Here is a 57,671-nt window from a genome sequence, read left to right as displayed (position 1 = left end):
CTTGCAAAGCAATTCGCGATCTTCCACCCACGGAACAAGTATAATCAAGATTTTCAGCGTATTGAGCAGAGCTGCTTTGTGCGGGCAATTTGACTTGCGCAGAACAAGATGAGGATTTCGGCAATGTGTCTACACAAGTGCTATTGATAACGGTAAAGCTTCCTGAGGCTGAAAGCGCACATCCAGAGGCGTCGTCCACATCCGAAGGATTCGTGAAGACGAAAGTCTTCGATGAAACATCGACCCCTGTCAGGATCGTCCCCATATCATAAGAACTGACTGAAGATTGAATTGTTTTAGCTTCACTCGCAAAGTTAATTGTTGGAACAACCACTGAGCTGTCAGATGAGGAAATATTCAGGGAGCCGCTAAAACTTCCGGCTTGCTCGGATCCAGCTGTTGCCAAAGGATTAAAGCGTAACTTCGCCTTACATTGCGAGCCATGAGGCAGAGTGCCGCCAGCGAGATTAGCACAGTCGCTGCTTCCTGCTGAAACGACACTCCATCCAGTTACGGGAGTATTCAAAGCGACACTAAGATCAGCAACATCTTGTGTGCTGTCAAAGTCAGCCAAAATAAATTCAATATCTTGAGTGATTCCCACAAGGCGATTGCTTAAGGCGGCACGGGCAGGGGGAACCGTCACGAGGCGAAGGTCAGCTTTCGATTCTCCGCTTAAAGTGATGCTGACAGTTCCACCAGAAGAGCACGTGTATTGAAAACTTGCCTGACGAAGGCCTACTGAAGTTTTAGGGAAGAAGCGCGGTTTAATTTCGCAGGTTTCTCCAGAAGCCAGAGACGTTTTTGAATTACATTCAGAATCAACATCAATGGAAAAGCCCTGTACTGCCAAAGAGGTCGTCACTAGTTGACATCCTGAAACTGTCGTATTGGTAGGATTGCTGATTAAAATGCTCGAGCCCGGTCGATCTGTTCCTGGGACGACGGCACCGAAGTCATAGCTTGAAGGCGTTGCTTGCAGTTGTAAACCTTCGCCGACAAGAGCGACATTTGAGTCCATTGTAGCTTCTGTAGATGACGCTATTAAGGAAGCAGATTGAGTACCTGCAAAACTCGCATTGAATTTTACATCAACTTGACAGGACGTTCCCGCAGGCAAAGTCGTACCGCAAGTCGATGAAGACTGAATCGCGAACGAGGACCCCGTGATGTTGCTTAGATGGACTGCGAAATGAGTTAAGTCCGTTGAATCCGTATTCGTGAAGACAACAGATTGAATGGAAGAGGTTCCGACTAAGCTTGAAGGCCAGCTCAATTGGTTAGAACTGGTGATAAGTTTCGAAGAAACTTTACGACCATGAAGATTGAAAGTGTAATCACCGCCGCGAGTGTCGCAGGAAATTTTCAATTGTGCCTGGCTTTCAGAAGCGCTTGCGGGTGGAGTCCATTGAACATTTAGGTTGCAAGTTGTTCCTCCAGCAACCGAACTTGTACAAGAGGCACCCGGAGTCACTGAATATTGAGAGGCGTTAGTCCCGGTGATTGCGTTAAATGAACAACTTGATGCATTTGTCGTAGCATTCGTGGGCAAAGTCACACTCAGTGTTTTTACTTGAGGTGTCGTATCGACGCTTGTACCAAAATCCACATTTGCATTCGAGGATTGCCAACCCCACGAAGTTCCTTGAAAGCTATAAGTGCGCGAAGCTCCGTTCGTAGATGAAACAACCAGATCGCATCTTTGCAGTCCCAACGTTGTTGGCTTGTAAGTCATAGTCAGTTCACAAGAGCCGCCGGCGCCAGCGAGATCTGTAACACTGCCGCATGGGTTTGTTGCACCATCGGATAATGTACAAGCAGAGCCCGGCTTTAATGCATACGAAATTCCAGGAAGAATCAGTGGAGTTCCCGCTGAATCTTGGCCGTGATTTTCTAGGTTAAAATGGAATATTACGGGTGAACCAGCCGACGCATTATAAACCGTCGTGTCAGGGAGCTTTAATTTCAACGGATCAATGTAAAAGTCCGCAAGCAATGCGTTCGCATCAAATCCCGAATTAATGACGAAGTCGTCACCTAAAAATGTCTTAAATTTCAAAATTAAAGTCTGTGCTGCTGGCGGTGGATCATTTGGTTTATAATAGAAGGCAATCGAGCAGCTTTGACTGTAGAGGATTGTAGAGTTTGTGCAATCCTTTGCGGATTTGGCGATGCCATCGGTGAAAGATGAATCGCCTGGTGTAATAGTTTTGCTTGAAAAACTTAAAGGACTTAGTTTTGGATTTGTGACAATGAACTCAATTAGCCACTGCTCACCGTAACGAACGGTTTTAATTTTAAGGGAACCAAGATTGCCGTTGTTATCAACAGAGGCTGCAGCAGAAGTAGAATCACCACTTTGGAATGCAACGATTGTTGAGGCAGATGTGCAGTTGGCATTGCCGTTAACACAAGAAGGGGAACTAAAATCGTTTTGCTGGGAGCAACCCACAATCAAACCGAAAATCATCATGATGATGTACGTTCCAGAAAATGCCTTCATTGTTCGACGGGTCCTCACCAAAAAAGTTCCTGTGGCCTATCTAAGTGTCATAGTATTTATCGGTGTTTTAAGCCGCCTCCTTTAGAGACGTGTTGGTGTAATTGATGAATTTCACTAATGAAAAGTCTCTTAGCGAAGGTCCTGAAGGTTGTTGCGATCTCAACAAGAGACCTCGTTGCAGGATGAGATCCTACGGAGAATGAAGCACGATGTTTAGTTCGATAATCACATGATTTTCTTCACAAAATGAGTCACTCATGATGAAGTAAAGAAATCGCAAAGGATGTGTATGATTCTGCTGCTGACTTTTGGAATATTCATGCAAGTTCAGGCCGCAAGAACAGCTTATTGCCCGAAACTTACTGTTCCAAGAGCTCTATCGAACAACATGCAGTGTTCTGATTTCGTGGCTCAAAAGCACATTCAAGTACAATTGCCCAAGGCGAATTTCCGGGGAAGTGATCTCACTCACAGCGATTGGCATCAAAGCCAATTTCATCAGGCGATTTTTTCTTATACAGTGATGGATCGTATGTCGGCACAAAAGATAGACTTCACGGAATCGTTGCTGATGGCCGCGAAAGGGCACGCTGCTCACTTCGACTATTCTGATTTTTCTAAAGCAAATTTGAGTGAAAGCAATTTCCAGGGGAGTCGTTTTGCTGGTGCGAAGTTTGTTCAGTCTAACTTACAAAAGGCAGACCTTCGTTATTCGGATCTTCGTTTCGCAAATTTCACGAATGCGGATTTGCGTGGCGCGAACCTGGAAAAAACAATTTGGCAAGGGGCGATATTTTCAGGTGCTTTGATTGATGGAAATACCAAACTTCCATTTGACCAAGAAAGGAGCAAAGACTTTGGGATTGTTCGCAAATAGAAAATCCATTTTGGCTTTTGCTCTGATTTTGAGTCTGGCGGGATTGGCTCTGTGGGGGCCGTGGCAGCCATTGAAAAGGTCTGAAGCTTCCTGCGATTTTTTGATTTGGGGCCGATTTAAAAATCAGGAAATTAAGCTTGAGCAAGAACTTTGGGAAGAGCCAGAACTTAAATGCTCCGCAGAGCATGTCGAAGAAATCGCTAAGAAACATTGTGATGCTTTTAGAGATGATTCTGAATTTTTAGGTGTAAGCGCTTATCTGCAGGTGCGTAAGCCAAAGCAAGCGGAGTATGAAAACGTTTTAAGCCGTGCGAATGTCTGTGTAAATGAGACATCTCAAACACCTCAACATGGCAAATCTCTTTCAGCTCAGAGAGGGCAAAGGGCCTGGCAAAAAATTTTCTTTACGGATTTTGAAAGTAAGTCCGAGCCCCACGGAGATATTGAAGAGAGGAACTTCAATATCTCTGACTATTCATTGAGTCCTCAGGGGAAAGTTGTAAATGGCCCCATTCGGGTTTCTATTTTTAATACAGGCTGGATTTACTTAGAAAATGCGGAAAAGAAAATCTCTCGCTGGGTGTATGTTCCAGATGTGCAATGGAACCAAAAGGCGGAAGCTCTGATTGATGGTGACCGCGTGGTGATTTTCACGCGCTTCGGACAATTCTATGCATTCGATTCTAACTTTTCACTCGCAAGAATGATCGTTTCACATACCAAGGTCTGTGGAGACAGCAAGTTTTCGGGGGATTTGCTGACGACATGTCTGACAGACACCCATGGGGATAAAGACTATTCTTTGCAATATGATCTCCGCTCGGGGGACCTGATTCAAATCAGATAATTGCCGACGGGTAAACATAAAAGGTAATATTTGAAAATGCAGAAGAGACTTTCGTGGATTTTCAGTATCGGTTCCTTCTTATTAGGCCTTGGCGTTTTGATTTATATTTTTGGGAAAAAAGATTTCGCTTTTACGCAGAATACTTTTTACCACATTCAAATGGCGCGCTCTTATGCTCACGGTATCACGAATTTTGCGACGACCGGAATTTTAAAGCACAGTATCTTTGAGCAAGTCTTTATCGATCAGCATATTTTCTACAACCTGTTCCTGATTCCATTTTTAATATTCTTTCCAGGATTCATCGCAACGAAAATTGCGATGGCCTTTTTATTAGCTATCGTAACATTTCTTTTACAAAGAGTTCTTCGCAAAGTCCTGCCGGATTTTGAAGCGATGGTATGGTCTGTGGTTTTCCTTTTTGTGAACGGCAATGCGATGTTAAGAATTTTCTGGGAGCGGCCGGCTCCGATTAATTTCATCGCATTGCTTGTGATTATTTTACTCAGTCAGAAAAATATACGCTCTTGGTGGTGGCTTCTGATTGGCTATGCTTTCTCGATGGTGAGTTTTGAAACAGCATTCATCGTGGCATCGTTTGGATGTTTTTTCCTCTTCGACTTCAAAAAGACAAGATGGGACAGTATTGCATTCTTAATTGGTGGCGTGGCTCTGTCTTTTGTACTTGCTCCTTTTCCACTTCAAAAGATCCGCTATTTCGCTGAACTTTTGCATTATAATCTTTTTGTCGAAAGAAATGTTCGTGAGTGGCAAAGTATGAAAGAGCCCACGGGCACCATGGGCTTGTCACTGGCGTTCCTAATGGCAGCTTCTTTGTGGACCTGGTTTAAAGGAAAATCCTCGGATGCAGTTCTTAGCTTCCGCAATCGCTTGGTGCTTATCAGTTTTGGGCTTTTAATTATTAGCGTTGAAGTCACTCGCTTTGCATACCTATTCTGTCTATTCGCTTTCATACTTGTCTTCTGGGTTTTGTCAGAGGCCTTGAACTCTGTTTCTCGTGAAAGACATCGCTCTTGGTTAAGAAAAGGTTTTCTTATTGTCTTTGTGGTTTTTGCAGGTGCGACCGCCGTCAATATGAAAAGAAACTTCAAAGGGGACAGCGGTACTGCCAGAAATCTTACAAAATTTGCGGCATGGTACAATGCTAGCGATCTTCGAGGCCAGCCGATTTTATTAATGTCTTGGGAATATTGGAGTCCCCTTTTCTACTACGATAGAACAACGAAAGCAGAGCCCGGCTTTTCGATGTTTATCTATGACGAAAAAGATTCTAATCGCGCAAGAAATTTAGCGCATTTCTGGTCCGAGCCCGAAAACTTTACTTGGCCGGAAACTAAGAAGCTCTTTGATTCGTTCGACACGGATTATCTGCTTATCGAAAAATCTCACGGCTCTTATAATACGATAAAGCAATCTTTAGGGTTCCTTCAAAAGATTTATGAAGATGAACACTTTGAGCTTTTGAAATTAACTCCGCCTTTAAGCTCAACTCGTCAAGAAGACACCCAGAATTGCCAGAGAATCGCGCAGGGAGGCATTTCTCTGAATGAATATCGGTTTTTTCTGAATCTTGGGGAAATGGAAAAGCCTGTTTCGCTGAAAAAAGCGCCGACAGCGATCAGTTTTGGTGTTCTGGAGAGGGCGGCCGAACAGAATGTCGCTGCCAGTCTTCATCCTTATCTCCGAGGTGAGTATCGGTATCTTGATAGGGTGAAAAACATTTTCGTCAGTCCAGAAGAAGTAGGAAGAAGTGGTAAGCACTATAACCAATATGAGCTATATCATGTGTACCAGTGCAACCGCGTTGGTCATGAAATTATCTCGAGCCGAGTAGGTCTTAATCCAGAGCGCCCTTTGAAGGCGGCTATGGCGGACGGGGTTCAAGATAGCTTAGACTTTCTAAGTCGTTTGATTGAAGAGAATAAAGAATTGCCTTACATGTTTGAGGAAAAACGAATCTCGACAGATTGGTCAAGTTCTACATTTATTCGCATAAATCTTGGAGTGTGGGCTCTTTGTGAACAACGGCAGTTATTTAAAAGCAATTTTCCTCGCTATCAAAAATATTCTAATTCCTGCCATTTAGCCTTGGATAGTGCCTACAGAAAAATGAACGCGTCTACGGATCATCAACTTGGTGAGTGGGCGACTTTGGCTCTATCGTACGTAAGCTTGCGACAGAATCATGACTGGAGCGAAGAGCGCGAACGGCAGTTAAAGCTTATTCACCAAACGATGTTGTCATACTATGATCCAAAGACAGGCGTACTTCATACGGATTTAAATAATTCAGGTCGGGAAGACTCATCGGATTTATTCAGTTATGGAGAGGCCCTTGTTTATTTTATTACGACTTCTGAAGACCATAAGTTGCCATTGGAAAATCTTGTCGAAGCCTATTGGAATTCGTATCAGAAGAGTCAGAATGTCTTTTATATTCGATGGCTTTCGACAGTTTTAGCCGAGATGTTCAAAAAGACCGGCAATGAAGTTTATGCGACACGCTTCACAGAGCTTTTTAATCGAGCAGCGAATGAGCTGATATCTTGGTCGGAAGATCGTCCTGATCTGAAAGGCTGTCCCTATGGAGAGATGAAGGGGGCTGCAATGATCAGTATTCCTCATCACATGGCCGGATTATTTCTTGAGGGATTTGTCGATGGTCTTCATCTTAAGAGGTCAGACGGAATTGAGGTTTTGAATCATGAAAAGATTCAAGGCATGTTTTCCTGTGTAGTTCGTTTACAGCGAGAAGCCTGGAGTTTGCCATTTTCGAGAAATAAGTCATCGTCTTTAGGCGGGATTCCGCTTAATTATCTCAATAATGAACTCAAAGCCGACCTTCAAGGACACGTTACAATGGCTATGGGTAAATATCTTCAGCGGGATTCTTCGCGATGAAATACGTCTTTATTCTAGTACTGCTGCTGGCCGCCTCTGCGCCTGCGGTAAATAAGGGAACTGAGTGGACTGGCGTTGAAACGGATTTCTCGAATCGCTTCATTTCACATATGGAGATCGAGAGTATACACTGTCAAAGTTGTATTCTTCGCAATGTTCAGGCTGAATTTGCAAAGTTCAAATATGGCTTTTGCAAAAGCTGCAATTTTTCTGACCTCCGTGGTACCGGCCTGCAAATGCGTTCGATCAATATCGAGAACGGCATTTTCCAACGCGCTAACTTGAGGTCGTCGGATCTATCAGCAGTTCGCGCTTACCAATCCGATTTTTCAGAGGCGAATTTAAGTATGGCATCTCTTTGGTCTGCCGACCTTCGCTATTCAAAATTCATAAAAACCGATTTGCGAGGGGCAAATTTAGAGAACGCTTTACTGAAGGGGAGTGATCTGCACGGCGCTCTTTTTGATGCGCATACAAGACTTCCTTTTTCTAAAGAGGAAGCCCTAAGGCGAGGTATGCAGTGGCAGCCCTAAGATATTTACGTTATCAAATTGATGAGATCAGTAAGGATGTATCTCTGGTTCTTTACGGGGCATTTTTGTGTCTCACTCATGTTCTGACCTTCATGTTTTGGAATAATCGCGCAGTCATTAATTTGCTAGCTGGTGCTGGTCGAATAGAGAGTTGTTGGCCTATTTTCCCCAACTGTGCCGCAGTGAAATTGCCATCCAGTATGGCTGCTTCCGCCATGCTGTGGATATATCTTGTCATTGCTATTATTGGCATTTTGCTTTTTATTTTTAGAAAAGTATCAGCGGGATATTTGATTTTACTGAGTCTGACCTTATTTAAGTTATTAGTTGTTTTGAAAAGTTATACCTTCATGGGTAATTATCATTACATGGCCCTGTGGGTGAGTGTGGCCTATCTCTTTATACCAGATAAAGTGAAAACGTTATTTTATCTGATCATTTCATTCTATATGGGGGCGGGGCTCATCAAATTCAACTATGAATGGCTGTCGGGCGCTTCGTTGTTGAAGCCTGCGATCTGGAGTGGTTGGCTTCTTGGTCTGTCGCTTCTTTATGTTGTTCTTTTTGAAATGTGCTTCTGTTGGGGGCTTGTCGTAAAAAGGCGTTGGATTTTTTGGCTGACACTTGTGCAGGTTTTTGCATTTCATGCATTCTCTTGGCACATAGTAGGATTTTATTATCCTTGCATTATGACTTGTGTGACTTCGATTTATTGGTTGAAGGCCCTACAGAAAGATTATTGGGATGATGACTATTTCTTGCTGAGTCTCCCAAAGATACGTGCAGCTTTTATTTTTTTAATTGTGTTCTGGATATGTCAGATCGTTCCTAAAGTCATGCGAGCAAATCCGGCAGTGGATGGTATTATGCGAATTCCATCATTAAATATGCTCGACGCTCGCACAGAGTGCCAAATTAATTTATTTGAAGAGATTGATGATAGAACTCGTATGGACGGCTTTCATTTTAATCGTTCGAATGCAGTTCGTACAAAGTGTGATCCGCTAGTTTATCTTTCCCAGGTTTATTATTCCTGCAAAAGGGATCCAGACCAGAAACTGCATTTATCGTTGATGTCTCGCCTAAGTACAGACGATCGCTTTTCAAAAGTTCTGGAAATTCACGATGCCTGTCATAAGAAATACAATCTCTTATGGGCCGAGATTTTTGAGGTGGCCCCGTGATTAATAAATCCCAGTTAAAATATTTTCTTGCCGTGTTTTTTATTTATGCATGTATAGTTTTGATTTCGGCTCTTCGCCAGAATCCGAGGCTAGAAGTGATCAATTTGAATAATCGCCAACAACCGACGATGATGCCATGGACTTTGCCAGTGCGCTTTGCGTTGGATAAGGATCATTCTACTGCACCGACATTTGAGTATCGCGGCGAGAATCGACAAGGCATCGTGATGTCTTCAGTATCAATATCAAAACTTACCGAACAGTGGAGGATTGCTCCGCTTAACATTGGCGTGCATGTTGCGACGAAATCAGTGCCTGCGGTGGATGAAAGTGGAATTTATGTGGGCTCTGACTCGGGATGGTTTTTTAAGTTCGATGAACAAGGACAGAAGCAATGGTCCTATTTCGCAAGCACTAGCAATAAAGGTTTTCACGCAACAGCAGCTTTGGATCAAAAATTTGTCTATGTAGCGGCCTATAATGGAATTTTATATTGTCTAAGAAAAAATGACGGCGCTCTGGTTTGGACTCACCAAGTGGCGGATTATATCGGTTCTTCTGTTTTGTTACGGGATAACTTCATTTACGTCGGTGCGGAAACAGAATCTAATGGCTTTGTTGCAAAACTCGACGCTTCGACGGGAGAATTAATGTGGCGAACGGCCTTTACCGGTGCTCCAGTTCATTCTTCGCCGATGGTGGACGATCGGTCGGGAACGGTGATTGTCGGGAATATCTCAGGAAGAATTCAAGGGTTCGATATAAAGACAGGAAAAGAAAAGTGGGAATTTGCTGCTCAGGGTGCTGTGAAGACAACGCCGTCTTTTTCTAGCAACATCGCTTATATCGGCTCTCATGATGGAAACGTTTATGCATTAGAAGCGGCAAGCGGGAAACTTTTTTGGAAAATGAAATTCGCTGACAAAGTTTTCACTAGCATTAGCATTGATGATGGTTTGAACCTTGGGATTGTGACAGTTGATAAAAAAATCATAGCGTTTGATCTCAAAAACGGTGAAACAAAGTGGTTTCAATCCGGTGGCGAGGGGATGAATGTCTCGAGCTCTTTGATTGTTAAAACTCCTAAGGGAGATTTAGTTCTCGCCGCCTGCAAAGAGAGCTCGTTGTGTGCTTACGATATTAAAAAAGGCAAAGAGCTTTTCTCAGTCCCAATGAAGGGTGTTTTAAGCTCTATGCCTTCTATTTTTAATGACTTTTTATATGTCAGTTTGGATGAACAAAGTGGCCTTGTGAAATATAAAATCATTCCCTAGCTAGACCCACCATCGTCACCACCACCGTCCGTCGAGTCGCCACCGCAGTCAAGTGTACAAAGTTGACTTGTAGTTGGAGATCCAGCACAGCTTGAATTTGAACATTGCTCTGATGAAGCCGGAGCAGCACCACAGTTGGTGTTCGAGCAAGTTTCGCTAGTTGCAGGTTTGCCGCCACCACAGTACGCATCCGCCGCTGTTGCGCCGTCACTGCGCTGACAGATCACGCCTCTGTATTCAGTACCATAGTTGGTCGGACATGTGACACTGCGATTTTCGGTGCCGTAGTTTGTAGGGCATGATGCCGAACGATATTGTGTTTGGTTGACGCCACAAGGACAATCAGACCAAGCACCATAACTCCATGATGGAGCAGGGGCAGTACATCCATACCAGCCACCAATTTGCCATGACGGAGCCGGGGCAGTACATCCATACCAGCCGGTTGTAATGACCCATGCATAAGTATAATCAATGCGTGACGGAGAAGACGTTGTATAGACACTTGTCAGACCCGCATTGTTTGTAACTGTGTAGCGGAAGTTATAGCAGTTGCCTTGTGCGCCGGTGAAAGTGTACGACGTTGCTGCCGCAGTTAATCCACCCAAGGCACCTGACCAACCGGACCAATTATTTTGACATACACCATCGACATTTGTAGCTGATTGAACCTGCAGCATATAGTTACCGTCAGCGGCGCTCATGCCAGATTCTGGGTCAGATCCTTTATTTAGAGTTAACACAATAGGTGTGGTTGTCTGATTAATTGTTGGATTTGTGATCGAACCGCTCACTGGAGCTGTTGTATCGAATTTCAAAATCAGTGGCGGTTGATTGTAAGCACCGATATTTCCCCACTCATCCACCGAGCGACCTTGGAATTTGTAGGCATGACCTTGTTGACCTGTGAATGATTGAGTTCCGCATCCATTACCTGTACGAGTCAATGGAGTCCACGGCCCCCAAGTGTTCAGAACTCCATTTGATAAAGTTGTTTCTTGAACCTGCATCGAGCAGCCCGCCACAGACGAGTAGTCGTCAATTGCCGTAATTGAAAGTCCTGTCGTCAAAGTGTTCAGGTATCCATTTGAATACGTCACAGTCGATGTGGGGCCGGTGATATCCAGGATCACAGAGTGATTATAATCCGAAGTTGTGTTGTGTAGTGAGTCGCGGAACGCCATATAGACCGTGTGAGGTCCAGAGACATTCGTTAGCATATAATTCATCGAAGAAATACAGTCAATCCATGCAGACGGGTGAGCCGCTTCGCCTGTGGCAGACTGAACTCCACCGGAAATATCTGTTGGGCAAATCACGTTGAGATAAATATTAGGATCACCCACGACGTTATTGCCATTGTTCACAATATTGAAACCACCGCCCACAGGCGCTGTCGCATCCAAACGGATCGTTTTAGTGACGATAGCTGAAATGTTGTCGAAGCGATCCTTGAACTTCATATAGATTGTTTTAATTCCGTCTCCCGCTGACAAGGTATAAGACATCGTTGCGGCCGCAGGAACCCAAGACGAATTATCAGAAGCATCAGAACTCGCAAGCATATAAATCGGAGGGGACGCATCCGTTGGCAATGTCACATTCAGAGTTACTAGGGCGCTAGATGTTCCCGTAGCACCGCCATTGATATTGAAATCTCCTCCTTGAGGAGCATCGAATTCCATGCACTGGTTGCTTGACCATGTATAACCAACATTGCAGGTTACGTTTTGACAGCTCGAGAAATCATTGAAACCAGGACCCACCCAAGTTTGGCTACCGCCACCAAAATCAACTGAGCAAGAACGAGTCTTATTTAGAAAGGTCATTGTCAGTGGAGCGATATTGTTAAACGGTTCTGCAAGGCTTACGGTTGCAGAACCCACGGTGTCAGAACTGATATTACAATACGAGAAGCCACTGGAGTCTGATGGCGTACAATTGGACGTGAAAGTGCCGGTGCCGTTGACTGACAATTTTGGAATTACACCCACCATAGCTGTTGTTGCCGTACTTTTTAGTGTCACTGTCAGTTTTGCAAAAGCACCGGGAGCATTTGCGTAGCTAGTCAGCGAGCCCGAAGAAGTCTCTGTCATTGACGAGAATGTATTAATGAAGCGAACGACATAGCGACTTGCCATCGGTGGATCGTCGATCTCGAGGACTTTATCACCCCAAGTATCTGATTTGATCGTACAATCTGTGCCACCAAGAACTCCTGTGGCAGGACAGGTCACGACGACTTGCCCTGTGCCAGTGGCCTTTATAGTCGGAGTGAATCCAATACGCGGTAGCATTTGCGCGGTATAGATGGACATAGAAAGGACAGCTGTATCAGTAAAGTCTGCGTTTGCTGTGGCCTTAGTCAAAGACGCTGTCGAGTTGCTATCGCTAAACACGATATCAGTATTTTCTTGGCTGCCGGCAGGCGAAGTCACGGACAGATGATAGTCACCAGATTCATCGGCAGTGATATAGCAAGTCGAATTGCCGCTATTGTCGGAGGGCGTGCAAGTATAAGTTGCGTTGCCCGGGCCTGTAATACTTAAGGTCGGTGTTGTATCGGTGATAATGTTTCCGTCACCGTCTTTGGTAACAATGGTAATGACGTTTTGGTCACCGTTGCCAGCATCGGCCCGATTCGTATCAATAGTGATATCTGATTCACTGAAGTTTACAGTCACAGGATTTGTAACGGCCGGATTTGTGAAGGTTACTGTTTTGTCGCCAGGCTGTGTGGATGTAATCGAACAAGTCGATACCCCATTTGTATCGGACGCAGTACACGTCATTGTATTCGCACCAGAGCCAGTGACTGTTCCTTGCGGAACTTCGCCAGAAATTGGATTTCCATTGTCATCTCTGACAGTCACAGACACAACCTGTGTGCTAGTACCATTTGCTGGAACGTCTGTCGTTGTAGGTGTGACGACCGTCGCATTAGAATATTTGTCACCAAAATTCACGTTCACAGTTTCGTCAATTCCCGAAGGGGAGGTTACAGAAACTGTTTTTGTACCCTCTTCAGAAGAAGTGATTGTACAAGTTGATACACCTGACGCATTACTTGGAGCACAGACATAACTTGTATTAGATGGCGGAGAAATACTTAAAACAGGCGTCACACCTGTTTGTGGTGTGCCGTCAGGATTCGCTGGCAATTGAACGGCCACAGTCGCCTTAGCTCCAGCATTTGTAACAGTGCTGGCATCACCACCATTGTCATCAACATGGGCGTTGGGATTTGTGGGAGTTAAAGAAGATGGATCGAAGCTCACGACAACGGGGGAAGAGATCAATGGATTTGTGAAATTCACATTTACATCGCCAGGCGATGTATTGGTCACGTAACATTTAGAAACACCATTGTTATCGGCGGGAGTACAAGTGATTTGAGGATTTCCAGGGCCACTTACAGTCACTGTTGGAACAGCGCCAGGACTGATATTTCCTGATGGATCACGAACGGTGACATCAATCTCTGTCGCATCTTGACCGTTGGCGTATCCAGTTCCAGTTTCAACGGTGACGGAATTATTGCCGTCGTAGAAACTTACAGCTAAGCTCGACTTCACGTTCGCGTTGCTCAGACCTACAAGATACTTTCCTGTTTTTTGGGAACTCAACATACAATAAGTGATGCCGCTTGCATTCGTTGTTCCGCAAGTAGAAGTAATTTGAGTGCTTCCTGTCACTTTCAGTTCGGGATGGAATCCAGCTTTGGGTGCGGGCTTAACGTCGTAAACGGTTACTTTGATGTAAACGTCTTTTACCACATGACCACTTTGGTTTGTGGATTTGGAAACTTTAAGATTTTTGTCTAAAGAGGAGATCTGAACAGGATCCGTTTCCAACTCGAGTTTCGTCAAGTTATAGCTAACATCTGTATTAATATCCCCGACGAGGCTAGATATCGTGCATGAGGATAATGCGATCGCGAGCGTTGCAAGCAACGCCCGAAGCAAAATGCTAAGGCTGTTTTTGATACCAATACGTCCTGACATGATCAACCTCACAATGCTTATCGGTCCGATATCCTTGCAACAAAAGAGCATTGGCCCGTTTCCATCCCTGTTTGGAACAAAACGTTCGCATAAATCAGTGAGTATCGTGATGAGGCGAATATTTCCAGATGGTAATGAGTTGCACTTTTCTCCTATCATTACTGTATTCATAGAGTCATACCGATATTATTGTCGGAGAAAAGATCATGCGCATTCGGAGTGTCTCAATAGTTTTAATTCTGGTCAGTGTTGTTGGCGCTGCTGGAATTTTCTATTATAAAAGAAGCATATTGCTGCATAAAACTTCGTGTGACTTCGTAAAGGCGAAAGTCGTTTTCCTAAATGACGCGCATTTGGGTTCACTGATGTCTCAAACTGCTCACGCGGTTTTGATTCCCGAGGGCGAGGCTCGATGCCTTCCGAACTCATACAAAGGCTTTGTCGAATTCTATTCTTTTCGCGCACCCCTCTTTATCCCATTTTCATTCACACATCGTTTGGACTTAACTTTGCAAAAAGATCGTGAATTGCAAAGTTTGAAATATTTTTTGAGTGATTCTGAAAATCTCAAAGTCCTTGGGTATAAGAACGCTCAGGATGCGGTTTCCGATCTTAAAAGAATTTATGGAGCTGAAGTCGACAGGGAAAAATTCGCGTGGATTGGAGTCAGTGCCAATGCTATTAACTGGGTCCGTGATGTGAGCGGGGTGCCAATAATTCATCCTATTGCGAAAGTTATTGATAAGGCTCAGCTGCAAGATTTGCTCAAGACATCTAAAATTCAGATAGTTGATCTGCGCGAAGCGAATGAGACCGAAGAGTCTTCTATTCCAGGAAGTTTACGCTTTAAAGATTTGCCCGCTCGTTTGCATATGCGGGCCGAGGAGCCAAAGGATTTAAAAATCTTCGAATCTTTAAGTGCCCATGTCTCGAAGGATTTGCCGGTCGTTCTTTATACGAATAACGAGACCGACTATGCGGCTTACAATACCGCGACGGCCCTGCGTGTGCTGGGATATCAAAGTGTTTCTATTTATCGAGGTGGTCTTGATGAATGGAAAAATAAAAGAATCATTGTCCCGACTCAAAGTCCGGTGCGAGTCGTGAGTGCTTATGATTTGTTACAACTAAGCCGTACCCAAAAATTACTTTTCATCGACGTTCGTAGTCTTTACGCGTTTAACTTCTATCATATTAAAGATGCAAGACGGGTGACGGTCGGGGATTATCTAAATAACAAAGCCATTCTTAGTCTTCTTAATGTCTTTCCTGGAACCACTCCGGTCATCGTAGGGCAGAGTGAATACGATTGGCGCCCCTATAAAGTTTTGACCAGCATTCTGAGGTCCAAGCCATCACTAGCAAAAAATATCTTGTGGTATCGCCAAGGACTTAGCGATGCAGAGTTTTTTAATACTCAACGTAAGGACTTGGCGGACTCGGAACGCCTACCGATGGAAGGTACTAAAACTTCGGCCAGTCTGAATGATAGAGATACTGATGACACTCCTCGGAAACCACGTAAGGTGGGTGATTTTGAAAGCCAGGAAGATCAGTAATTATGTGAATGGCCAGATAATCTCGGTGCCGTGAGAACCAAACCCGAACCAGTTGTGCATCTCAGGCGCGAGTGATTTATAGAAGACTGGCAGTTGATTGATATTTTTGTCTTTGACCGAATAAAGCATAAATGGCGCAGTATCGCCGGATGCTGGTGATAATAAAAGCCAGTTGGGATCTGGCAATTGAATCGCGGCCTTAAAGTAAACTCCGTCGATGACCTTCAAAACTTGCCCCTTATCAATGTCGACGATGACGACCTTGTGACAGTCGGGAATGGTTACCAAAGCTTCACGAGTGCCTTGAATCAATCGAACGCTTAAGGATTCACCATAGGCATTTTTTAAAAGAGCATCGCTCTTTGCTAAATTCTTTACCTGAGCATTATCGAAGATAGCGAAGGTTGTTGGTGACTCACCATGGTCTACTTTTCCCTGCATGCCAATACTAAGAAATTTATGATCGTCGAGATTTAGAAAGTGCGACATGCCGTTAAAGTCAGACGCTTCGTGTGTTTCAAGGACCTGGCCGCTTTCTAAGTCAATGCGGCTCAAGTTTGATTTTTGTGATATCGTGCTGTCGTATTTTCGAGAGTCTGATTTTGAAAAGCGACCCACATTGGAAATCCAATGAGTTTTTCGGTCCTTTGCAAGTTGCAAGTCATGAGGATAAAGACCATTCGAAATTTGTGTGCCCAAAAGGGTAATTTTTTTTGCATCATAAACAAGTATAGTCCCACGACCTTTATTGTAATCCATGGCGCTGATATAAAGCTTGTCCAGGTCCGCAGAAAAAGCCCCGTGTCCAAAGACATTCACGCCTTTCGGGATTGGAAGAGCGGTTGTTTTTCCCGAAGCGACATCGAGGTGAACGGCGTTAGTTCCCCATTTTTGAATGGCAAAGAAGTGTTGGATATTTCCAGGGTTTTGAACCACCTGATGGGGAGTAAAACTTGTGGGAAAGGATTTGAAATGTGTTCCTGCGAAATTGCCTAATCGTATACTGCCTGGTTGATCCTCACGAGTGGCAGCATATCCGTGTCCGATACCTTTTTCCTTTCTTCCATCGGCAATGGCAAAGCCTTTGGTTTTAAACTCGCTGTTTTGAGTATGGGTGATAAGATTTGCGGCCATAGCCAAGGGCTTGGGCAGTAAAGAAGCGGCTGACAGGCCGCCAAGAAGGCTTAATAGTTCGCGACGATTCCAGAGTTCCTTCATCTCTTTATCATTGCGAATGTTATTTCACTTTACGAGCAAAAATACAAATCAACCCGACCGTTGTCCCAAAACAATTCAGCTCTAATGTTCCAAAACTTCCTATAGAATGCGAAAAGCAGATTTAGTTAGATGAAGTGGGTTTTCGCTTTTGTTGTGGAATATTTAAAGTTCGTCAATGGGGACAAAGATGGATAAGAACTCTGCCTTAAAGCGTTTCCAAAAGGACGTGTCAGGTTCATTCGTGTAATCGATGAGTTGACCTTGCTCGACTGTTTCCCAATGCAAGTCATTGTTTTTATCAAGAGTCAGCTTGTAGGAGGTCTTGGGAAGGTTGTTAAAGAAGTGGTCTGCAAAATCCGACGCAAAGGCAGGACTGTGAACCACAACGCCCATTTCGCTATTAAGTTCCATAGATCTTGGGTCCAGATTCATTGAGCCCACGAAGATATTTGTTCTGTCGAAAACGAAGACCTTTCCATGAAGCCCAGATTGGGCTGATGAGCTGGCGCCGATTCTTTTATTTTTCGGCAAGGTGGAAAGCTTTGGTTTTAATTCATACAAGTGCACTCCGGCTTTCAATAAGGACTTTCGTGAACCTTTGTAGCCTCCAAATACGGTTGTTTGATCACTTGATGCCAGCGAGTTCGTTAGAACTGTGACTTGGACTCCGCGCATTTGTAAAGTCATCAGACTTTGTTCGCCGGGAGTACGCGGAACAAAGTAAGGTGAAATCAGAATAAGTTCTTTCTTTGTTTCGTTAATTAAAGGCCTTAGTTGAATTCGCAGTGTCTTGACTTTTTTGTCGGTGCTTTGGTGAAGCTTTTCTGGCGGGTCATACATGACATCGGCCTTTGCCCAATAGATTGCCGCTCTCTCTTTTAAAAAGAAATGTTGATGAATAACGTCTCTTAAGGTGTCTTCGTATTCGGTGGATTGCGCTTGATAATAAGCATCCTCCGTTGTTTTGCGAAGGGCTTCAAATTCCTCTGTCGTCGGATGATAGCTTTTTGTAATGGAATCTATAGGGTAGGCAATATCACTATTCCAATACGTATCAAATTCCTTTGAAAGAGCTTGCACGGTGGGCCCGGCCACCCATAAATCGAAATCGCCGAAATTAATTTCTTCACTGGCCCAGAAGTATTCATTGCCAATATTTCGACCTCCAACGACTGCGACCTCATTGTCAGCGATAAAAACTTTGTTATGCATGCGATGGTCGACCTGGGAAAATCTTCCCAAGTCGAGCCATCGAGCCCCTCGATTGGCGAAAGGATTCACCAGCCTAATTTTGATGTTAGGATGCGTATTCAACACGGCGAGGTTTTTTTCGTACTGTCCTTGATTGAGATCATCTAAAAGAATTCGAACTCGTACACCGCGATCTGCGGCTTTTAAAACATAATACATCATAAGGTGGCCGGTCAGATCGTTTTGCCAAATATAATACTGCAAATCCAAACTGTGATCCGCTGCTGCTGTTGATGCAAGTCGGGCCAATAAACCTGCTTGTCCTGTAATCAGAGGGGAAAAAGCGGATTCATCAGGGCCATGATTTTTTTTAAGCCGCTCATTCAAAGCCTTTTCTATGCGTGTATTTGGTAAAGGATCCAAGGCATACGAAATGGGACGATCGGGATGTTTTGGCAGAGTACTGCATCCTGAAATAAGCACCAGGCATAGAAAAAACGCCAGAGATATGTTTCCCATGCATTTGATTGTCGCTTGAGTTTTTGCATTCCCTCAACATGCAACCTTACATATTGCTTCCCAGGGTTTCCTTGTTGCGGCGCTCTCTGTTTTTTAATGATTTTATAAATCAAACAAAATATCGTTCTTCTCTGGGGAGAATCTCGATGAAGGTTTTTTTGTTCGTTGGTTTGTTGTTTGTGTCTTCTGCATCCTATGGGGCTTTGGATCTTATGCAAAGCTCGCCATCCATTAAGTGGGAAACTATCTCGAATGATTCTGTCGAATTGATTTATCCTGATTATCTTGGTGTGGAATCAGTTTATATCGCGAATCTTGTGGAACATTACTCAAAGGTCGTGGGGCAAACCTATGGAATTCAAAAACCTCAAAAATTCGATTTGATCATTCGTCCCGAGTTGGCAGAGCCCAATGGCTATGTGACCTTGATGCCTCGTCGCAGTGAATGGTATGCCTCATCGATGTTTTCTCCTTATGTGGGATCGACCGAGTGGTATCAAACTTTGTCGATTCATGAATATCGCCACGTGAATCAATTTGACTATTTCAATCGCAATGGAGCAAAGCTTCTTTACTACGTCATGGGGGATTTCGGTCGTGAAGTTGCTTTATTCCTCGCAGTTCCTTCTTGGTTTATGGAGGGGGATGCAGTTTGGACTGAAACGAAGTACACGGATGGTGGACGAGGTCGTTCACCAAGATTTTTAGCGCGTCTAAAGGGCTTGGTCACAAGTGGGCAGATTCCGACTTTTGATCAATTCCTAAATGGCACTTACAAGACATCACTTCCGAATCAATATGTGTACGGCTATGCGCTGGTCTCTTATGGAGTCAATAAATACGGTGAAGAGCTCTGGCCAAGAGTGCTCGAACGAGCATCAAGAATTCCAAACCCGTTTGGACTCTACAATGCTTTTTGGCATGTCACGGGGGAGACCTTCGCGCATTTCTATGACGAGGCGATGAATGACTTGAGAACTCGCTGGAGCAAAGATGCTTCTCAAAATGAAAACATCGTCGATTATCGCGATAATCTTGCGCCATTCAAAGTGGGCGACGCTATTTATTATGTGAATCAAACATTGGATACACCGGCCGTTTTGTATAAGGAAGAAAAAGGGAAGACTACAGAAGTTGCAGAGCTTGCGTATTACAAAGAGCTGATCGGCCTTAATATCGGCAAAAATAAAGCGGTCTATACTGAGTTTCTGCCTGACAAACGTTATCTTAATAAGGGCAGTTCTGATTTAATTTTGATCGATCTCGAGAGCGGGCATCGTTCGAAAATCACAGATGGCGAAAGACTCTACTTCCCCGGCTTTAACGCTTCTCAGACAAAAATCATGGCCACAGACTTCAAGGCTGATCAAAGCTGGAATATTTCTGAATTTGATTTGAATGGAAAGATTTTGCAGTCCTTCAGTTTGTCCGAAGGAAAAATTGCTCAGGCTCATTACCTCGACGATGACCATGCAGTTGTCCTGCTAAACTCAAAGACAGGCTATAAATCCTTGGTCGTTGTCGATCTAAAGAGCCATCAAATCACGAAAACCTTGCTGGAGCCTTCGCGGAATCTTTTGAATTCACTTTATGTCGACTCAAAAAATAATTTGTTCTTTGAAGCTCAATACAAGGGCTCTACCGATATTTTCAAAATGAGTGATGACGGTTTTTCTCGTTGTACAGAATCCCGGTTGGGCGCTTATATGCCGTCTTCGGACGGGAAAAGTCTTTACTATAGCGACATGGATAGCTATGGGTCTCATATTGCAGTTCAAAGCTTAGAGGCGTGTCACCACTTCGAGAAAAATGAACTGGTTGATTTTCATTATCTTGGGACAGGACCCTCAGATAACTATAATGAATTCTCTATTCAATCTTTTCCAGACCAAGAGACTCTGTTCACGGCAGACAAAGAAAAGTATCAGCCGAAACCCTATGGCGATTTTGATTCGCGGCTTTTGATTCCTCATACGTGGGGTCTTTATTTTGGAAGAGGGGCCGGCTTGGGTTTCCAATCAGATAACTTTCTTCGCACCCTCAGTGCGTCTGGTTTGGTGGGAACAGACCCGGAAGAGGGACAATCGTTTGCAGGTTTAAGTTTTGATTTTAAAAAGTTTTATCCTCTTTTTAATATTCAGGCGGGTGTTCGTCATCGTGAAGTCAGCGAGTTTGAAACTTCTGACAAGTTAGACTGGAAAGAAAACTTTTTCGGTGCTTCGATGACATTGCCGTATTTGAAGAAGATGGGGCTTTATAATCTGACGGCCTATGCAACTGGCGAAGCAAATTATACAGATGCTTCAGAATATCAGTTCAACAATGTCGATATGAGCGGAAGCAATTATTTCTACAAAACATCCGCATCGGCAGGTTTTTCGTGGAACAAAGACAAACATGCACGGTCGATCTTATCCCCTTGGCTTTTGAGTTATCAAATTCGTTACGACGATGCGAAGCAGCCAACAAACTCACAGGAGTCGTCATATCGTATCTTTGAAGAGGCCATACTGAATACACCCAGCATTTTTGCCAATGATGGCTTTATGTTTGTCTACGATCACCAACGTCAAGAGGATGATCCACAGTCTTATCGATTCTTGCCGGTTGAAAACTTTCCGAATGGCTACGTGTTCTCTCGGGGGTATGCGTATCAGAATGTTCCGGAATATCAAAAGTATTCTGCGAATTACGTTTTTCCAGTGGCATATCCAGATTGGAATATTCCGAATTGGTATTATCTAAGACGAGTGTACTCGACATTCTTCTTTGATTCGACTTTTGTTACGGATCAGCTTCTTCACGATACGTTGAACAGCTATGGTGCAGAGATTGAATTGGAATCCGTGGTATTTAGGCTTGTGCCATTGACTTTCGGGGCTCGCATTCTTGAAAAAATGAAGAATGATGAGACTAAAGTGGAAGGTTTTGTCGCTTTGAACGTCACATACTAAGAACAGGCTCGTCAGTTTTTTGACGAGCTTAATATTCGTAGTCAATAAGATTGCGGAAGTAGGCGGGCGCAGAAGCTTTAAAGGTCATTCGTTTCTTACTGTGGGGATGAGTGATCTCAAGCTCTGCAGAGTGTAAGCACAGGTTTTTAAAATTCGATTTGCCCTTGCCATATTTTTCGTCTCCAACAATCGGATGACCTTCACCGGCTAAATGCACGCGAATTTGATTCTTTTTTCCCGTCAATAAATTGATCTTAAGAAGGCTGAACTTATCCGTTTCCTTAACGACAGAATATTCCGTGATGGCAAGTTTTCCTTCTTCTGAAGTTTTGCTCGAATGAACGACGTAATCTTCATCTTCACTTAAATAGCTTTGAATAGTACCGCTCTTCTTTTCCATGCGGCCATGAACGATGGCATAATACGTTTTGATCGTGCTCTTCCAGTTATTTTTTAAAAACTGCTGAACCTCTTCGGTTTTGGCGAATATCAGAATTCCGGATGTGGCTTGATCCAAACGATGAACCACATACACACATTTTGTCGAGCGGGGATTGCCCTTACGAACCCATTGATTCAACAAGTTGTGAACCGTATTTTCTTTTTCCCATAAAGCTTTAACGGTTAAAATGCCCGGGGCTTTGTTGCCGACAATGATATCTAAGTCGTCATGAAGAATTTCAAAGCCTTTAGGCTGATATTTTTTTGGGATTTTTTTGTTGGTCAAGGGGCACCCTTTCAAATGAGGTGCCCAGGGCATCTCTGCAATTTTTTAGCAGAAGTCGGTCTAAATTCAAAGTGGAATCGCCAAAGTTACAGAGGTATTCCATCCCCCAAAGTGATTTTGCGCATCGAAATCCCCAGAGTTTCTTAAACTGACGGACCATCTATCCTGATACATAGGAAATAAATACCCGAATTGATAGCCTACGGTGACGGCGCTGGCTCTAAAATCACCGATCAAGACTCCAGACCCTGGATCAGTAGACAGTTGATGACAATAGCAACCGATGAGACCCAGGAAAAAATCCTTCGATAGATATTGTGAAATGCTCACATCCAGATGGATATCAGTTTCATTTTGACTTGGATATATATTTGCAAAATTCAATATCATTCCCAACGCAGCAGAAATCTCGAGGCCAGTTAGTGAGTCAGAGTAAGTATAATTGGCGTTAAGATCGATAATCGAGTGCACGAAACCCACATTGGAGGGAGTGATGCTATCGTAGTAACTGGCAAATGGATTGAAGCTTCCATTGAAAGAATAGCTATTTAAGCCTTCATCCCATTTAAGCGAAGCCGTTGGATAGAGGTCGTTTCCAAAATTGGGAGTGATTATGAACTCTCTATCAAAGGTCGAACCTTGAAAACTTATATTGGCATCGGTCGTTGCATTATTTCCTTTGTGCTCAGCGAGCGCAAAACCGATTTCGCTTTCGTTGGCATTGGCAAATAATGCTATTGCCGTCGCAACTAAGAATGCGACGATCTTTGTAGTAGATGAGATCATCATGGAGCGTCTCCATCATCAATGAACGTTAGCTACTTACTGCATGGCTTGTTGTGATCGGCACGTGCCCCTTGAGCGATTGCATCGTTTTCGCTCATATACACGCCATGTTTTGTCGTTCCGTAGTAACGAGCTCCAGGGCAGTGATAAACCTTCGAGTCAGTATTCACCCATACTTGCCCGGCACCTCCGGCAGAGGCGGTATTGCGTGATGATCTTTTAGAGTAAGAGGAGCTCTGTTGTTGAGGCTGACTGGCAGGAGGCCCCATCGGCGCGGAGGAGGTCTGGGGAGCCGATGCTTCACTCGTCGTTCCGTACCATTCTTTAATGCCACCGTGATGAGAGCAGGCACCGCGCTTTGTAGAGCCTGAATAATAACTTCCATCTTTGCATTCTGCTGTCGAGCCAGCAGGTGCCGTTGCTGCATAAGCTGCACTCATAAATCCGGTCATCGCAAGTGCCGCAAATAAATTGAGACATTTCATAGAGACCTCCGATTGCAGTTAGTGTGGTTTTCTTCGAAGAAAATTTCAACGTACTACCCTGTGTGAAGGAACAAAGGTGTTAAAAGACTTTTTAATACAGTTGTAATCTCCGTCGGTTTTTATGTGGCCTTCCAGTGTCAAAAGCCATCACACGTTTTTCGCAAGAACCTTCTTCCAAAAACTCGGGTGCGATTGGAATAGCAGAAGATTCTAAATAAAAAAGAGAAGACCGTCGTTGAGACGGTCTTCTCTTCTGAAGTCAGTGATACATAACCGGTGGTTCTTTGTGTTGAGGTTCTTTCTCGTACTCATCTTGAAGATGTTCTTGTTCGGGGCTCATAGATACACCCACTTTATGGACACCAATCATGATCCATCCATAATAACCAGCTCCTAACAAAGATACGCAGCCCAGTCCCGTCAAAACCAAAGGAGGATTCAGAGAGGCTACGGGAGTGTCCCAACTTCCGTTGATAACATAGGCGCTAATGCCAAACAGGCCCAGCGTCACGAGATTCAAGCACATATGAATTAAACCATCGGTCTTTGCAGCCGTTTTATTTGGAATAGCAATAGCCCAATCAATGAAGCCCGGAATAGCTGCTAGCAAAGCGGCTGCAACGGCCACCATGTTGGAAAAAAATCCGAGCTTGTACCAGAAGATTCCTGCATCAGAAAAATTATAGATGGCAAAGGCAATGAAAGTGAGCAAATAGAAAGTAATTGGAAAAGCGACGAGCATGGGATGAATAGGGTGCTGTTTGATCGCGACCTTGCTGTACATAAAGCCTCCTTATTGAGATAGCTCTATTATAAAATCGCGAAGAGGGGTATACAGAGAAATCCAAAGCTCTGCAAACATGCATGTATAGGTGGGACGAGCTCTGGATCTTACTCTAGGAATAAAGAATAAATAGATTCATTTGCGCTGTTAGAAAACAGCGCCGCCCTATTTATTTTCCGGAATTTTTAACGTACTTATCAAACCATCTGAGCATTTCGTAGATTTCTTGCTCATTAGATTCACGCGCAGAGTACCAGTGAGGTTCGTGAGGCAACATGACAAGTCTTACAGTTCCCCCGTTGGCGCGAATGGCTTCATAAAGGAAATTTGCTTGCATTGGTGTTGTGCCAGGATTTGCGTCATCAGCGCCGTGCATGATCAACAATGGAGTTTTCATTTTATCTGCAAAGAAGAACGGCGAAACTTTTTGGTAAACCTCAGGAGCTTCCCAAACTGTTCTGCGCTCATTTTGGAATCCAAATGGCGTCAAAGTTTTATTATAAGAACCACTGGTTGCGACACCGGCTTTGAAAAGATCCGAATGGGCCAAAAGATTTACTGTCATCAAGGCACCGTGGCTATGTCCTGTCACGCCAATGCGAGCGGGGTCGGCGACACCTAATTTAACAGCCTCATCAACGGCCGCCTTTGCGTCAGCGACAAGTTGGTCCATGTAGTTGTCGTAAGCTCTTTTTGGATCTCCGACGATAGGGAAGGCGGCACGGTCAATAATCGCATAACCCGCCATCAAAAGAAGACGATAGTCACGCAATCTTGTGAAGGTATTCTGAGATCCTGTGATCTGTCCTGCTTTAGAAGCATCAGCATAATCCAAGGGATAAGCATACAAAATCGTTGGCACTCGAGTGCCTTCTTTATAGCCTGGCGGTGTATAAAGAGTGAAAGACAAATCCATTCCATCAGCGCGCTTGTATTTTACGAGACGTTTTTTGATGTCTCGAATTTGCGGAGTTGGATCTTGCAAATGAGTGACCGCTATGCGAGTCGAAGTATAAGTCGCCTCTCCTTGAGGTGCTTTGACTTCTTTGCCCAATGTATGTTTGAAAACATTCGGAACGTCCACTTGGGTTTGATGCCAAGTCAGGAATGTGTTTTCGTTATTCTCGTCAGGAAATCCAAAGAATTGTTCGTACTCTGATTTGTCGCTACGGAATAAACGGTCTGATTTCAATGTGACAAGATCAAGCTTATCAAGGAAAGGACGGTCACCTTCCATTGAAGAGCCCTTGCCTGACATAAAGATCGCGTTTTGATTTTGACGAACAACCACGGAGCCATTTTTTAAGACTTTATAAACAGGCTGACCTGGATCCGCGTATTCTTCATCGCTTGAAAGATCCCAAAGAAGTTTTCTCGGTTGCTCTGGCTTATCGACATTGACGATAAAGGTTTTTACCCAATGTTTATTTTCGTCGTATTCATAAAGTAAAGTCGTGTCATGTTTTTCTAACCACGCAAAACCCGAGTAACGTTGCTCTGTTCTGAAGATCTCTTTGGGCTCATTTTTAAATGGAGCAGAAGCCATCATAATTTTATCACGGTTTGGAACTTTCACATTCCAGTCACCCGCGTCCAAGGCTTCAGCCCAGATCAATGTTGCTGGGTCATGAGGTCTCCATGAAAAGTCACGAGGTCCCAATGGTTCGCCATGAATAGGAACGCGGTCTGCCAAGGGAAGGTCCGCGATCAGGTGATGAGATACTTTTCTAAGATTGGAAATATCCAATACTTCCACTTTTTGTGGAAAGCGGCTGTAAGTAACAATATAAGAATAAGGTCTGACAACTTTCATCGTCAAAAGATGAATGCCGTCAGGGGCAATATGCAATCTTTCATAAAGAGCGGGTTTTTCAAACTCAGTGACCTTGCCATTGATATCGACGATTGCAAGTTGTGAGGTCCCATAATAATCAAAAAGCTTTTCATCATTTTTGTTATTAAGTGTGTCGCGTTTTTCATAAGTACTACTTTGACCTTTTTGGCCATTAGATTCTTGAATGCTTGGGCCCGTTAAAGCTTGAACCACCTTTGGCGCAGGTCCCAAATTTTTTGGTACAAGTTTTACCAACAGATGTTTCTGATCTGGCATCCATTGAACATCGTTGCCGAACATTTGATTCAATTTTACATGAGGAACTTTTGAAATCTTCGCTGTTTGTGCATCACCCAACCAAAGCTCAACCGCCGTGGCAGTTCTATTTCTTAAGAAGAAGCGTTTGCCATCAGCACTCCATTGAGGGGCATCCGCACATGCAAGTCTTGAAATATCAACTTTCTTTTCGCTGCCGTCTGCAACTTTCACAAGTGAAACTGTTTGTGCGCAAGCGGGAATGCCATAACCACCAGCGGTATCATGCTTGCTGTGATTGCCCGGCTCAACACGAACACCGGCAAGTCGCAAGAAAGGCTCGGCCACTCGCTCTATAGACGGGTAATCCTGCATTGAAACCAGCAGGATGCGATCTGATGTAGGACTCATTCTTGGAAACGGCGATGGCGGTGCCTGCATCACATCAAGAATTTCTTTCGGCGGTTTATCATAACCCGAGGTGGCTTGCGCTACACCTGCTGTTAAAAGAATGCTGAATAGGATCCAATTTCTGTGAGAGTGAAACTTCGAATATGACATCAAACAATCACATCATATTCCCGTAGGATTTCATCTTTTAATTCAAGGAGTCGAGGTTTTTTCGCGATGGAAGTCCTGGGTGAAAAGGACGCCTGTGGGGGCATATTGAGTCGGTGTGTTTGAATCCAAGAAGAAGTCAATCCGCTGTCTGCGAATAGCGTCAAAAACGGCCTTCTGAGTTTTCTCGGTATAAATCTTACTCTTCCATGAATTAAAATGGCCAAGATGATGAAGGTCGCTGTTTGCAATGACAGGCAAACCTGAATTTAAAACTTCAGGAACCATCTTCTTGCGATAATTCATTTCCCAGGCATCAATCAGATGCTTCAGCTTTTCCCGGCGTGACCAAAGATAGAAAGTTTGAAATTCAAAATCTCCAGTATGAAACGGGTGAGCGGCTATAGTCAGCGCACCTTTTGATTTTGCGATCTCAAGAATCTCTTCAACGGAAAGTTCTGGTTGAATGAACTCTTCAATTCCTAAAATCAAGATATGGGCAGATCTATGATTGATGAACGAATTTTTAGTGATTTCAAATCCAGGAATCACTAACATGTCGTAAAGCAACCAAGCGCGTTCTGCTTCCTTGCGAAGTGTTTGGATATATTCGGCGAAAGTCTCTTTTGAAAGACTGTAGCTAAGGCCATGACTGACTTTTCCAATCAGGTTGTTCTTTTCGCATAGATGGTCTGTGATGGCGATAGCGCCAAAACCCTGACTTCCGTAAAGATCGACGATTTCAGCAATGGACAACTTACCATCACTGAAGTTCGAATGAAGGTGTAGATCGCACTTAATTCCTGCTGGCATCGATAAACTCTCTTGTCCAGTTTTGCCAATATTCGCAATCTGCAATGGGATCTTTAATTTTCACGGGTTCATGAAATTCGATCTTTGCGTGAATGCGTTCGTGACCAAACAGGTTGTAAAGATGAAACGGCAGGAAGTCGTCATCAATATAAGCCACAGCTCGAAGTGGAGAATAAGAGATTCTGAATGGTTGAAAAGACAAATCTTGCTCGTGAGCGATTTCAAACGCTCCTTTGCGCCAAGATTTATTTTCGTAAAGACAGGTTGTTCCCGAAGGGAACAGGGCCACACGTTGCCCCTTTTCAAGGGCCTCCTGAATAGATTGGCGAGCCAGCCTTCTAGAGGAGCCACTTTCGCGTTTCACAAAAACTGTTTCTATTTTTTTGGCGGCATTACCGATGATCGGCCATGTGCCGATTTCTTCTTTAGCGACAAATGAAAGACCGCGCACCGAGCTCATTAATAGTGGAATATCGAGATAGCTGATATGATTTCCCAAGAAAAGCAGAGATTGTTGGTCAGAGATCGAGCCTGATATCTCGACGTTAACCTTAAGGCGGGATAGAAATTCCTGCGCCCATTGCACCTTAAGATCTTCAACACTTACATCAGGTTGTTTCGACTTCTGCAAATATTGATAAGTTCTTGCGAAGACGCTTACTGATTGAGTCAATGATGTGACAGCTTTCATGCCTTTACTATAGAGTGATTTTGCAGATGAAAATTGTTTTGATTGCGTCAAGACGAATGATCCTAACAAAACCATGACAAGACAAACCGGGAAATTCCTTTCACCCTATACCTAATGAAGGAAATCAATTTCTTAGGTCTTGGCTTCGAAGTGGGTCAAGAACAAAGCGGCCTTAAGATCTCTCACGAATACGTTCGTCAGCATTTTCCTTTCTTAAAAAGGCAAGGTCTGAAGATCGTGGACCGCGGAGAGATCTCGACTCACGATCCTCGTTCCACGAAAATACATTCCGCTCAGCAAGTTCATAAAGTCGATTGGAATCCTTATAAAGAGGCCTACTTTCAAATTCAGGAGCTACTGCAAAGACCAGAAGCTTTATTAAATTGGGGCGGAGACCACAGCGTGGCCCTTGCGACAGTGGGAGCCTTCTGTGCACAAAATCCTGAAGGGTATGTCGTGTGGATTGACGCTCACACAGATATCAACCTTCCAGAACATTCTTTAAGCGGCAATTTGCACGGGATGCCGCTTGCGATTTTATTAAATGTTCACAACATCGCGACAAAACATTTTCCTTGGTTAGGAAAAACCTTGTCGCCGGAAAACTTAATCTATGTCGGTGTTCGGGATCTGGATCCCTTTGAAAAAGAGATCGTCCAGCAACTAGGAATTCAAGCGTTCACGACGACGGATGTTCGCACGCAAGGAATGTCAAAGATCGCTCATCAGATTTTCGATAAAGTTGCGGGCAGACCAACCCACATCAGTTTTGATATTGACAGTCTTAGTCCAGAATTCGCTCCGGCGACAGGTGTGCCCGTTCAAGACGGATTAAGTCTTGAAGATATTGAAATTTTTGGACGGATATTTTGCAGACATCAAAAGCTACGCTCTGTCGATGTGGTGGAAATCAATCCGGCCATTGGCAGTGCTAACGATGTGGCAAAGACGTATTTCGCGGCATTGAAATTCTTGATGTCCATATTTTACCAAGGGGGAATCTATGATGGCATTAGTCGACCAACTCAAGCAATCAACTCAGCTTCGATGGAATCGCGTCCATAAGTTTAAAGCTAAAATCAATTTATATATTGAGGTGGGCTCTTATGTGATCAAAACTGCAGAGACTCCGCAAGAGTTGATCGAGAGCTTCCGTCTTCGTCACGAAGTATTCAATCAGGAATTCCGTGGCATGACTGGTTCGGGCTTAGATTTCGATAAGTTCGATTATTACTTCGACCATTTAGTTATTGTGCACAAAGATCTAAAAAAAATCATCGGTACATATCGTGTGAACTGCTCTAAGTTTTCCAAAATATCTTACACCGCAATGGAATTTGATTTGCAAAAATTTTTTGCAAATAACGAAGGACCCTTTTTAGAACTAGGCCGCGCGTGCATCCATAAGGATTATCGCAAGGGCTCTATTATCTCTTTATTGTGGCGTGGGATTGCTGAGTACATGAACTTAAGCGGTTCTAAAATTCTTTTTGGTTGTTCCAGCTTGAAAATAAATAATCCTCGAGAAGCCGCTTTGACCTATAAGTATTTGATGGATCAAGGCTTGATCACAAATAAGTATTCATGCCGTCCGACGAAGAAGTTTACAATGTCGCATTTTGAAAATTGGTTTGCCTATTTCCAAAAAGGTTTGAGTGAACATCAAGTGGCAGAGGCAGATGGCTTGATGCCGTCACTGCTTAAATCCTATATGAAGTTGGGTGCTCAGGTCGCTTGTGAGCCCGCTTTCGACGAAGAATTCGATTGCATTGATTTGCTGACAATCCTTCGTAAAGAGGATCTAGCGCAAAGCTTGGCGAACCGTTTCCAAGTGGTTCGCTAATGCTGCTTATGTAATTCTATAAACCTCCGGGCCAGGTCTCTGGAAATTCTAAGGTAGTGCTTTTGGTTTTCAGAGGCTGTATGGCGGTTGTTTCATCTACAAAGATAAAGGCGTCATATCTTTGTGCCGGAATGGTTGGCACATAGTTCAAAGCTTTATTTTCATGAGTAGGGTCATAAACGACTCCGACGGCTCGATGGCCGTAATTTCTTTTTCCAAGATGTCCCTCTCTTGCTTCTGCATCAAAGACGATACTAAAGCCCGGGGCCTTCAAATCTACTGCGGCTTTATGGCAGAACCACTCGAAAGAGGCCTCCTTGGCTTTTGGAAGAGTCATTTCTGTTTCTTGACCCTCCCAAGCATGTGCCGCCAAAACTTTTCCTTGATATGTGCCAAAACCAACTAAAGAAACGGCGTTAATTCCGAAGCGCTCTCTAGCAAGGCCTCCAAGATTGACATATCCCTGTGGGGCCATTTCTGTAGCATGGTAATCTCCGATGTGACTGTTGTGAGCCCAAACTATGCATTTGCTGTTGGGACCCGCTTTTTTTAAAAGCATGTCTAAGGTATCTGTCATGTGTCGATCTCGAACGTTCCAAGATTCAGGACCTCCAAATAGCATTCGACGATAGTAGTCTTCAGCATTAGTTACTATTCGTGCATTTTGTTGTGCGCTAAAAAGCTCTTCCTGAGTGTTATGTGTTTCGCTCAGGCGAAGACGTAGAAGTTTTCGCAGGATAGAGACAACCTCGTGGCGACAGCCCTCGGGGAATTGAAGCAAATGGCGCGCATATGCTTTTTCATCGCGCTGGAATGGATCCAAACAGGAATAGGCTCCTTCTACCGCTAACGCCAAATCTAAATCCTGTCTCTCAGCATAGGCCTTGACGGCATCAATAGACTCAAATAACGAGTAAACATCGAGACCATAGAAAGGAATTTCTTCTCTTTTTAAAAGCTCAATAAGCGATAGAACTTCGACATTGGCCCACATCCAAGTAGGCCATCGTGAAAAGTCTTTCAGTAAATCAGAGGCGCTGACATCAATCGTTTCTTTAATGTATTGATTGATACGCTCAAACTCTGGCCAGTCGCCTTCTGCCGCTATAAAATTGAAATCATATTCCTTTATGAGCCGTTCCGAGATGATGCGGCGAAGAGTATAGAATTCGTGAGTTCCGTGAGTCGCCTCGCCCAACATCACAATTCGCGAATGAGCAATACTTTCGATCAAACTATCAAGACTATTAATCCCTTGAAGAGGAACTGCTTTCTTCTTTAGTTCGGTGACGACCATTTCCTCGGGATGTTGAGCCGTAGCTGTCGGCAATTGATTTAGAAACCAAGCGGAAGCGTGTTCAACAACTTCAGACATCGCACCTTCTTCTTCAAAAAGGTGAGTTGCACCGGGTACAATAATCAGTTTGCACGATTTTATCTTTGTAGCGGCTTGACGGTTCAGAGTAAGAGTTGGCTCATCATTGCCTCCAACAATTAAAAGAGTTGGTGCCATGACATTTTGCAAACTGTCTCCGGCCAAATCAGGCCGTCCTCCACGGCTTACAACCGCAAAAATCTTCTGTGCACTTTGTGTGGCTGCCATCAAGGCCGCTCCAGCGCCGGTGCTTGCCCCAAAAAAACCGATTGGAAGGTTTTCTGTTTCCGGCATTCTAGCAACTGTTTCCGTCGCTAAATTAAGTCTGCGCGCCAAGAGGGGAATATTGAAAACATTAGCACGATTTTGGGACTCTTCTTCTGACAGAAGATCGAAAAGAAGAGTGCTTAAACCCATTTTGTTCAGCTCAGAGGCAACAAGTTGATTGCGTGGACTTTTCCGACTGCTGCCACTGCCGTGGGCAAAAATAATCAAACCTTTGCCGTTGGCGACAAGATTTAAGTCGCCCGTGAGGGACACTTTGTCATCTTCAATAGGGACTTCCATTTCTTGGATGACACTTGCCGTGCGCGTTTCTTCAAGCAGGCGAATGACTTCTTCGTCGGGAACTTGATCAAATTCATCATACCATAATCCGACAGCCAGGAAATTTTTTGGCGACATCAGGCAGATGACCTCGTCAGCTTCTTCACGTAACTTCTCTAAGCTTTCTGCGGGCGCAACAGGTAATGCAACAATAAGTCTGCCTGGATGATTTTTCCTTAAGATGCGCAAAGCAACGATCATGGTAGCTCCTGTCGCAAGACCGTCGTCGACCACGATGACATCTTTGCCCGCTATAGTTTCGGGACGTCTATTTCCACGGAATTTCTTGATTTGTTCGCGAATTTCCAATGCCTTTTGTTCACTTAATTTTCTCAAAACCGATTTTTCGATTTTCAGAGCTGCAATGGCTTCCTTATTATAGGCCGAAGTGCCATCTTCGCCGACAGCCCCAATGGCGTATTCTGCATTTCCTGGTGCGCCAATTTTTTTTGTCATCATCACATCAAGCGGGCATTGTAAAAGGCTGGCAATTTCATAAGCGACCGGAACTCCCCCTCGGGGAAGAGCGATCACCAGCGGATTTTGCAGTTTTAATTCGGAAATTTTTGCAGCTAAAAGTTGTCCGGCTTGAGATCTGTTTTCGAATCGTTCCATGATAAAAACCTTGATCCTTCCTAAACAAATTTCACTTAGCGAAGTGCCCGTCCTGGGTAATCGTAGTTGCGCAAGCGTTCATAAAGTTCTTTTTTATCTTCACCATATCCAATTATATTTTGCATTTCTGCGAATGCAGAGAACATCAAGTTAAGTCGACGTTGATCGGCCTCAACGATTCTGTGGGTGAGCTCCATCATATCCTTCGAATCAAACTTTTTTGTAGCCGCTTCCTTAAACATCAAAGATTTCATTTGACCAATTTCCTTCATAATCTGGCGCGAATCTGCGTATGTTTTCAAATAAAGAGCATGAAGCTTGGTCCTTTGTTCATCGCTGAGACCAGGAGTAGACGAGAAAACATCGGCGGCTCTTTGTGCAATTTCCTCGGGTGTATTCGCCTGTTGCTCAGATTGTATGCGTTGCTCCAGGCTCGGTTGATCTTTTGTCGGTGTTGTCACACAGCCCGTGATAATAAGAAGGAATGCCGAAAATAAGATGGATCTAGACATTGTCAACTCCTCGCAGTGAGATCAGTGATTTGGTGAAAGCAATTCCGTAATTTCTCGAGGCAAGTCACGCTCGATTTTTCTAATTTCTCCCGCTGAAACTGTTTGAGCTAACGCTCGCCAAAAGCTTTGCAGCAATGCACGCGCCTGGGATGGAGTCACCTTCAATCTTTTTTGGGTTTGTTCGAGAATGGATTTTGCGGTGACCGATCTGTCGGCAGGCGAGATCTCATTTAACAATAGCATCTGCAACTCATAAGGCAGTTGAGATAGCAAGTTAGAGCCTGATTTTTGTGGAACTCGTCGTAATATCAAAGTTAGTGTTTCACGCATGAGCTTTTGAGATTTTTCTCGGCTAAGATTTGTGCTGTCTGAGATGATTTTCAAAAAAGAAAACATTGAATGTTCTCTTTGGCCTTGAGTGTGGAAAATGCTTTTTATCTTGCTGCCAGTGTATTTTTCTTTAGAAGAACGCAGCTGCGATCGCAGTATCTGGATTTCATCCTTTTTATCTATAAGGCCCTCTTTGATGAGATCATCCAGAGTGATGATTCCAAGACATGTTTGTCTTCCATTGTGTCGAAGATGAACTACAGGAATTCTGCGAATTGAATGCTTCTTCATGAGGGCGACAACAGTTTCAAGGCTGGCGGTTTCATTCACATATATGAGTGGATGCTCGGTGATGTCACTTAGTGGCACTGAAGCACGCATGTTCTTAAGAGCCAATGCCAAGGCCAGGTCACGATCTGTAAAAAGACCGCGTAAAGACCCATGTCCGTCAGAGACAATCACACTTCCCACGTTATTGCGATTCATGGCCAGAGCTGCTTGTCGAAGAGATTTGTCTTTTTTTAAAATGATAGGCTTATGCAGAGGAAGAGATTGCACGTTAAGGGTTTTCATAACCGATCCTTTTTTTCTAATCATCGCGCTAGATAAAGACATTGGCGAGTTACGTGAGATTCATTAACGGGACTAATGGATATCGCCCCTTGTGCATCAATTCGTGGCGGGACAGCTTGAAGGTCCCTTGGTCTGGGGTTAAAATAGGTTTATGGAAGAAATTTTAAACAACCTTCTTTGGATCGAAGACCTTCTGCCTCATGACATTCAATCTCTGCCAAAACATGGCGGAGTAGCTTATTATCTTGATATGAATCTTGTGCTAATCTTGGTAGAACAGTCAGATAGTACTTATGAATATAAAGGTGTTACATATCCCTTCCAGCTTTGGAACGGTGCTATCATTCCGATTAAATATGCAAGACAGAGCGCTTTCTTTTTAAAATATCTGTTTCTTGAAAATCACCCCGCAAACAAAGACTGGCTGTATATCCCGGCCGAGTCAGAAAATTTTGAGGAAGAGATCAGACAACTTCTTCGCGAGATCAACAAAAGAAATCCACTATTGGGAGTTCCGATGAAAGTTCCCACTGCGCTCCCCAGAGAAAAGGCCCCATCAAAAGAGGGGCCTCGAAAGAAGGTTGCCAAAGCCGCAAAGAAAGTGAAAGGCGATAAAAAGCGCGAGAATAATTTTCTTCTGGGTATCGCTAACAGACAAAGAAAATAGTTATTTTCTGTCACGTTTGCAGTTTCGCAGCTTCTTAATACCAGATGCTTCACCTTTAAATTTCTTGGAATTTGTCAGAAGGTAACCTTGCTGAAATATCACTACCGAATTAGCCATTGGCAGTGGCACTGTTAATATCGAGCACATGTTTTAAATACTGATTCTTATTTCGGATATGCCATCATGAAAGCGAGTGGCAGATTATGACCGAGCCGGTTTTCTTCGCCAAGGATCTGAAAAAATCTTATCGCATGGGTGAAGTTGAGGTCGCGGCTCTCAAGGGTCTAGATCTAGAATTGTTCGAGAAGGAATTCATTGTTCTGTTAGGGCCATCAGGAAGTGGAAAATCCACGTTACTCAATATATTGGGAGGCTTGGATAACCCCACATCTGGCAAGGTAAGATATCAAGATCACGATTTAGTTTCGGCAACTCAAGAACAATTAACAACCTATCGAAAAGAGCATGTTGGATTTGTATTCCAATTTTTTAATTTAATTCCCAATCTAACAGCAGTCGAGAATGTACAGCTTGCGACAGATTTGGTGCAAAATCCTATTCCTCCTTTAGAGGCGCTAGCCTTGGTCGGTTTGAGCGAGCGAAAAGATCATTTCCCCTCACAAATGTCTGGTGGTGAACAACAGCGTGTCGCTATTGCCAGAGCCATCGCTAAAAGACCCAATGTTTTATTGTGTGATGAACCGACGGGCGCCTTGGATATCAAAACCGGAAAATTAGTTCTCGAGGCCATAAAGCGTGTCAATCAGGATCTGGGGACCTTGGTTGTTGTGATCACTCACAACTCTGCAATTGCAGGCCTCGCGGATCGGGTGATTTATCTTTCTGACGGCCTCATCAGTGAGGTCCGAAGTAATAAGCAGAAAATTTCGATCAACGAGGTTCACTGGTGACAGGATTACATCGAAAGCTTTTGCGAGATTTTAAAACTTTGCGCAGTCAGATACTCATGCTGGCAATACTGATTATTTGCGGAGTATCTGTTTTGGTATCATCATGGAGTTCATACCAGTCTTTGCAGAGATCGAAAGAAGCCTATTACCGACAATTTCATTTCGCAGATATCTTTGCAGAGCTGGTTCGAGCACCACAGTCAGTTGCGACCAATCTTCGACAACTGGATGGTGTCGAGCAGGTCGAGTCACGTATTATTAAAGATGGTCTTGTCGATGTCCCAGGACAGACTGAGCCGGCTTTAGGTCGTTTCATCTCTTGGCGAGGCCCACATCAGACATTGAATAATATTTATCTTCGGCAGGGCCGAATGCCTGAAGCCAGTTCCTTGATGGAAGTTCTGGTTCATGAGTCATTTGCAGTTGCTCACCATTTGAAAACAGGTGATCGACTTCGAGTTTTATTGGCGGGTCAGCAACGCACTGTAGTTATTTCGGGTATTGGTCTTTCTCCTGAATATGTTTATGCATTAAGCCCTGTGGCCTCTCTACCGGATGACAAACACTTTGGTGTCTTTTGGCTTCGTCATGAAGATCTGGAATATCTCACGGGATTAAGTGGGGCATTTAATAGTGTTCAGATAAAAGTGAGTGAGGCCGCTAAGTCAAGAGTCGCCTTAGAAGAGCTCAAACGGCAAATCGATAGGATTCTTGAGCCCTATGGAAATATTCAGTCTTATGATCGCTCTCGCCAGTTAAGTAATATGTTTGTTGAAGATGAGATTCGACAGCAGAGGGTTATGGCGATATTAATGCCGTCGATTTTTATGTCTGTTGCTATGTTCATTTTGAACGTCGTTTTCTCGAGGCTTATTTCCTTGCATCGAGGGCAGATAGCGACACTTAAATCGTTGGGCTACAGTCGCTGGGCTTTAACTTTTCATTATTTTCAACTTGTGACATTGATTTTGTTCACGGGCATTTTGCCTTCGTTTGCTGTCGGAGCAGGAATCGGACATTGGTATGCAGGACTGTATAAAGATTTTTTCCGGTTTCCAACAATTGATTTCACGCTTTCTCTGGACTCCCTTGGTCTGGGTCTTTTCGCGGGACTGATTCCTGGATGGCTCGGAGCTGCCGGAGCACTCACACGTGTATTTTATCTTTTGCCAGCTGAATCTTTAAGGCCACCAAGTCCGCCACCATTTCAGAAGGGATTTTTTGAGAAGTTAAGGGGAGGGCGTTCTTGGGATGTATTTTCAAAAATGATTTTGCGATCGCTCTTATTTCGTCCCCTCCGATTGGTATTAAACATACTTGGCATTGCTGCGGCTTTATCAATTTTAATCAATGGCTCTTTTTGGACGGATGTCATTGATTTCATGATTCAGCGCCAATTCCATGAAATGCGCAGAGAGGATTTGTCGGTGCGATTGCTTCATCCCAAAAAAATGGGAACCGTATCCGATATTAGAAATATTCGCGGAGTTCTTATGGTCGAAGGTGAAAGAAGCGTCCCTGTTTTGTTACGATACAAGAATTTCAAAAAAGATATTTCCATTCTTGGTCTGGATAAGTCCCTACAGCTCAATCGTGTTATGGATCAATCGGGAAACGTCATTCAGCCTAAGGAAGGAGGAATCTTGCTGAGTCGATACTTTGAAACGCAGTTTCATCTTCAGGTCGGAGATCTCGTAAGTATGAAGGCCCAAGAAGGAGAGCAGAGAGAATTTCAAGTTCCCGTGATGGGATTTGTCGACGATCTGATAGGGCAACAGGCGTATGCCCTGAAAGGGGATCTTCATCGTTGGCTCAGAGAAGAATCAGTCGTCGATACATTGCTTCTTAAAATAGATCCCGAGTTTATCGATCGTATCTATGTCTCTTTAAAGGAAATGCCAGAAGTCGCAGCAATTAGCGTGCGGAAATTGCTGTTAGAGAGTTTTACCAAAACCATCGCTGACATGATCGTAACCTTCACAATTATATTGTATTTGTTCGCAGCCGCTATTGCGGGTGCTGTTATCTACAATTCTGCACGCATTAGCTTTTCCGAACGGGCCTGGGAAATGGCAAGCTTAAGAATTTTGGGTTATGGCATAAGAACAGCATTTGAATTGTTATTTTTGGATATTGGATTGCAGCTGATCTTGGCTTTGGTGCCGGGACTGATATTTGGATATTATTTATCGTACTTGAGCACCCATTTTATTCATAACGACACCTTCAAATTTCCATTGGTGGTGAATCCGGTTACCTATGGGCTTGGAGTTTTGGTTTTGCTACTGATTTATTTTAGCAGCGGAATTTTCTTATTTCAGAAAATAAAGAAATTGGATTTCTCGGAGGCGCTTAAAGCGAGGGATTGAAGATGAAAAAAATTTTTTATGCTCTTCTGGCTTTGGTGCTTCTTGTTGTTGCATATATCTTGATTCGGCCCAAGGAGATTCCTGTTGAAGTCTATGTCGTAAAACGGGGACCGTTCGAAGAGAACTTTGCTTCGGATGGGAAGGTAAGAACCCGCGACAAACAAACGGTGTATGCCTTTGCAAACGGGACCATCGGTAATCTTGATATCAAGCTCGGTGATCTAGTGAAAAAGGGAAAAATAGTCGGAGCATTAGATTGGGACATAAATCGTCCTATCAAAGTTCCCATGGATGGTGTGATCTCTAAAATTTTTCGTGATTCAGCCGGACCGGTGGCTCGAGGTGAGCCGTTATTTGAGATCTCGAATCTTTCAGAGCTTGAAGTGGTTTCAGATGTTCTGACTCCTGATGTGGTTCGGTTAAATGTCGACGGAGACGCTTGGATACAGAACTGGGGTGGCGCGGAAGATCTGCAAGCAAAAATAACCCAGATAAGCAGAGCCGGAGCTGTCAAGACATCGGCCCTTGGCGTGGAAGAAGAAAGAACAGAGGTCAAACTTGCGTTCATAAAAGTTCCTCAGGAACTTAAAAATAAATTTGGGGATAATTATCACGTGGATGTGCTTTTTGTGGTCTCTCACGAGTCCAATGCTTTAAGTGTTCCTTTGGGGGCTTTGTTTAAAGACCGCGATCAATGGGCTGTCTACGTTTTGGATAATGGAAGAGCAAAATTGAAAGACGTTCATTTTACAAAGCGAAATGATCGTTTTGCGATGATCACTGAGGGACTTAACGAAGGGGACCAAGTGATTCTTTTTCCGGGAGACAAAATTCATGAAGGAACACGAGTAAGGAGATAATCTTGCCTTTCAAAGGGATCACCTCGCAAGAAGCTGCCAAACGTCTTGATCAGTATGGTCCGAATCTTATTCGAACAAAAAGCGATCATTCCGCCTGGCGCCTTATTGGAAGACAGTTTGAAAGTCCCTTAGTTTTACTTCTGTTCTGTGCTTGCATTTTGTCTGTTGTTCTCGGTGAGATCATTGAGGCGACAGCAATAGGGGCAATACTGATTTTGAATGCCTTAGTTGGATTCTATCAAGAGTATAAAGCGGAATCAGCTCTAGCGGCCCTTATCAAATTGACAGCGCCTCGAGCAAAAGTTTTTCGTGACGGTGAGTACTCAGAGATTCTTGCGTCAGAAGTGGTTCCAGGGGATTTACTTGCCTTAGAGGCTGGTGACGTGGTTGCGGCTGACGGCATTGTCTTAGAGGCCGCTAAATGTCTGTTGAATGAAGCGATTCTGACTGGAGAAAGTTCACCGATCATTAAGAAACCCGCCGGAACCACCGGTACGTTAAGTGAATCTGAACGAGAAAATCTTGTTTTCATGAGCACGATCGTTGTTAGCGGAACCGCTCGAGTCGAGGTGACGGCGACAGGCATGAATACTGAGTTTGGAAAAATTGCGAATTTATTAGCCACAGTTCCAGAAGCGCCGACACCCTTGCAGGTTCAACTGAGTCAACTGGGAAGAACACTTCTGTTTGTCAGTCTTGGAATCATGAGTGTGGTTTTCGCTGTTGGTCTTTGGAAAAATAAGCCGATGATTGATTTGATCATCTTTGCACTCTCTTTAGCCGTGGCTGCGGTTCCTGAAGGTATGCCCGCCATCGTAACAATAGCTTTAGCGGTGGGCGTACGAAGAATGGCCGGGAAGAATGCTTTAATCAGGCGGCTTTCAAGTGTAGAAACTCTTGGAAGTGTCTCGGTGATATGTGCTGATAAGACAGGAACGCTGACTACGGGACAAATGAGGGTCCGGGAGCTTTGGGGGCCCGATCACAAAGCTCTCTTATATGCGGCGACATCGTGTTGCGATAGCGAACTGCCACTCCAAGGACTTTCTGAGATAGGAGATGCTACGGAGATCGCTATTCTAATTGAAGCCCGTGAACGAGGAATCGAGAAGTCACAGATTGAACTCGTAAATCCACGATTGAGAACAGAGCCCTTTGATTCTGACACTCGAAAGATGACGGTGCTAAGGTCTGACGGGAACTTCTATGTAAAGGGAGCCATTGAAAGTGTACTTCCTCTTTGTGTATCAGGTACAGCTCATCGTGAGATTGAAAATGCAGTTTCGGATATGAGTGCCCGAGGGTTGCGTGTGCTGGCCGTCGCCTCGGGACCTCAAGAGACAAGTGGCTTAACTTTAATGGGAGTTATTGGTTTAGCTGATCCTCCTCGAGCGGAAGCGGCCCTTGCAATTCAAGAAGCAAGAGCTGCTGGCATTGTCTCTGTCATGATTACGGGAGATCATCCCAATACCGCTATCGCGGTGGCCCGAGAGTTGGGACTTTTATTAGAGCAAGAATCCCCTGTTGGTAAAGTTCATGCCCGTGCAAAGCCAGAAGATAAGTTACGTCTGGTGCGAGAATGGAAAAAAAGGGGGGCGATAGTTGCGATGACAGGCGATGGTATCAACGATGCACCAGCACTCCGTGAGGCCCATGTCGGAATAGCGATGGGGTTGAGTGGAACTCAGGTGACTCGACAATCTGCGGACTTAGTTTTGGCTGACGATAATTTTGCAACTATTATCGCGGCGATTAAAGAGGGACGGGGAATCTATCGAAATATCAGAAAAGCCATTGTCTATCTTCTTGCTGGAAATTTTGCTGAGATTGTCTTGGTGGTCGCTGCGGCGATTCTGGGTTTACCGGTTCCGTTTCTTGCAATTCATCTTCTTTGGATCAATCTTGTGACAGATTCTTTGCCAGCTCTGGCATTGATCGCTGATCCGGTACCTAATGACGTTATGACAAAGGCTCCAAGACCATCGAACGAACGAATTCTCGGCTTCATCGAGTGGCGTCGAATTTTAGTTGTGGGTTTGCTTGAGGCACTCTCGATAGCATCCCTCTATTGGATTCAACTTCAAAGAACAGATTTAGATCATGCTCGGGATCTGGTCTTTACTGCACTCGTTGCCAGCGAGCTCTTTCGATCATTTAGCGCCAGATCACGAACGAAAATATATTGGCAGGTTGGTATTCTAAGCAATATTTGGCTATTCGGCATCATGATTGCGAGTCTGAGCCTTCAGATTGGAATCCATTACATTCCTCTTTTTCAGTTTATATTTAAGATGACACCGCTTCAACTAAGCGACGTGCTTTGGCTTCTGCCTTTTGCGTTGGCAACGGTCACCTTGGAAGAAATTGCGAAACTGCTTTCAGGTTTTCTGCGACAACCATCCTGATAGGACCAAAGGATGTGGATTATTTGACGGTGAAATATGTGAAGAATATCTAGAAAGTTGTAAGGAAATGAGTTAACTAAATAGACCTATGACATACTTCGAACAAAGAATCCCAGTTATGACCGATCTTGGTTTTCGTCCCGAGGCTATTGCCAAGCTCAAAGACTATGTCGATCTTTTGCGATCTTCCAACGAAGATCTAAATCTGATCAGTCGTAAAATGACGTTCGAAGAATTGATCGATAACCATGTCATCGATTGTATGCTGCCACTTAAAAAATTCCCCGCAGGAAAAAAACAAGTCGCTGATTTTGGTTCCGGTGGGGGATTGCCGGCTGTGATCTATGCGATTCAATTTCCAGACATTCAGTTTCACCTGTACGAAAAAAGCCCTAAGAAGCAGGAATTTTTAAATCACTGCAAGGCGATTGCGCCTAATATCATTGTTCATGGCGATATTCCTCCGAAATTGGAAAAGATTGATTTAGTGACAGCTCGCGGATTTAAACCCGTGGATGTGATATTGGAAGTCAGTCGTCATTACTATTTGAACGGCGGGAAGTATTTTCTGCTAAAGGCTCGCAAAGAAAAAATCGAGGAAGAGCTGACCGACGCACGTAAGAAGTTTAAAGACCTTAAAGTTGAGGTGTTGCCATTGACGTCACCTATTTTGGAAGTCGAGCGCCATTTGGTTTTGATTTAAGGAAGGTGGCAGATCCCGCCGAAACGATCTTATTTCTTGCGAGATTCAGATATTTTATTTATTATCCTATATAAGGTTCCTCGGAGGCGCCTTTCTCGCCAAAGATCATTCACTCCGCTGATAAAATATAAAGCTCTTTTGGTTGCCACCTGCGAGACATGGCAACAAGACCGAAGGAGATCCCTATGAATTCATCATTGAATCCGTTAATAATTTGTCCCATTGAAATTTGTGGTGCTGTTAAAAATGTTCAGCCACTGACATTAGGAATGTCAGGAGCCGCCGTATTTTCTGTAGAAGCAGAGAAGGGAAATTTCGTTGTGCGCTTTCACGCCAACGCTCAAAGCAGTTGGGAATCATCGCGTGACGGCTATCGACTAGCTTCAGACTGCGGAGTGGCCCCAAAACTTTTGCATGTCGACGAGAGCGAAAAAGCTTTATTGACCACAAAGATCGAAGGATCGTCATTTGGAGCAGCCCTTATGAATCCTTCTACCAGATCGCAGGCATTTTCAAGTTTTGTTCAACGATTGAAGCTTATGCAGCGACAGTCTTTGTCGGAAGTGTCTAGCGTAGATCCAGTAGAGGCTGGTCGTAATATTTGGTCCTTACAAAAATCGCGACCAGGGTTTCCTTCGTGGGCTTCCGATTTTTCGAAGCATATCGAAAACGCAGCTCAGACTTTGGCGACTGATAAACGACGAGTTTTCAGTCACGGTGATCTGAATCCGGGAAATATCCTGTGGGATGGGTCGCAAGTATGGTTTGTAGATTGGGAACAAGCAACAATGAATCATCCCTATATGGATCTTGCGACATTCAGCAACTTTCTAAGCCTTCCTGAAGAGGCGACGTTGGCTATCACGGGCGCTATTGAGAATGTCTCTGCGGATGGTTTAACCGCGCATCATCTCAAAACGCTGAAGATAATGAAGAATTATTCCCGTCTTGCGTACGGATGTGTTTTTCTCAGCATGGTCGATGATTTGCGGAATGTAGATACAAATTCGCAGGTATCCCTGTCTGAATGTTTCGCGCAATTTGCGGCTGGCAAACTGTCGTTAACATCAGACAGTGGCAGAGCAGCTATAGGCATTGCTTTCTTAAGGCAGATCAGTGAATGAAATATTGCTGACGGCGTCTTAGATTGTCGTCAGCATCTGCAGGCTGGTCGATCTTAATGTTTGCCAGTCTTCTTCGTTTGTCGGGAGCTGGCTTAAAACATGTATCATGGCATTTATGGCAGCGACCACCATCAACATTCGTTTGGGATCGGTCAATACTTTTCCTAACGCCGATCTGGTCAACCTCTTGCCAATTTCATTTCTCGCTTCAAATGCTTTTTGATTTTTAAGGAGCCTTCCCAGATTTGAATAAAGGGTTGCCCTCAGTCGATGCTGTTCTTTATGTGTCTGGAGGATCCATTCTAGCACTTGCTCTGCAATTTCCTTTGAGTTGAGATTCTCGGACTTTTCGACCAGCGCCTTCTGTATACTCTGGATATCTTCTGCGATATAGAGATCAATAAGGTCGCTAAGAATAGCATCCTTATTTGGATAATGTTTGTAGAGTGTTCCAATGCTGATGCCAGTTGTTTTCGCAATTAGATTTGTTGAGACAGAACCCTCGTCATATTTATTCAAAAGGCGAGCAGTGGCCTCTAGAATATCGCCTCGAGTACGTTGGGATCTTGCTTGTTGCGGCTGATTTCGTGGCTTTAGAGATCTTTTTACCATGGGATTTCCTGCTAATGAAAGCGAGCAATTAAAAGCGAGCTTATGCTCGCTAATTATGATAAATTATGACCATGAGTGAAGACCAGCAAGAAATAAAAAAGGTTGATGTGCTTATTCAAGGCGGAGGTATCGGGGGACTAAGTCTCGCTGCCTTTTTACAAAGAAAAGGTTACGTCGTTGAAGTCGTCGAGCGTTCTTTGAAACTTTCAGAAATCGGTGCTGGAATTTGGATGGCACCGAACCCCTTGCAGGCATTTAAAAAAATCGGACTTGATGAGGTCATTGTGAAAAACAGTTGGCCTGTCAATGCTATTGAAGTGTCAGATCATAAGGGAAGAGTTATTTCCCACATGAACTTGGAGATCTTTAAAAAGGAATTCGGATATTATACGATGGCCATTTATAGGGGAAGGCTGCAACAAATTCTTTTCGATTTTCTTGCGCCGGGAACTGTGATCTTCGGTGTGAAAGTTCATTCCTGGAAGCAAATTTCCGAAGGTTTAGAAGTTCAATTGTCCAACGGACAAAAAATTCAGACTAAGCTTTTAATTGGAGCAGATGGTCTTCATTCAGAGATTCGCGAAAAATTGTTTCCTGAATCTGAAAAGCGCTACTCAGGATCGAGCTCTTATCGTGCCATTGTGGATCTTCAGGAAGATATTCACCCACATGGGCATTTGAGTCGGGAAATTTGGGCTCCGGGTTGTCGCTTGGGTTTTTCCCGTATCTCTGCAACGTCTTATTACTGGTATTTAACTTTTGATTCCGTGGCGTCTGAGAAGACCAGCGCGGTTGAGAATTTTAAGCATGCACAGTCTTTAGCAGAGAAATATTTTTCGAAATATAAGATGCTGATTGAGCGAGCTGATCCTCAATCCATCATTCGAACTGATATTAGCGATTTGAAACCGCTCAAAGATTGGCGCAAGGGACGTGTTGGACTCATAGGTGATGCTGCTCACGCGACAACCCCGAATTTAGGCCAAGGAGGAGCTCAGGCAGTAGAAGATGCCGGGGCGCTAGCTGAAGAGATTTGCTCCTATGGTTTGACAGAACAGGCATTGCGCTCTTTTATTGAGCGTCGTCAGGAAAAGGCAAGATGGATTGTGAATACGTCGTGGTCTTATAGAGTGTTCTGTCATCTGCGCAGCCCTGTCTCTCGAAGTCTTCGCAATATTCTATTTTGGGTCTTGCCGAAAGCTGTGACTCGACAGCAATTACGTAAGATATATCGCCTTTGGAATTAGAAGTGTGAAGAGGCTTGTTTAAAGCGAATTTAGCTTCTGCCGAGTTTGCTTTTTGCTAATGGCATAACCGTGAAATGAATTGTTATCGACATCTGTCACTAGATGTTATTTTTGACCGATTAAAAGCTGCAATCCGCTTGGAAGAGAGCTTCGACTGACTTCATAACCTTGTTGAGTCATCGCTGAATGAAGCCACGTTGTCGATATTTTGAGTTTTAGATAGGCACTTTTTTTGAGATTCCATATTCCGTTGTGTTTCTCATGGAGGAGATCTGAAACTTTGACTTGGTTGCCTAAATCCTCAAGAAAGCATGTTAGAATTCGACTCTCGTCACTCTTAACTTGAATGAATCGATCTAATTCCTTCGGACAATTCGACAAATCTCGATAGGTGATGACGCATCTACCTCCTGGAGTCAGTACCCGATATGATTTTTGAAGAAGATCGAAGACATCGTTAAGAGACTCCAAGTGGCTGAGTGTATCACCCATGCAAACAATGAGCTCAGGTCTCAGGTGTTCGGCGAAAGCGAAATCACGTATATCTCCTAATCGAGTTTCAACGGTGGAGCTTCGGCTTTTTAATTCATCAAGAAGCTCCTGTGAAAAATCCACCGCATGAACTTTAAAGCCGAGCTGCTCAAGAGCAATCGATTGAAACCCTGAACCAGCACCGAGGTCGATCGCAAGTTTCGTGGTTATGGGCTTTATGTCGTGCTCGATAAAAAGCCGCTTCTGTCGTTCAACTGCTTCATCATAGTTACCGAACATCCAGGAATAAAAATATGACAGGTGATTTTTATAATGAGACTGCGCGTCCATGAGCGAGAAACTACTTCCGATCTCAGATCCCGTCAAGAAGGAGTGGTTTTAGAACGGCGAAAAATTTCGAACCGAACGCAGTTTCAAAACTGATTATTTGCCATGTTCTGATGTCAATCCACCGTTCTATCTGTGTAAGTTGGAAGAATTCCGATCATTGATCTTGTTGACTGAGGAAATTCTGCCTAGGCTGGTTCAGAACAGAATGGGAGGTCCTTATGGTTTCATTTGCACTTGAGTCACCGGCATTTAAACCAAATGCGCAAATTCCTTCGGAATATACTTGCGAAGGCAGTAATATCTCTCCGCCGCTTCAATGGAGGAATGCTCCTCAGGGGACCAAAAGTTTTGCCATTATTGTGGATGATCCCGATGCTCCAGATCCACAGGCGCCGAAGACGACATGGGTGCATTGGGTTCTTTACAATATTCCATCCTCTTTGACAGATCTTCCTGAGGGAGCGGGTCATGTGGAGAAATCACACGAAGCCATGAATGATTGGAAAGCAGAAGGTTATCGAGGACCTTGTCCTCCGATCGGTAAGCATCACTATCATTATAAGATTTATGCTTTGGACACGACCTTGCCGAGCAGTGGAATTCGCAATAAAGCTGAATTAGAGAAAGCCATGAAGGGACATATATTGGCACAGGCTGAGCTGGTTGCGACTTACGAAAAGAAACATTAAACAAAAAAGACCTGCGACTTCCAATCGCAGGCCTTCATCAAAGTGGCTGATGGAAATTAGACAGTCGCGCCGAGATACTCCGAAAGACTAGCTGTAAGGGCAGAGAAAACAGTCTTAAAGCGAAGATTTGATTTCAAATCTTCATGCATCGTCACCCAGACTCCAAGCTTAGGTTGAACTATTTTGCCAAGGACTCGCACCAGGTTGGGATCTCGCTGGGCTAATTTTGCCTGACAAATTCCAATGCCAAATCCATTTCGGATGGCGGCAAGTTGCGCGAGATCACTATCTGATCTGAACGAAAAGTTCTTGCGCTCGATGTTGGCAAACTTTGATTTGAAACTGCGGATGAACGGCGTTTCTTCGTCGAAACCTATGAGGCTGTGCTTGAGAAGGTCACTTTCATTTTTTGGAGTGCCCATTCTTTTTAGGTAGTCTTTATGGGCATGCCAGCCCAACTCTGTTTCTCCGACTTTGCGTATGATAAGCGCTTGCTGTGTCGGCTTAAACATGCGAATTGCAATATCGGCTTCTCGGGCTAAAAGATTTTTTGCCTGGTTTGTGGCAACCAATTCTATTTTTAAATCGGGATGATTGGCATGTAGCCGACTTAATATCTCCGGCAAAACTTCAATGCCAATCACCTCACTTGCCGTTATTCTGACTACGCCTTTAATGGCTCCGCTAGTGTCAGATACTTCTCTTATTAGAGCTGTCGCTGAAGTCGCTATGGATTCGGCATAGGGGAGAAGCCGAAGGGCGGCATCGGTGGGCATGAAGCCAAGACGTGATCGTGTGAATAAGGAAACCTTTAAAGCTTCCTCTAAGGTATCAATATGTCGTCCTACAGTGGGTTGAGCAATATTTAAAACTTTTGCGGCCCCTGAGAGCGACTTTTCTTTAACAACGGCCAAGAATGATTTGTAAAGGTCCCAGCTAAGGTTTGTTTCCATTATGCATTAATGAATATCACATATTCAAAGTTATGCAATTTCATATATGAGGAGAATGGACGATAATAGCCTCATAAAAGTGGAGGCTTTATGAAAAACAAGGTGGCATTGGTTCTTGGGGCTACAGGCGGAGTTGGTGGAGAAATGGCACATCGCCTTCTCGCGAGCGGTTGGACTGTCAAAGCCTTGACTCGCAGAAACGATGAGTTTCAAGGTAAAGATGGCATTATTTGGATTCATGGCGATGCAGTGAATTCTGAAGATGTAAAGAAGGCTGCGGTCGGCGCAAACTTGATTGTTCACGCCGTTAATCCTCCCGGATATAAAAATTGGGCGCAGTTGGTAATACCCATGATCGAAAATACCATTCAAGCGGCGAAGGCAACTGGGGCACGAATTCTTCTTCCAGGCACAATCTATAACTATGGAGATCATTCCCCGGCTCTTTTATCTGAAAGTACTGCCCAAGAGCCGACAACTCGGAAAGGACAAATCCGCAAGGATCTGGAGCAAAAACTTTTTGAAGCTTCTAAAGAGGGTGTGAAAGTTCTCGTAGTTCGCTGTGGGGATTTCTATGGGCCTCGTCCCGGCAACAACTGGTTTTCTCAAGGGCTTGTGAAGCCGGGCCAGTTAGTGAAATCGATTTCATATCCTGGGAAAAAAGGTGTCGGGCATGCATGGGCTTATTTGCCTGATGTGGCAGAGACGATGGTTCTTCTGGCAGAGCAGGAAGAACGTCTTAGCGATTTCGAGACTTTCCACTTCGCCGGCAACTGGGATTATGACGGTAAGCAAATGATTCAGGCGATCGAGCAGGTTTCTCGAAATTCTTCTGTGAAAGTAAAAGCTATTCCTTGGATATTGTTTTTATTGTTGTCGCCGTTCGTGACGGTGTTTCGAGAGCTGCTGGAAATGCGCTATTTATGGCAGAAACCCTATCAGTTAGATAATCGCCGTTTAGTTCAGTTTCTAGGCTTTGAACCCGCAACGCCATTAAACCAGGCCGTCGAAAAAACCCTGAGGGGACTCGGTTGTCTTTAAATTTTAAGGAATGACGACATCGGAGCCGCGAAGATCGATATCTCTAAGCATAAGAGCTCGTCGGAACATAATACCGCGGATTTCGATTTCGGTGGCATCGGAACCGAGTTGCAATTTCAGTTCAGCTTCAGTCAAAGTTTTTAATTTTTCCACAAACGTTTTGCTATAAAGAGCCGGCAAATTTGTTCCCGTATCAGCGCGATAACTGAGGCTGCTTTCATGAATACCGGGAATAAATGCAGGATCGTGATCGATGACAACGATATCAAGGTCTTGCAGAGCCGGCTCCATGGAGCCTGAATTCGAAAGAACATTCTTTGTACGAGAGAGGGTATTCAATGCCCACCCAGCCTCGTAGTTACCAATTAGAAATTCAAAGGCTTCAAGATCATAAAGGCGACGATAGCGGGCGTCTGGACGACGATGAAAATCAAATTTCCAAGCATTCTCACTGATCTCATAAGGAATGAACTCAGAGAAGAGACCCGCTTGGCCATTCAGCGTTCCCAACCAACAGTCGGCGGTCGAGCGAAGAGAGAACCAACGATTGAGTTTATTTGCCATCATGGTTTTTCTGATGACCGTAATATTGCCGCCGTAGTTGCGACCATCGTGACGACCAGGTATTGATTCATCTAAAACTTCCACGCCAGGACGGAATACCACTTTGCTGCCATTATCTAGCGTCACAATATAAACCTCGCTAGCAGCTCTTCCCGCGGCTTGGATTTTTTCCGTGGAAATTTTTAAATCGTCTTTCTGATGTACTAAACGTACAGCTTTGCTCATCCATTTTTTTGCAAGTTGAGCTTCTGCTTGAGCCTGCTCTTCAGAATCCCCCACCAAATTTTTGGGAAGTCGAAGTTTGAACTCCACGGCATCGTCAAGGAATGAATTTAGAACGGTGTGCATGCGAGGATTTTGGGCTTGAGCTTTTTCGAAGAGATGGCGGTAATATTGAACTTGTTTTGATTCTTCCGAAGTGAATACGCGAGAGCACACCGGTGCTCCGAAGGTCATCTCACCAAAGACCAATAGCAGAAGTGTTAGCAAAATGTTAAAAAAAGTCATCGGCTTCGCGTGCATTAAATTCTCTCTAATCCTTAGAAGCTCTAGCAATTCCAACGCCTTCTGACTAAGTCTTTATTTGGACTGGGGTCTGCTGAACTGTATAAGTTTTGGACAGAACCTATTATTGGCACATAAGCAGTACACTTCGCCGTCACAAATTGAAGAGAGACGAGAATTTGTGACGGCTTTTTTCGTTTAACCTACGGCGCGCTCAGCGCGCTGGCAACTCTACTGCCGCTTTAAGTGTCGGATCTTTTTCCATTCTCGTCTTAATGTCTTTAATAAAGTCATATCCAATGAAATCTGTCTCGGTCGGCTTCCCAATCTCGAAGTCAGGTTTGAGACCTACTCCCTCGTAAGATTTATCTGAAGGAGATAATAGGGACATCACAGAGTATTTGATGTAGTAGTCATTCGGTAATCGCTCTAAAGATTCGACCGTCCATTTACCCGCTGTTTTATCGCCCATCAGAATTGCGTGTCTGTTTTCCTTTAAGGTTGCCGCGAGAACTTCTGCGCTCGATGAAGTTTCAGAGTCCGTTAAGACTATGAGTTTTGTTTCAGGACTCCAGGCGCTTCCTTTTGATTTAAATTCTTTGATGCTGCCCTCTCGAGACTTCGCTTTGACAATGACGTCATTTTTCTTAAGAAAGATGTCTGCGGCTTCGATGGCTTTTTCGAAAACACCTCCATGATTTGATCGTAAGTCGATAATGAGCTTTGTAAGTGTCTTATTTTTGAAAGTATTGAGCTGCGTCTTTAAATCAATAGGGGTCTCATTCGTGAAACCGGAAATTTGCAAGTAACCAGTTTGGGAATCAATATTCGCGGTGACAACAAGAGGAATTTTAATCTCGGATCGAGTGACTTTTAAATCTATAATATGATCTTCGCGCAAAATTTTTAATTTGACTGATTCGCCGGCTTTGCCTCGAATATCCAGGACCATGCTTTGCAAATCTTTATAGCGTTTTCCATTCACGCTTAGAATTTGGTCGTACCTACGAAGCCCGGCCTTTTCAGCAGCCGATCCTTGAATAACGCCTCGAATGCGTGCGTTTTTTGTATTAGTATCGAAGTCCATGGTGGCACCAATTCCGACAAGTTGTCCTGAGATTTCAATATTGGTGTCTTGAATATTTCTTGGTGTTAAAAGCGTGTTCCAATTTTCTTTGCCAGAATTTAGAGCTGCCAGCATTCCTTCAGTGGCGGCTCGATAGAGATCTTCTTCCGTGACATTTTTATCGGCATATTTATCCTTCAAAATTTGCAGAGCTTTTTTAAAACTCTCTTCTGACTTTTTAAAAGATTCTTTTTCGCTCTTCCATTCTGGAATGTTACCTTCGAATTGAGCAGCAAAGCTTGAATTCGCCTGTGTAAGTAAAGATAAAACTAATATTGTCTTTTTCATGATGCCTCCGTTTTTATAGAACATCTGAAGTGACAGAATGTTCAGCGCCGGAATCAAATAAAATTCCATCGTCGTTAACGAATGAGTTATTTTTGACACTCGCGGTGTGAATAAAATAAAAACAAGCCAACGTTGCGGCGACAAGGCCAGCAGCTATTGTTAGATAAAATGATTTCTTTTTTGCAAGAGGCTGCATGCGCCTCCATAAAAATGCCGATGGTTGTTGGGGAATCAGTTCGGCATCTTCAATTTCACGCTTGATGTCTAGATAGTCTAGGAGCATCTCAGGGTCTAGCAGGAGGTTTTTTTCTATTTGAAGACGTTGTGATTCCTCCAGTGTGCCAAAATAAAATTCCACTAAAGAGTTTTTAGTCTTGTCTTTCAATTTTTAACTCCTTTTTAAAGAAATCGGCAATTCGGCTGAAGCGAGATTTTACGGTTCCAATTGGAATGCTGAGTTCGGACGCAATCTCTTTGTAGTCGAGTCCTTGCTTCCTCAAATGCCAAGTTTGAGCGAGGTCTTTGGGAAGTTGGGATTGGATGCTGTGAATGCGTTCATAAATTTGATGAGTCGCAATTGTTTCTTCCGTGGATTGTAGATCCACGGCATCTTGGATCAGCTGATCTGATGGAATTTCGCGCTTTTTCTTGCGCTCGAAATTAAGACTTTTGTTTTTTGCGATGGTAAAAAGCCATGCTTTAATGTTGAAATTGGCAGTCTCAAAGTTTGATTTTAGGACTTCGGTAAAGACATCTTGCAAGATTTCCTCTGCCTGTTCTTGGTTGCCCGTGAATCGATAGACGAAGCGAAGTAATGATCCTGCATAGCGATCATAGATCAGACGAAAGCCCTCATGTGGGTCTTTTTTCCAAATTTTTATAATCTCTTCGTCTGATTTGAACATCGTGAAAAGATAAACACAGACCGCAGGAAAAGGTTCAAATAATTTTTTATATTGTCATGTGAAAACGTCAAAGTTCGAGTCCCGATCAATGATCGATACTTTGCGATCTTCAAAGATCGAAGCCCAGAAACACAAAAACCGCCCAGAAGGCGGTTTAAATGGATGGGGGCGCAGGACTCGGTCTTCCCAGGTTGGGCTCCTGCCCAACCTTCCAGAGCCGGGGCCGTTCGTTCAGCCAGCCATCGTGGCTGGCTGCCCCGAATCGAATGCTCCTAAGGTCGCATCCGACACGGGTCGCTCTCTCTATTCTCGTCCTGCTACCTTGGCAGACGCACGAGTGCCTTTAGTGATTATTCTTGGCTTCGATTTTTTTGGTTTTTAAAGAAAATGGATGGGTTGGCAGGCAATCTGCCAACCCATTAAAATGACTAGATTATGCTGAGTTATTTCGACAAATTTGGCCAAGCACTCTTATTTTGACGGCTTAACAGGATGCTTGCCACCAGTCGTGGGGGTGCCAGGAGAGGACGGCCTTAGCGGAACTGGTCGATCCTCTGATTTCTTCATTGGCTGTCCCGGTGATGACGGTGGTAATGGAGCTGGGCGTTGCGATCCCTTTGAATCTCCGCCTTTAGGCGATTGGGGATCACTCACTTTTTATCTCCAGTTCCTTTTGGGACAGGCCCTTGGCTTAGCCTAGTGCTTTGCCCTTGGGAAGATGCTCGAAGAGGTGACGGTCGTTCCATGCTCTCAGTAACCTTTGTGCCTGATGATGATTGAGGCATCGGGGCTGGTCGCGTAGTGACTGTTTGTTGCTGTGGTGTTGATGTGCTTTGCTTTGGATCCGGCATGTTTTTACTCATGGGGAACATCCATATCACCGCGTAGATCTGTAATGCAACAATCATAAGCAGGGCAGTAAATAAAAAGTTTTGTCCCCACGCCAAAAGGGCTGCCTTGGATTCATTTTTCTCAAAGGCGGCCTTGTATAGTTTCCAGAAGTGTTCGATTAAAAATCGTCTATATTTGTGGCCGTCTTGTGGCTGCTCGTTTCGATTGGTGTCCGGTTCATCGTGTGCATGGACACCACCAATTAAATCAGCCTCTCCAGGAGCGATGAATGCAGCCCTTACTCTTACGGATAGGAATATAAAAATGAGAGATGTGGCCATGCAGATTAGCGATAAAATAATGAGGAGGCTACCAATAGGTGAATTCATGACGGTAAAAAAGGGCTGATCACTTTTAGTCGAAATGGCAAGAAGGGCTGCAGATCCTAAAATTCCAAGAAGGCCAAATAATGACGCAGCTTTAGAGTCTAATGCTTTTGATCTATCAGACTCCTCATTTCGCAAGTCTTTGGCCATGGAGAAAAGTTCTTGAATGACCTCCACGTTGTTGCTGCAAAGATTCTGGGCGATTTCTTCATCTTTAAATTTCCACGGTCCGGATACTTCAGGAAGATTTTTTTTAAACATTTTCTAGCGACCTCTATTTATAGGGATAGTTGCATTCGGGACTGACGTCGATATCTCCTTTTGGGGTGACAACATTCACAGATGTTATCACGAAGTCTTTGTTGGTGGATTCATAATGAAATTCTACCTCAGCTTCAACCCAAATTTCATGCGTCACTGTTGTATCAATATAGTTGTGATAGATGAGTTCTTTATCCTCCCAATCCCATGAGGCAGATTTTTCCCAATATAGCTTCTTTATAAATACTGAAATTAGTTAAGAGGGCGTCGATAAAAAAGATTGAAGTTTGGTGACAACTTCAAGATTTTCATCTAAAAATAATTTCTTCTTCCTTTCTTCAGCCAGGCAGTTATAGGCGCCGACCGTCATTTTAACTTCGTCAAAAAATCCTTTTTGATCTTTAATTGCCGCTTTGAAGTCAAAGTAGTCACTTGCACCAGGTGGCGGCTGAATGCTCGTTGTATTAACATTGACTGCAGATGTTTCCGCTAAAGCCTCCGCACCAATGTAGTTTTCAATCTCACGTTTCTTTAGAACATACTTATTCTCAATGTTCTTTTCGTCTAACCAGTTTACTAATTTACGAATGTTCGGACCTGGATTAGTTGAAGCTGTTCTGTCAGAGTCCAATAGAAAAAAGATCCTATCCTTGAAACCCAGGAATAATGGCTTTGCAAATTCGCACCCAATTTTGCCAGATCCACCAAGATCATGAATCTCGTATTCTCTGTCCGGGATTTCCGGAAGGTTTCTCTTAAGCCAGTCACTTAGAATGAGCTGATCGGATTTACCTTCGACAAAAATAATTTTCCCACCTTCCACCAGATAGAGGGCACTAATTCCCATTACTTTTGCCAGTCGTTTTCGGTGGTCGTGGCTGTTTTTGATGTCAATTTTGGAAAGAGATGTTTCGTCAATAGCTGTTTCAGCAAGATAGATCTGTGAAAGTTCTAGTCCTTTACAAAATGGTTCAGATTGGGTTGCCATTATGATTGTTACGTCTTCACGAAGAGTTTCCAATACTTTTGCAAACTCTACTTGCTTAGCCTGGTTTAGTCCCTGTTCTGGTTCATCAATAAAAAGAATAGCACCTAATGGCGCCAGAGAAATTATTGTTAATATCTGGATGATATTGCGTAGTCCATAACCCATGTCCGCTATCGGTGTACTTCTTCCATCGATAAAGTTGCAGTAGGGCGCGACATTGCCACTGATTTCCTTGATTGAGATATCTTTTATGTCTGAAAAGAGACTTGAAACCGCGGCAGACATTGCTTTGAAACTTGGGCCATCGAAACTTAGTCTCTGTAGGAGTTCCGTCAGTCTATCTTGGTTATGTAGACTTAGTTGAAGATGACTATTTTTGGGGCTGTAATCCGGATTTCTGCCAGCTTTTAAAAAGAATGTTTTGTCGACCAAAGCTCTTAGAGCTCGAGACCAAGGAGTATTGAATTGGTATATCGCTGAGATTTGATGATTAGCCTGAGTTGTATTTTGCCAGTCATTAGAAACGGGACGCCAGCCATTTTCATTCAATGCTATGGTGTGCACATCCCAGGCATTTGCGGCAGTTAAATTTGGTTCTTGGTGAATTGCACCTGTTGTTTGAAACATGTTATATGTGTACGTTCCATCGCCAAACGTGCAGCTTATCGGGATCAAAAATCCCTCATCTGTTCGATCTGGCCTCATGCGAGACGGCAAAAGCGAACCTATGAATGTTGTTTTGAATTCGATGTTTTCTCGCGCAACAGGCGTAGGATCTATCACAAGCTCATTAGCCGTAAAGGACAACTCTATCTCGGGCCGTTTTATCTCAGCTCCTTGTTGCCGATAAAAGCTACTAAGAAATTTCCGTTCCTCGGGCACGCTTCCACTGTGAAAGTTTGGATTGTACCCCGGAAGGCTAATGAGAGTTTTGAAAACTGATTCAAGGAGTGTGGATTTGCCAGAGTTGTTAGTACCAACCACCACAACTCTGGCTCCCTTTTCAACTTCGATTTCAATTTTTTCAAAACGTCTGATATTTTTTAAGGAAATTTTCATGGCTATTTTCTCCGGGAGATATTGTCCCAAAATTTGTCATGACCACAAGAACAAGATCATGTTTATAGACTTTTAGCTCTTTGCATCAAAAGGATGAGATCCTCCTTCCACATCAATCCCAGCCAGTCGGAGGTAATGCATGACGGTCTTCAGGTCCGCCCAATCGCCCATAGCCATTACCTTGGCTGGAGCGATGCCCTGCCCCAGAAGGAATGTCGCCCATGTCGCTCTTAAGTCGTGAAAACGAATAACAAGTTTATATGATCCTGGAGTCGGTCCCAAACTGAGAACTAAAGAAAAACTTGTTAAGTTTGATCTAAAGAATCCCGATTTAGGTCCTGAAGATTTTGGGAGGCTCATGGGTTTCTATTTAAGAAAGAGCGTAAGAGTTGGTTTGCTAAAGTTCAATTTCTCTAAATCCGGGGTCGGTGTATCTACTGGGATCAAGGGACTTCGAGTTGGGTTTGGTCCTCGTGGAAACTACGTGCATGCCTCTGCTGCAGGTTTTCAATATCGCACCACTCTCACCCCCAAGGCACATCGCAAACAAAACACTCCTGTCGATAGAGGCGGTCCGAATGGCATGACCTCTGGAAACATGACCGAAATAGATAGCGACATGTCTCTGCTTTTTAAGAGCTCTTCTGAGGACGAACTGGTCAGTGAGATCACACAGAAAGTTCGAAAGATTTCTTTTTGGAAATGGTTCGGCTGTGCCTGTATTGGACTTGGCTTCTATTCTCATCCTTTCTTTTTAATTGCCGCATGTTTGTTCACCCCAGTTGTTTTTCTATGGGATGAAAATCGTAAGTCTGTTGTCCTATTTTATGATTTCGATCCGTTGCCAAAGGAGAAGTTTGAGAACACCATTAGTGGTTTTACGGCACCTTTGAGCGCAAAGAAAATTTGGCATATGGAGGCGTCAGGGATCGTGAAGGATTGGAAGCGACACGCGGGAGCTGGCCGAGAGTTTAGACGTAAAACGACAAAGATTTCACTGAAGCCGCCGAGGCTTTTAAAGGTGAATATTCCCATTCCTTCAATCCAGGTCGGCAAGCAGACCTTATGCTTTCTTCCCAATAAACTTCTGATCATTTCGCCAAATCAGGCGGCAACAGTTCCCTACTCACAGTTAAACATTGAAATAGCGTTATCACGTTTCATTGAAAGTGAAGGCGTTCCCTCAGATGCTGAGGTCATCGATCATACTTGGCAGTATGTGAACAAGAAGGGTGGACCTGACAAGAGGTTTAAAAACAACCGGAAATATCCGATCTGTGCGTACGATGCGATTGGCTTCACAAGCCCGTCGGGTTTGAATGAATTGATTCAAATTTCAAAACGTGGTCAGTTTGAAAAGTTCAAAGCACAGATTGAGGAGTTGTCTCGACAGGCGGCATAATCTTTTGGAGCACCGACGATTCTCTTCGTTTTCACACTCCATCAGAGCTAATACAGGCGTCAAATTTCGCCGGCGAAATTTCGACAGCAAATATGAGACCCCATGAGAGACAATGATATATTCGATTTGGGAATTGAAAACTGCCAAGATGGTATTGTCACTGATTTGAAATTTAACTTAGAGATTACAACGATTTAGGATTACAAACCCCAGAAACTAAAAAACCCGCCAGCGGCGGGTTTTAAATGGATGGGGACGCAGGACTCGGTCTTCCCAGGTTGGGCTCCTGCCCAACCTTCCAGAGCCGGGGCCGTTCGCTCAGCCAGCCATCGTGGCTGGCTGCCCCGAATCGAATGCTCCTAAGGTCGCATCCGACACGGGTCGCTCTCTCTATTCTCGTCCTGCTACCTTGGCAGACGCACGAGTGCCTTTAGTGATTATTCTGGTTGTTCCCAGTTAATGGTGGAACGCTAGGCGTTAGGACCTAAGAAAAAAGGGATCCAGTTAATTACACAATCTTCTTAAGATTTGGTTACGAAGCAAAATCTAAGAAAGCAGGTGTCATTAGTGGATCCCCAATGG

General features: G+C 44.0%; 45 protein-coding genes (1 of these 45 running past the window's edge). 21 read left to right on the top strand and 24 right to left on the bottom strand.

All coding sequences use genetic code 11. The annotated features are described in order from the left end of the window. Positions 1-2,503, bottom strand: the 5' end (the start) of a protein-coding gene (locus VF412_RS12795) for a choice-of-anchor D domain-containing protein (protein ID WP_331339644.1). 3,620 nt of this gene lie to the left of the window's left edge; the window shows 2,503 of its 6,123 coding nt (coding positions 1-2,503); the start codon lies at positions 2,501-2,503; its stop codon lies off the left edge, out of view. 289 nt (positions 2,504-2,792) lie between these two features. Here VF412_RS12795 and VF412_RS12790 point away from each other — a divergent pair, with 289 nt between their 5' ends. The 6 genes from VF412_RS12790 to VF412_RS12765 all read left to right on the top strand — a co-directional run bounded on the left by VF412_RS12790 (position 2,793) and on the right by VF412_RS12765 (position 10,140). Then, positions 2,793-3,380, top strand: coding sequence for a pentapeptide repeat-containing protein (locus tag VF412_RS12790; protein ID WP_331339643.1), 588 nt, complete (start codon positions 2,793-2,795; stop codon positions 3,378-3,380). Beyond that, a complete protein-coding gene (locus tag VF412_RS12785) occupies positions 3,361-4,227 on the top strand; it encodes a hypothetical protein (protein ID WP_331339642.1) in 867 nt (288 codons plus the stop codon). The genes VF412_RS12790 and VF412_RS12785 overlap by 20 nt, the downstream gene beginning before the upstream one ends. A 36-nt stretch (positions 4,228-4,263) precedes the next feature. Continuing rightward, on the top strand, positions 4,264-7,149 hold the full coding sequence (locus VF412_RS12780) for a hypothetical protein (protein WP_331339641.1): 2,886 nt from the start codon (positions 4,264-4,266) through the stop codon (positions 7,147-7,149). Further along, positions 7,146-7,682: a pentapeptide repeat-containing protein gene (locus VF412_RS12775; RefSeq protein ID WP_331339640.1), complete on the top strand. Its 537-nt coding sequence runs from the start codon at positions 7,146-7,148 to the stop codon at positions 7,680-7,682. Before VF412_RS12780 ends, VF412_RS12775 begins: the two co-directional genes overlap by 4 nt. Next, positions 7,670-8,866 (top strand): hypothetical protein, encoded by a 1,197-nt coding sequence (locus tag VF412_RS12770; RefSeq protein WP_331339639.1) that lies wholly within the window; start codon positions 7,670-7,672, stop codon positions 8,864-8,866. Before VF412_RS12775 ends, VF412_RS12770 begins: the two co-directional genes overlap by 13 nt. A gap of 95 nt (positions 8,867-8,961) precedes the next feature. Then, positions 8,962-10,140, top strand: a complete 1,179-nt coding sequence (locus VF412_RS12765) for a PQQ-binding-like beta-propeller repeat protein (protein WP_331339638.1) — start codon at positions 8,962-8,964, stop codon at positions 10,138-10,140. On the opposite strand, the gene VF412_RS12760 is transcribed toward VF412_RS12765, so the two are convergent. Further along, positions 10,137-14,144, bottom strand: a complete 4,008-nt coding sequence (locus VF412_RS12760) for an Ig-like domain-containing protein (protein ID WP_331339637.1) — start codon at positions 14,142-14,144, stop codon at positions 10,137-10,139. The two genes, VF412_RS12765 and VF412_RS12760, sit on opposite strands and share 4 nt — an antisense overlap. 206 nt (positions 14,145-14,350) lie before the next feature. Between VF412_RS12760 and VF412_RS12755 the strand changes: the two genes are divergently transcribed. Next, on the top strand, positions 14,351-15,703 hold the full coding sequence (locus tag VF412_RS12755; protein ID WP_331339636.1) for a rhodanese-like domain-containing protein: 1,353 nt from the start codon (positions 14,351-14,353) through the stop codon (positions 15,701-15,703). Here VF412_RS12755 and VF412_RS12750 read toward each other — a convergent pair whose 3' ends face one another. Both VF412_RS12750 and VF412_RS12745 read right to left on the bottom strand, forming a co-directional pair. Further along, a complete protein-coding gene (locus tag VF412_RS12750) occupies positions 15,704-16,921 on the bottom strand; it encodes a DUF1513 domain-containing protein (RefSeq protein ID WP_331339635.1) in 1,218 nt (405 codons plus the stop codon). A 162-nt stretch (positions 16,922-17,083) separates the two neighbouring features. Further along, positions 17,084-18,631 carry a phospholipase D family protein gene (locus VF412_RS12745; RefSeq protein WP_331339634.1) on the bottom strand — a complete coding sequence of 516 codons (1,548 nt, stop codon included), beginning with the start codon at positions 18,629-18,631 and terminating at the stop codon, positions 17,084-17,086. A gap of 146 nt (positions 18,632-18,777) precedes the next feature. On the opposite strand from VF412_RS12745, the gene VF412_RS12740 reads away from it, so the two are divergent. Next, positions 18,778-21,585: a hypothetical protein gene (locus tag VF412_RS12740; protein ID WP_331339633.1), complete on the top strand. Its 2,808-nt coding sequence runs from the start codon at positions 18,778-18,780 to the stop codon at positions 21,583-21,585. A 28-nt stretch (positions 21,586-21,613) separates the two neighbouring features. Here the strand turns inward: VF412_RS12740 and VF412_RS12735 are convergent, their stop codons facing one another. The 7 genes from VF412_RS12735 to VF412_RS12705 form a co-directional block, all read right to left on the bottom strand. Next, positions 21,614-22,312, bottom strand: coding sequence for an RNA pseudouridine synthase (locus VF412_RS12735; protein ID WP_331339632.1), 699 nt, complete (start codon positions 22,310-22,312; stop codon positions 21,614-21,616). 66 nt (positions 22,313-22,378) lie between these two features. Then, positions 22,379-23,101 carry a hypothetical protein gene (locus VF412_RS12730; protein ID WP_331339631.1) on the bottom strand — a complete coding sequence of 241 codons (723 nt, stop codon included), beginning with the start codon at positions 23,099-23,101 and terminating at the stop codon, positions 22,379-22,381. A gap of 29 nt (positions 23,102-23,130) precedes the next feature. Then, complete coding sequence (locus tag VF412_RS12725) at positions 23,131-23,583, bottom strand: DUF3761 domain-containing protein (RefSeq protein ID WP_331339630.1); 453 nt, start codon at positions 23,581-23,583, stop codon at positions 23,131-23,133. A 259-nt stretch (positions 23,584-23,842) separates the two neighbouring features. Further along, entirely contained in the window at positions 23,843-24,367 is a 525-nt protein-coding gene (locus VF412_RS12720; protein WP_331339629.1) for a DUF2231 domain-containing protein, read from the bottom strand. Positions 24,368-24,536: 169 nt separating this feature from the next. Beyond that, positions 24,537-27,017 carry an alpha/beta hydrolase family protein gene (locus VF412_RS12715; protein WP_331339628.1) on the bottom strand — a complete coding sequence of 827 codons (2,481 nt, stop codon included), beginning with the start codon at positions 27,015-27,017 and terminating at the stop codon, positions 24,537-24,539. Between the two features lie 42 nt (positions 27,018-27,059). After that, positions 27,060-27,827 carry a PHP domain-containing protein gene (locus VF412_RS12710; RefSeq protein ID WP_331339627.1) on the bottom strand — a complete coding sequence of 256 codons (768 nt, stop codon included), beginning with the start codon at positions 27,825-27,827 and terminating at the stop codon, positions 27,060-27,062. Then, positions 27,811-28,518, bottom strand: a complete 708-nt coding sequence (locus VF412_RS12705) for a lysophospholipid acyltransferase family protein (protein ID WP_331339626.1) — start codon at positions 28,516-28,518, stop codon at positions 27,811-27,813. The genes VF412_RS12710 and VF412_RS12705 overlap by 17 nt, the downstream gene beginning before the upstream one ends. A gap of 114 nt (positions 28,519-28,632) precedes the next feature. Here VF412_RS12705 and VF412_RS12700 point away from each other — a divergent pair, with 114 nt between their 5' ends. Beyond that, positions 28,633-29,583 (top strand): arginase family protein, encoded by a 951-nt coding sequence (locus VF412_RS12700; RefSeq protein ID WP_331339625.1) that lies wholly within the window; start codon positions 28,633-28,635, stop codon positions 29,581-29,583. Beyond that, the gene (locus VF412_RS12695; RefSeq protein WP_331339624.1) at positions 29,522-30,361 is read left to right on the top strand and encodes a GNAT family N-acetyltransferase; all 840 of its coding nucleotides are present in this window, start codon (positions 29,522-29,524) and stop codon (positions 30,359-30,361) included. Before VF412_RS12700 ends, VF412_RS12695 begins: the two co-directional genes overlap by 62 nt. A 16-nt stretch (positions 30,362-30,377) precedes the next feature. Here the strand turns inward: VF412_RS12695 and VF412_RS12690 are convergent, their stop codons facing one another. The 3 genes from VF412_RS12690 to VF412_RS12680 are packed head-to-tail and all read right to left on the bottom strand — an operon-like array spanning position 30,378 to position 34,372. Continuing rightward, complete coding sequence (locus tag VF412_RS12690) at positions 30,378-32,957, bottom strand: erythromycin esterase family protein (RefSeq protein WP_331339623.1); 2,580 nt, start codon at positions 32,955-32,957, stop codon at positions 30,378-30,380. 35 nt (positions 32,958-32,992) lie between these two features. Next, positions 32,993-33,469 carry a hypothetical protein gene (locus tag VF412_RS12685; protein ID WP_331339622.1) on the bottom strand — a complete coding sequence of 159 codons (477 nt, stop codon included), beginning with the start codon at positions 33,467-33,469 and terminating at the stop codon, positions 32,993-32,995. 21 nt (positions 33,470-33,490) lie between these two features. Beyond that, positions 33,491-34,372, bottom strand: coding sequence for a CBS domain-containing protein (locus VF412_RS12680; protein ID WP_331339621.1), 882 nt, complete (start codon positions 34,370-34,372; stop codon positions 33,491-33,493). Positions 34,373-34,523: 151 nt separating this feature from the next. Here VF412_RS12680 and VF412_RS12675 point away from each other — a divergent pair, with 151 nt between their 5' ends. The 7 genes from VF412_RS12675 (at position 34,524) to VF412_RS12645 (ending at position 43,411) form a co-directional block, all read left to right on the top strand. Next, a complete protein-coding gene (locus VF412_RS12675; protein ID WP_331339620.1) occupies positions 34,524-35,039 on the top strand; it encodes a hypothetical protein in 516 nt (171 codons plus the stop codon). 203 nt (positions 35,040-35,242) lie between these two features. Then, positions 35,243-35,950 carry an ABC transporter ATP-binding protein gene (locus tag VF412_RS12670; protein WP_331339619.1) on the top strand — a complete coding sequence of 236 codons (708 nt, stop codon included), beginning with the start codon at positions 35,243-35,245 and terminating at the stop codon, positions 35,948-35,950. Beyond that, positions 35,947-38,319 carry an ABC transporter permease gene (locus VF412_RS12665; protein WP_331339618.1) on the top strand — a complete coding sequence of 791 codons (2,373 nt, stop codon included), beginning with the start codon at positions 35,947-35,949 and terminating at the stop codon, positions 38,317-38,319. Before VF412_RS12670 ends, VF412_RS12665 begins: the two co-directional genes overlap by 4 nt. A 2-nt stretch (positions 38,320-38,321) precedes the next feature. Further along, entirely contained in the window at positions 38,322-39,179 is an 858-nt protein-coding gene (locus tag VF412_RS12660) for an HlyD family efflux transporter periplasmic adaptor subunit (RefSeq protein ID WP_331339617.1), read from the top strand. A 2-nt stretch (positions 39,180-39,181) separates the two neighbouring features. Next, on the top strand, positions 39,182-41,584 hold the full coding sequence (locus tag VF412_RS12655) for a cation-translocating P-type ATPase (RefSeq protein WP_331339616.1): 2,403 nt from the start codon (positions 39,182-39,184) through the stop codon (positions 41,582-41,584). A gap of 88 nt (positions 41,585-41,672) precedes the next feature. Then, positions 41,673-42,287, top strand: a complete 615-nt coding sequence (rsmG, locus tag VF412_RS12650; protein ID WP_331339615.1) for a 16S rRNA (guanine(527)-N(7))-methyltransferase RsmG — start codon at positions 41,673-41,675, stop codon at positions 42,285-42,287. Between the two features lie 185 nt (positions 42,288-42,472). Further along, entirely contained in the window at positions 42,473-43,411 is a 939-nt protein-coding gene (locus VF412_RS12645; RefSeq protein ID WP_331339614.1) for a phosphotransferase, read from the top strand. 18 nt (positions 43,412-43,429) lie between these two features. Here VF412_RS12645 and VF412_RS12640 read toward each other — a convergent pair whose 3' ends face one another. Further along, positions 43,430-44,023, bottom strand: a complete 594-nt coding sequence (locus VF412_RS12640; protein WP_331339613.1) for a TetR/AcrR family transcriptional regulator — start codon at positions 44,021-44,023, stop codon at positions 43,430-43,432. Positions 44,024-44,094: 71 nt separating this feature from the next. On the opposite strand from VF412_RS12640, the gene VF412_RS12635 reads away from it, so the two are divergent. Continuing rightward, positions 44,095-45,270, top strand: coding sequence for an FAD-dependent monooxygenase (locus VF412_RS12635; RefSeq protein ID WP_331339612.1), 1,176 nt, complete (start codon positions 44,095-44,097; stop codon positions 45,268-45,270). A gap of 105 nt (positions 45,271-45,375) precedes the next feature. On the opposite strand, the gene VF412_RS12630 is transcribed toward VF412_RS12635, so the two are convergent. Then, positions 45,376-46,092, bottom strand: coding sequence for a class I SAM-dependent methyltransferase (locus tag VF412_RS12630; protein ID WP_331339611.1), 717 nt, complete (start codon positions 46,090-46,092; stop codon positions 45,376-45,378). 218 nt (positions 46,093-46,310) lie between these two features. On the opposite strand from VF412_RS12630, the gene VF412_RS12625 reads away from it, so the two are divergent. Further along, a complete protein-coding gene (locus VF412_RS12625; protein ID WP_331339610.1) occupies positions 46,311-46,781 on the top strand; it encodes a YbhB/YbcL family Raf kinase inhibitor-like protein in 471 nt (156 codons plus the stop codon). Positions 46,782-46,837: 56 nt separating this feature from the next. Here VF412_RS12625 and VF412_RS12620 read toward each other — a convergent pair whose 3' ends face one another. Further along, positions 46,838-47,734, bottom strand: coding sequence for a LysR family transcriptional regulator (locus tag VF412_RS12620; protein ID WP_331339609.1), 897 nt, complete (start codon positions 47,732-47,734; stop codon positions 46,838-46,840). A gap of 90 nt (positions 47,735-47,824) precedes the next feature. Between VF412_RS12620 and VF412_RS12615 the strand changes: the two genes are divergently transcribed. Beyond that, on the top strand, positions 47,825-48,775 hold the full coding sequence (locus VF412_RS12615) for an NAD-dependent epimerase/dehydratase family protein (protein WP_331339608.1): 951 nt from the start codon (positions 47,825-47,827) through the stop codon (positions 48,773-48,775). Positions 48,776-48,778: 3 nt separating this feature from the next. Here the strand turns inward: VF412_RS12615 and VF412_RS12610 are convergent, their stop codons facing one another. From VF412_RS12610 to VF412_RS12580, 7 genes are all read right to left on the bottom strand, one after another. Continuing rightward, on the bottom strand, positions 48,779-49,846 hold the full coding sequence (locus VF412_RS12610) for a hypothetical protein (RefSeq protein ID WP_331339607.1): 1,068 nt from the start codon (positions 49,844-49,846) through the stop codon (positions 48,779-48,781). A 211-nt stretch (positions 49,847-50,057) separates the two neighbouring features. Beyond that, positions 50,058-51,257, bottom strand: coding sequence for a S41 family peptidase (locus VF412_RS12605; RefSeq protein ID WP_331339606.1), 1,200 nt, complete (start codon positions 51,255-51,257; stop codon positions 50,058-50,060). A gap of 13 nt (positions 51,258-51,270) precedes the next feature. Beyond that, positions 51,271-51,642 (bottom strand): hypothetical protein, encoded by a 372-nt coding sequence (locus tag VF412_RS12600; protein ID WP_331339605.1) that lies wholly within the window; start codon positions 51,640-51,642, stop codon positions 51,271-51,273. Beyond that, complete coding sequence (locus VF412_RS12595; RefSeq protein WP_331339604.1) at positions 51,626-52,162, bottom strand: RNA polymerase sigma factor; 537 nt, start codon at positions 52,160-52,162, stop codon at positions 51,626-51,628. The genes VF412_RS12600 and VF412_RS12595 overlap by 17 nt, the downstream gene beginning before the upstream one ends. A gap of 650 nt (positions 52,163-52,812) precedes the next feature. Further along, positions 52,813-53,640, bottom strand: a complete 828-nt coding sequence (locus VF412_RS12590; protein ID WP_331339603.1) for a hypothetical protein — start codon at positions 53,638-53,640, stop codon at positions 52,813-52,815. A 256-nt stretch (positions 53,641-53,896) separates the two neighbouring features. Further along, positions 53,897-55,687 carry an AAA family ATPase gene (locus tag VF412_RS12585; protein ID WP_331339602.1) on the bottom strand — a complete coding sequence of 597 codons (1,791 nt, stop codon included), beginning with the start codon at positions 55,685-55,687 and terminating at the stop codon, positions 53,897-53,899. 72 nt (positions 55,688-55,759) lie between these two features. Then, complete coding sequence (locus tag VF412_RS12580; protein WP_331339601.1) at positions 55,760-56,047, bottom strand: tyrosine-type recombinase/integrase; 288 nt, start codon at positions 56,045-56,047, stop codon at positions 55,760-55,762. Here VF412_RS12580 and VF412_RS12575 point away from each other — a divergent pair. Further along, positions 56,046-57,089 carry a DUF4236 domain-containing protein gene (locus tag VF412_RS12575; protein WP_331339600.1) on the top strand — a complete coding sequence of 348 codons (1,044 nt, stop codon included), beginning with the start codon at positions 56,046-56,048 and terminating at the stop codon, positions 57,087-57,089. The two genes, VF412_RS12580 and VF412_RS12575, sit on opposite strands and share 2 nt — an antisense overlap. The last annotated feature ends 582 nt before the right edge of the window (positions 57,090-57,671 follow it).

This window comes from Bdellovibrio sp., from assembly GCF_036384735.1.
GTDB lineage: Bacteria > Bdellovibrionota > Bdellovibrionia > Bdellovibrionales > Bdellovibrionaceae > Bdellovibrio.
The sequence above is the reverse complement of the archived record's forward strand: the minus strand, read 5'-3'. Positions and strand labels throughout refer to the sequence as shown.

What these genes read in the sequence shown, in the direction of transcription:
- VF412_RS12685 (WP_331339622.1), bottom strand. Translation starts at nt 33,469, where the DNA reads ATGTCTAGATCCATCTTATTTTCGGCATTCCTTCTTATTATCACGGGC.
- VF412_RS12645 (WP_331339614.1), top strand. Translation starts at nt 42,473, where the DNA reads ATGAATTCATCATTGAATCCGTTAATAATTTGTCCCATTGAAATTTGT.
- VF412_RS12730 (WP_331339631.1), bottom strand. Translation starts at nt 23,101, where the DNA reads ATGATGATCTCATCTACTACAAAGATCGTCGCATTCTTAGTTGCGACG.
- VF412_RS12670 (WP_331339619.1), top strand. Translation starts at nt 35,243, where the DNA reads ATGACCGAGCCGGTTTTCTTCGCCAAGGATCTGAAAAAATCTTATCGC.
- VF412_RS12775 (WP_331339640.1), top strand. Translation starts at nt 7,146, where the DNA reads ATGAAATACGTCTTTATTCTAGTACTGCTGCTGGCCGCCTCTGCGCCT.
- VF412_RS12755 (WP_331339636.1), top strand. Translation starts at nt 14,351, where the DNA reads ATGCGCATTCGGAGTGTCTCAATAGTTTTAATTCTGGTCAGTGTTGTT.
- VF412_RS12790 (WP_331339643.1), top strand. Translation starts at nt 2,793, where the DNA reads ATGATTCTGCTGCTGACTTTTGGAATATTCATGCAAGTTCAGGCCGCA.
- VF412_RS12630 (WP_331339611.1), bottom strand. Translation starts at nt 46,092, where the DNA reads ATGGACGCGCAGTCTCATTATAAAAATCACCTGTCATATTTTTATTCC.
- VF412_RS12610 (WP_331339607.1), bottom strand. Translation starts at nt 49,846, where the DNA reads ATGACTTTTTTTAACATTTTGCTAACACTTCTGCTATTGGTCTTTGGT.
- VF412_RS12705 (WP_331339626.1), bottom strand. Translation starts at nt 28,518, where the DNA reads ATGAAAGCTGTCACATCATTGACTCAATCAGTAAGCGTCTTCGCAAGA.
- VF412_RS12760 (WP_331339637.1), bottom strand. Translation starts at nt 14,144, where the DNA reads ATGTCAGGACGTATTGGTATCAAAAACAGCCTTAGCATTTTGCTTCGG.
- VF412_RS12580 (WP_331339601.1), bottom strand. Translation starts at nt 56,047, where the DNA reads ATGAGCCTCCCAAAATCTTCAGGACCTAAATCGGGATTCTTTAGATCA.
- VF412_RS12710 (WP_331339627.1), bottom strand. Translation starts at nt 27,827, where the DNA reads ATGCCAGCAGGAATTAAGTGCGATCTACACCTTCATTCGAACTTCAGT.
- VF412_RS12715 (WP_331339628.1), bottom strand. Translation starts at nt 27,017, where the DNA reads ATGTCATATTCGAAGTTTCACTCTCACAGAAATTGGATCCTATTCAGC.
- VF412_RS12575 (WP_331339600.1), top strand. Translation starts at nt 56,046, where the DNA reads ATGGGTTTCTATTTAAGAAAGAGCGTAAGAGTTGGTTTGCTAAAGTTC.
- VF412_RS12590 (WP_331339603.1), bottom strand. Translation starts at nt 53,640, where the DNA reads ATGTTTAAAAAAAATCTTCCTGAAGTATCCGGACCGTGGAAATTTAAA.
- VF412_RS12740 (WP_331339633.1), top strand. Translation starts at nt 18,778, where the DNA reads ATGAAGGTTTTTTTGTTCGTTGGTTTGTTGTTTGTGTCTTCTGCATCC.
- VF412_RS12750 (WP_331339635.1), bottom strand. Translation starts at nt 16,921, where the DNA reads ATGAAGGAACTCTGGAATCGTCGCGAACTATTAAGCCTTCTTGGCGGC.
- VF412_RS12700 (WP_331339625.1), top strand. Translation starts at nt 28,633, where the DNA reads ATGAAGGAAATCAATTTCTTAGGTCTTGGCTTCGAAGTGGGTCAAGAA.
- VF412_RS12585 (WP_331339602.1), bottom strand. Translation starts at nt 55,687, where the DNA reads ATGAAAATTTCCTTAAAAAATATCAGACGTTTTGAAAAAATTGAAATC.
- VF412_RS12675 (WP_331339620.1), top strand. Translation starts at nt 34,524, where the DNA reads ATGGAAGAAATTTTAAACAACCTTCTTTGGATCGAAGACCTTCTGCCT.
- VF412_RS12620 (WP_331339609.1), bottom strand. Translation starts at nt 47,734, where the DNA reads ATGGAAACAAACCTTAGCTGGGACCTTTACAAATCATTCTTGGCCGTT.
- VF412_RS12745 (WP_331339634.1), bottom strand. Translation starts at nt 18,631, where the DNA reads ATGGGAAACATATCTCTGGCGTTTTTTCTATGCCTGGTGCTTATTTCA.
- VF412_RS12690 (WP_331339623.1), bottom strand. Translation starts at nt 32,957, where the DNA reads ATGGAACGATTCGAAAACAGATCTCAAGCCGGACAACTTTTAGCTGCA.
- VF412_RS12660 (WP_331339617.1), top strand. Translation starts at nt 38,322, where the DNA reads ATGAAAAAAATTTTTTATGCTCTTCTGGCTTTGGTGCTTCTTGTTGTT.
- VF412_RS12615 (WP_331339608.1), top strand. Translation starts at nt 47,825, where the DNA reads ATGAAAAACAAGGTGGCATTGGTTCTTGGGGCTACAGGCGGAGTTGGT.
- VF412_RS12640 (WP_331339613.1), bottom strand. Translation starts at nt 44,023, where the DNA reads ATGGTAAAAAGATCTCTAAAGCCACGAAATCAGCCGCAACAAGCAAGA.
- rsmG (WP_331339615.1), top strand. Translation starts at nt 41,673, where the DNA reads ATGACATACTTCGAACAAAGAATCCCAGTTATGACCGATCTTGGTTTT.
- VF412_RS12720 (WP_331339629.1), bottom strand. Translation starts at nt 24,367, where the DNA reads ATGTACAGCAAGGTCGCGATCAAACAGCACCCTATTCATCCCATGCTC.
- VF412_RS12780 (WP_331339641.1), top strand. Translation starts at nt 4,264, where the DNA reads ATGCAGAAGAGACTTTCGTGGATTTTCAGTATCGGTTCCTTCTTATTA.
- VF412_RS12695 (WP_331339624.1), top strand. Translation starts at nt 29,522, where the DNA reads ATGATGGCATTAGTCGACCAACTCAAGCAATCAACTCAGCTTCGATGG.
- VF412_RS12605 (WP_331339606.1), bottom strand. Translation starts at nt 51,257, where the DNA reads ATGAAAAAGACAATATTAGTTTTATCTTTACTTACACAGGCGAATTCA.
- VF412_RS12625 (WP_331339610.1), top strand. Translation starts at nt 46,311, where the DNA reads ATGGTTTCATTTGCACTTGAGTCACCGGCATTTAAACCAAATGCGCAA.
- VF412_RS12680 (WP_331339621.1), bottom strand. Translation starts at nt 34,372, where the DNA reads ATGAAAACCCTTAACGTGCAATCTCTTCCTCTGCATAAGCCTATCATT.
- VF412_RS12595 (WP_331339604.1), bottom strand. Translation starts at nt 52,162, where the DNA reads ATGTTCAAATCAGACGAAGAGATTATAAAAATTTGGAAAAAAGACCCA.
- VF412_RS12635 (WP_331339612.1), top strand. Translation starts at nt 44,095, where the DNA reads ATGAGTGAAGACCAGCAAGAAATAAAAAAGGTTGATGTGCTTATTCAA.
- VF412_RS12725 (WP_331339630.1), bottom strand. Translation starts at nt 23,583, where the DNA reads ATGAAATGTCTCAATTTATTTGCGGCACTTGCGATGACCGGATTTATG.